This window comes from Cyclobacterium xiamenense, assembly GCF_900109255.1.
In the GTDB taxonomy this organism is placed as follows: domain Bacteria; phylum Bacteroidota; class Bacteroidia; order Cytophagales; family Cyclobacteriaceae; genus Cyclobacterium; species Cyclobacterium xiamenense.
This window is the reverse complement of the sequence record NZ_FNZH01000002.1, coordinates 897,373-955,043: the sequence shown is the minus strand read 5'-3', so window position 1 is coordinate 955,043 and position 57,671 is coordinate 897,373. Positions and strand designations below refer to the sequence as shown.

The window sequence follows — 57,671 nt, the reverse complement described above, 5'->3', positions numbered from 1 at the left end:
GATATTTATTTGTTTTAGTTTTTTCCTTAAATTGATCAGCGCATACCGCATGCGCCCAAGGGCGGTATTGATACTAACACCCGTCTGCTCGGCAATTTCCTGAAAACTCAAATCCATGTAATGCCGCATGATCAATACCTGCTTTTGACTCTCGGGAAGCTCTTCGATCAACTGCCTAACCAATGCATAGGTTTCATCCTTTACCTTGATCTCCTCCACATTTTCTTCCGCAAAATGCAGGGTATTAAACACATTTGATCCGTCTTCCATCACCACCATGGGGTGCCGCTTCACTTTCCGGAAATGGTCGATCGCCAGGTTGTGGGCTATACGCATGATCCAGGGATGGAATTTTCCCTCTTCGTTATACCGATCAGAGTTGAGTGTCTGTACTACTTTTACGAATACATCCTGCAATAAATCTTCTGCCACTCCCTGCTCCTTCACTATCATCAAAATGGTCGTGTACACCTTGTTTTTGTACTTGTCAACCAGCCTTTCAAAAGCAAGCTCACTTCCATTTCTGTATTGTGAGATTAACTCACTGTCTTTAGGTCCTACCCTTTTACTCATAAAACTGATGTTTAAATAACGTAGAGTTTTATCCCATATTGTGGTATTTAAGGTCAATAAAAACGTATCGCATTTTCAAATGTATCGAATCGAATAAAATAACGCAATCATTTTTGTATTTTTTTGCAACAAATGGTACCGTACACCAAACAGTTCAGAATAATATCCTTTTTGTTAAATTTCCTGCCAAATACACTACGGTGAGGATGCCCTGTGGACCGTACCTTAACAAGAACAATACCAAAATAAGAAGCAATCTACGGTTGATCCATTTCCGGAGCCTTGGAAAACCCTTTGGCAAGTAAACTGTACACGGTCCCCATCAATCCCAGTAATCCACTGATGTAGGCCGATGTTTCGTTCAGAATGGTGGGGTCGTAAAAACTGATCAAGGCGATGGAAATCAATACAAAGCTAAACACGGCCGCTTGTATCATTTTGGCGTTGCCTGATTTCCGTTCGTCTTGTTTGAATCGTTCCACGTCAGCGTCACTCACAAAAAGGCAGACGAAATTCCGAAAGCTATTGCTAAACAATACCAGTCGGTCCCGTTCCGCATTCATTTTGATAATGCCCTTTTGGATCAGCGCTGTCATGGTTTCCTTATTAAAAAAATTGATGAACCCTTCTTTGGCATAATTGTACACCATCTTGCGTTCCTTCAGGCTCAATTCGGCCCATATATTCATAAAATAGGCTTTGTTGTACCGTTGGATGGACAAAATGCACTTTTCATAACGCTCCTGAGAGAGCGGTTCATCCAGCGGATCTCTGGAAAGCTCCTCCGTAATGAGGGTAGCGATCACGGCTGCATGAGGACTGCAGGAAATTTCAGCGGCTAACTCCTGCGTTTTCTCGTCGTTGAATAGCCTGCTGCCGACCTGCATCTTTAACACCTCCCGCTCCGTTTTGTCCATTGATTCCCACGCCTGACCGGGAAACGGGAGCGAGATGGAACTGCTTTCAAAATCCAATGGGACGTATTGGAAGAGAAAGTCAGAGAAAATCTCCGTGATCAGCAGGCGCTTTGATCGGGCGGTATTGGGCTGGATGATCTCCTGTAGTGGCTTTCCAGAGGTAACGAAAAGCCACCGGTTTTTGTCATTGTAAACGTGTTGAAACGTCCTTACGGCCTCCAGCAGGCCGTCGGCTCCTTCCAGGCAATGAATATTTTCAAAAACTACCGCCTGATGCAGGGGTTCCGGATCGGGCATTTCTGTCGGGACCGAAACCGCATTTACCCGCAACACCTGATGCTCGGACAGGCCAAACTGCCTGAGGATCCAGTTCCTGCTCTGGGCAGCATCCACCCCGATAATAAAGCTTTTCTGCTGCTTGCGGGAACGTTCGGGGAGCAAGGCTATACCATGAGTAAAATGGTAGTCGATAAGGTAGATTTTATTTCCGAGGCGCATGATCATCTGAAAAAACCAGATCAGTACCACGGCCAACCCAACCAAAACCAGGAGATTCCCTTTCAACATTTGCAGAAAACCTCTCGTGGATAGGAATTCTTTGAAGCTAAAGTTTGGCGGCATATGAAAAGCTTGCACCATGACCTCGTGTGGGGGTGCCACAAAATTGCGAATCAATTCATCTTCGTGGTTGGAAAACCTGCCAAAGTTGGTTCGCCTAAATTCTTCATGCACCTTGATCAAACCAAAATAAACCTTGTTATTGGATTCCTTGGGCACATCCAATTGGTACGGCTCGTCTTGTTCCACCACGTTCCAGATGAAACGCTCCTGGCTGAAAATCTGTCTGTGGATAAAATATCCCGGCAAAAACCCGATTATCAGTAGCCATAACAGAAAATTCAGGGCATAGACCCGTTTATCAACGGGCACTCCGGTGAGACGGTTCCAAAAGTCACTAAGCCGTTGGTGTATCCGTTGTAATCCGGCATGTCCTTTCCAGCTACCCGGAGCAAGCGAAGGCAGTTCACGTACACGTGCAAGGCGAAAACACAGGACTTGTAATAGCCCAAGTAAGAGCAAGAAAAACAAGGTCAAAAACAGGTGAAAATCTATCGATTGCAACCAGGACAGCTGAAGCAACAGGTAAGCGGCAAGCAGCCAAAGCAGCACCGAAGCGATGGAAAAGGCAGTGCTATTTTTCAAGTGCCGGACCTTCGGGGAACTGGAAAGCAGTAGAAAATTGCAGGTACCCGATTGGATGGCAAACAGGGCCGACCAAAGGAAAATTTTGAAAATACTCAGTGGCAAAAACAAGTAGACAGCGACAAAGAGCAAAAGATCCAGAAACAATACCAAATTAAGCCAAAGAAATTTGTTTCGCTTGGTTGGAGAAGGACTGTACCACTCAAAGGAAAAGGGAGTATATGCGAGGTAAATACTTGATTTGCTGGTGACCAGGGTTAAAAGTGCCAGTAGTACCAACACCAATACGTAAGGGATAAAAACGGTCAACGCCTCCAGGGAGGAAAGGGAGTGAAGGGAGTGCTGCAGGTTTTTATTTTCCAGGTAGAGTAGCCAGTTTTCAGCGACGAATTGCCCGGAAGGTATTCGGCTAAGCAGCGCCTCGTATTCGTAACCGTTGACATAGATAGGCGTTTTCCATACCTGACTTTCTCCGGCATGGCGGTTGTTTTCGATGAGCGTCTTGATCTCATCCCACTTTTCAGCACCTATTCCTTCCTGCAGGTAATTGATGGGAATATTTACCTTCTGGCTTTTCAAAAGCACTTTTCCATCCGGCTTGAAAACGAAAAAGCGCTGATTCCTACTGATTTTTGGCGCCAACGAATCCAAACGAAAAGTCAACGCATAGCCAATTTCTCCCTGGCTTTTACTGATTACCCCCTCCAGGTTGCCAGTGGATTTGGAGAAATGTGCGCTAATAAAGTGTTTTTCCGGCTCCTTGGGTCGTTCCTGTACGTAATCCCTGTTTGCAATGGATACAAAGGGAAAATCGCCAAAATCAATGGTTCCATCTACCGCATCGGCATCAGGAATGAGCATGTTAAGGATTTTTCCTGAACCATCAAATTCCAGAAATTCATTGGCATTTTTATCGGGATTCAAAGAATCTGCCCAATTTGCAGCTCCATTGTGGGTGCGGAGTTCCCTGCTAAACCGCCCCAGGTTTTCTATAAGACCATCTATTTCGTCAGAAAAAGCCTGCTTTAAATCCCGCACGTAGTCATCCGCCGGTGAGATGCTGCGGTAATTTTGCACCAGGGAAAAGGAAAAAAAACCAAGGATCAACATCACCAGGATCAACGAAAGTCCCAATCCCATCACTCGTTTTTTCGTTAGCACATCGCCGTCACCCAGGTTGAAAACGCTGATAATCGGAATGGAAACGAAAACCAGCAGCAATAAGGTGAGAAAGGTACTCAAGAGTCTGAAATCGATGCGGAGTGCTACCCGCTCAAATTGGGCTTTTTCTTTGATTCCCAAAAGATAAAATACGTTATTACCAATGATTGCCGGCGACAAAAAACCCTGGTATTCATTGCCAGAGAGTTGTAGGCTGAGTTTTTGCTCGCCCACCGACCGACGCCCACCGAGGGAATCCAGCGGAACCACAGTCAATCCGGCGACATCCCGTGGGTAAATGGCCGTACCGGAACTATCCAACACAAACATCCGGTCAAAAAAGAAACTCTGCAGGTTATTTTCCATCAAGGCATGCACCGGAAGCTCGTGGTCCACTTCGAAGGCCCTGCCGAACAGGGAATCTTGCTCCAGCCTGACTCCCAGCTTTTCTTTGAGGCTACGCGCCAGAAGTTCAGCGCTCAATTCCGGAAGCGTCCCCTGCCGCGTTCGCTCGTCCAGGAAAAAGCGAAAGCCCTTGACACCGATTACATACAAAGAATCTTTCTTTGCCAGTGAAATCCCCCGATGATGGAGAACCGACCGGTCGTGAGTGGGATCCATTTCAAACGACTTGATCCCCTTGATTCCAAATCTTGATTTGCTATCAATTAGTTGAACCATGCGGGAAGCCGCACGGTGCTTCTCAGGTCCAGCCCAGTTGTAGAAATTTCGCTTGAAAAACCCTTCTAATTGAACGTGGTAATTATAAAAAGCTTCGACAAAATTTTGCCTGGCAAGGTGGACTGCCTTGATTCCCTGAGTTTCCAGTTGCTTCTGGTTCGTTTTGGAATGCTGGTACAGGTAGGCACCGATCAGCAGCATGCCGCCAAAAATAAAAATCCAAATGCGTAAGTCCTTGAATTTCATGGTTGGGAGACCCTATTTCTCGGTGGAGGATCAATTTAATGAAATCGACTTACAATAAAAATTTTACAATCGGAATCTCTCCAAATAAACAAACCCAAATTAAATTCCGAACCGTTAAAAATTTCGAAGGGCCTGGGTACGACACGTTCATTTACCCTTCTTCAGAGGCAGCGTCCTTTTCATTCATCCACAGGGGCGCCGTCACAAACCAAAGTACGGTACCCAAAAACATCAATTGTTTGCAGGTATCCGTGTCCATTTCTGCGGAAAAGACCAATATGGCTGGAATGATCGTTAATCCCAGGCCGATAAAAGAAAGGAGTTTTAGGATGATTTTTTTCATTTTTTCTGATTGATTTTACTGGCTACGACATACACCAAAACGGCTACAAACCACCCAGGCAAGCCGAGAAAGAATATTTCCACCCCTGCAACCAAATTGAGCAGCAAACAAAAAACCAAGGTAACCAACCAAGTGACGGCTACGGAACCATTGAGGCTGCTACCACTCACAGCGGCATAATTGGATTGGAGCCCCATCTTCTCCAAGAGGTACACATCCATAAAGATGACGGCGCCCACGGGCATCAGGATCAGCCCGTATAGCGCAACGAATTCCAGGAGCATCATAACCAGGGCGGGGAAACACGCCGCAATTGTCGTAAACAAGCCTACAAATAAGGTTACCTTCCAGGTTTTCCATTGGGGATTGATGGATTGGATGGCCAGGCCTGCCCGATACAGCGTAGGGTTTGCGGTGGTCCATCCGGCAACGACCACACAAATGGCTCCCGCCACCCCTACCGCGCTGTAAGCGATGGGGCCCGGGGCAAACGTGAGGCTTCCTTCGGACTCAATTAAAAACAGGGAATACAAAATACCCGAGGCTATCCAGGCAATAAAATGCCCTAGAAACACCCCTGTGGCAGAAGAAAACCCATACTCCCATTTTTTGGCGTAGCGCAACAAGGAGAGGTCCGCCATGCCTATGTGCATGGCCATGTTGCAAAACCAGGCAAAAAACAAAATGTGCCAGAATCCAAATTTACTCTGCCCTTCCAGAGGCACTCCGGTCCAAATGGTGCTTTCGGCAACAGACCAAAACGACCCCAAATCCGTCACTCCGAGCCGTGGCAAGACGGCCAACGCTGCAGCAATGAATACCATGATCATCCAGGGAGCCGCGACCATGGCAAATTTCGACACCTGTTCGAAACCAAACATGGCGATGATGGTCGTGATGGTACCGACGGCAAACACGGTAACTACCCATCCCAGGTTGTTGGGGTAGATATCCGTGAGTTGCGGCATCGCCATATCAAACGGAATGCCCACCGCCGTGGCGGCTACAGCGATCATGGACCCAGCCAAAAAGCAGAACAACCCGGCATTTACCAGGTTGTAAATCAGCGTAAACCGCTTACCCGCAATTTGCTCCAGTAAATAATACAGCGTAACCCGGGTCTTTACCGCTATTTTTGCCGTCAAAAAAGCCCAACTCAACACCGCCAGTATGTTTCCAAAAATCAAGCCGGTAACCAAATCGATGGCACTCGCACCATGGGCTACAAATAGCGGTCCAATGACGAATTCCGTTCCGGCGGTGTGTTCGCCGGCATAGGTTCCCAAAAAACTCCTCCAGCCCTTTAGCTTATTGGTAGGAATGGGCTGTTGCTCGTATTCATTGACCGAGTTTAAGCGGGCTACCAGACTAGTATTTTTTTTCATAGTGAGTCGATTCCTCAGGTAGTTGGGAGCTAAAAGCTCGTTGATATTTTTGATTACAGTTTGAATTTCTTGAAAAAAGCAACAAACCCATGCTTTGGCCCCCGCAGTGCGCAGCGGCGACTAGACGAGCCGGTCACTTGAGGCAGGGAATCCCTCCAGAGTCATCCTAGACCGAGCCCCGATTGATAAACTTAAACACGTTTTTTACGGATTCCTTTTTGTTCTTTTTTATCATGTAGGCAGCGGTTTCACCCATAAGCCTGAAATCCGTGGAAACGACGGTAATACCCAAAAGTTCTTTTAAGGGAGTGTCATTATAGGAAATGATCCCGATCTCTTTACCCAATTCGTAGTTTTGTTCCCGGACCTGTTTTACCAAATTCACCAGGTCGTTTTCTTCGATTACGATGTACGCATCCTTGGCCCGCAATTCCATGTCTGAATAGACGGTTTCCAGAATTTCAAAATCAAAATCAAAATCCTGACAGAACTTTTTAAATCCTTTGAGTATTTCCTTTGGATAGGGATACACCGTATCGCGGGGATAGACAAGCATGAGCTTTTCGTAATGCTGCAACTGAAAAATGCCCTCGCACAGTGCGTTGTAAATGTCATTTTTAAAATCCTGGTAAATCGCTGCCACCTTTTCTCCCAATTGGGGTACCTGATTGTCCATGATTACTACCTTATCCGCAGGTAGTTTTTTCAGACAGTTCATCACCTCAGCATCCAGGTTGTAATGCGCGTGCTTCTCGTCTTTAAAATGGGGCATGAGCACGTAATAATCATAGGCCCCGAGGTTTTCATTCAGGATATTGATCAACAGTTTGGGATCGCAATGGTAAATGGTTAGATCTACTTGCGCATCTGCACCCATGCTATCAATGAAGGAATTGTACGTCTTAAGCTTATAATTACTGAGTTTGTTCAATAAAAACAGCACACGTACCTTCGACGTAGAAATATTCTTGGCGACGTAGTATCCCTTCCCCTTGACCGAGAGAATGATCTTTTTTTCCTTTAGCTGATTGTAGGCCTTCTCTACGGTGTCCCGTGAGAGGTAATGCTCTTCGCTGATTTCATTGATGGAAGGGATTTTATCTCCTACCAGCAACTGGCAACTTTCGATGTCCTCAATTATCGAATTGACAATTTGCTGGTATTTGGGAATTCGCGAATTTTCATCCAGGCGGATGAGGGTCTTTACTTCAATCATGGGATTCAGGTTATTTTAAGCAGCTACAATCCATCGCACTTTTCCATCCAAGTACTCTCTAAATTTAATTAAATATTCCACAAAACGTGCAATTCGTTTCAATTAATTGAATTTGGGATTGCCTTCAACCAATAATTTTATTAATGGTGGATCTCGAGGGTAACCGGCCCTACAAGCCCGGAAGGCATTACTTCCCAGGAAGAAGCGTCAAAGGGCTGGTAATCGATGTTTACAAAATTGATTTCGTGGTAATTTCGCCAGGTCACCCCTTGCTGATCCAGGTAGCGAATGCGGTTGGCCATCAAATTCGCCACCTCTACGGTAATTTCATTGATCCCGTCTTTCAGGTAATCTCCTACATCCAGTCGAAAGGGTATACCGAAAGCAAAGCCAACTTCCTGCCCGTTGATCCAAACACGGGCACTTTCCCGTACCTTGCCAAGAGAGAGCTCGTAACGGGCCCCTTGCTCCAGTTTTAGGTCCAGGCTGGTTTCGTACCGGGCCTGCCCGGAAAAATGCAGGCTAAGCGTATCCGCCGACTCGGTCCAGGGCCCAATTTTTTGCAATTGCCGGGATTTGGGTAACCCAGGTCCTCCTTGGTGAAAACTTAGCTTCCAGGGGCTTTCCAGCGTACGTATTTCCGGATCTGAAACCCGGTAATGCCAGTTCGGAATGCCTTGACTCTCGTTGCGCAACACATGCACGATCAGCGATTCGCCCGGTTCCAGGTGTACCCGAACAGACAGTTTTCCGTTTTCCCGCCTGGTTTCCGCCAACCCCACTTTCCCTTGCTCCGGAGCCATCAACACAGCGGCTTCTCCCTCCTGGTTTAGCGGAATAGGGGTAGCGATGGTCTCTGCGGTATGGTTGACCAAATAGTAATACCGTTCACCGGCCAAATTCCTCCGGATAAACCGAAGACCCTGATCCACCAGGGTTTCCCGTTCCAATCCGGCCAGCTTCATGCCCTGAAGCAAGTCTTCCGACAGAATAACCTTGCCTTTCCCAAAAGTCGCCACCTGGGTAGATGCACTCGTTTCGAAGGAAAGGGTCTTCCAGATGCGCTCTAACGCTTCCCTTCTTTCTGCGTAGTCCTTAAAGCCCGGTACATCCGCAGGCTGCTCCTGAAAAACGACCGTGGCCCCTGCCTCAGCCAGCGATAGGAGTCGCTCCAGGGTGGCTAGGGGCAGGTAGCGAAGCCCAGGCACCACCAGTACCTGCGCGGTATACGCGCCATCCGCTGCGGACAGCTGTCCCTCCGTAACCTGCAACTCCTCAATCAGGGCATCCGAGACGAAATCCAAACTGTATCCCTTTTCCATTAGCAGCTTGGAACCTTTATAAAATGGCGTCGGATGCAGCCACTCATCGATGCCGTGCACGGTCAGCATTTTGGATACCCCCTCCAGGTCGGCCCAAACGTCGTACACCGGCCAGTACATAAGCAGTTCGTTATCCGGGGTTCCGGATTGCAGCACCGACTGAACACGCTGTATGTACGCATTAAAGCCTCTAAAATGGGGCCATAGGCTGTTATGTGTATTCAGATTTAAAGAAGCATAAAATAACCATCCCGGAAAATCCACCTCTTCGGGAGAGTAGGTTACTCCATGGTAAAACATATGGTTGATTCCCGCCAGAAAGGCCTGTTCCAGTTCGGGTTTTGCCTGGGAGAAAGCGGATTTAAAATGCTCTCCCAGCCAGGTAAAGGTTTCGGTGGACACCAGGTTTTTACCCCTCAGGTGGGCTGCCGAAGAGGCAAATTTCAGCATGATGGGATCGGGATCCACGTTTCGGATATCGGCACTATCCCTTCGGATACCAGGAATGGGGAAATAGCTGGAACCAAAGGTTTCGCCTTCGGGAATGTCTACCCGCGCATAAAGATCCAGCAGGTTTCCCGGCGAGCCATGTGCTTGATTCTTGGTCATTTTTCCCCGCTGATTGGCCCAGTCGGTCCATTGCCCGGTAAAGTTTTCTAACAGCATGTCATGGATGGTCTCCCGGTAATCGGACTTGACTCGGCTGCTGCGCTCGGCCGGTTCTTCTGCCAGCAACTCGGGCAGGTAATCCCGTAAGTCATACCCGCGCTTTTCCAGAAAATACCGAAAAAAATCCTGTGTAAAATCCGCCCCGTACACTTCAAAGCTATCGTTATAGAATGCCCGGATTCCGGGAAAATTTTCTCCAAAGGCCGAATCAAAATGGGAAAGGTAATTGCCGACAGATTCGTAGGAATAATGATCCAGCGTAAAACCCTGACCGCCCGGTGCCGCACGTTTCACCCGTTGCCCCGTCTGTACCCGAAATACAGCGATCAATTTCCAGGTTCCAGTAGCACTCCAGGACAGTTGCCCGGAATCGTCAATTTGATCGGTAAGGTTTACCGGAGATTCGTTTTCTTTATAGGCCATTACCGTATGCAGCACATAGTCAAAGCGAGCGGCGCGGGTATCTTCCAGCAAAATGGGTCGATCCAATCCTTCCGCTTCGGAATAGGTATGCTGTTGCATCACCATGCGCTGGGCGGCCATTTCCGGCTCCACCATGGGACCGCCAAAAGGCCATCCCGTGCCTTGTGTAAGATCGATACCCAGTTCCAGACTGTCTGCGGTAGCCACCGTATGGTGCAACATTTCCATCCATTCCGGGGAAAGGTAGGGCAAAAAACGGTCTTCAAATCCTTTGGCCCCGTAAATGGGTGCAATCTCCAATCCGCCTAGCCCTGCTTCCTCATAGGCTTTCAGCAAGCGACTCAAATTATCCTTGTCCACGGCACTCCCCATCCACCACCAGCGTGTCCAGGGCTTGGAGGTTTGGGTTTTTTCGGGCCAGGCGCCAGCACTTACCGCAGTGCGAACCGCACGGTCCTCCTGTTTGCAAGCAAGCGTGCCCAGCAAAAGTGCAGATAGGAGAAGTAAGGATTGCAATAAATCGTATCGGCTTGTCATAGGCGGGCAGGCGTTACAAGGAAAAAACATGGCGTAGCGGCAGTATTTTGGGAGATTGGTCTGCATGGGTCTCCATGAGGTCTGCCATGTAGGCCCACCATTTTTTCATGATTGGTTTCTCCGGAAGGTGGTCCGTTCCGGCACTGTCCTCGTTCAGGTTTTGAAAGGCGAAAAGCGTCCCGCTGGATTCATCCAAAAAGATGTGGTATTCGGCAATGCCGGCCTCCCGAAGAAGTGCGGCCAATTCCGGCCAGATTTCCCGGTGCCGCTTTTCGTATTCCGCTTCGTTTCCGGGTATCAACTTCATCGTGAACGCTACCTGTTTCATACAGAAATTTTTTAGGGCTACATGGACTAAAATAGATGCATGGGTGAAAATAAGGAAAACTTTTGGAAAAACTTACCTGTGCTTTCCGGTTGATCCTGAATGCCAATTTTAATTCTGCAGGTTATCCACTACCTTTGTGAGTCTAAACAAAACCTATGAAAATCAACGAAAACACCGTCGTAGGGCTTACCTACGAACTAAAAGTGACCAATGAAACTTCTGAGGAACTGCCCTTTAGCGTGGAAGTACGGGACGAGGCGGATCCCTTTTACTTTCTCTATGGCAACAGCGGACTGCCGGAGGCCTTTGAAAAAAAACTAAAGGAAAAAACCAAAGGCGATCGCTTTCAATTTGTGCTGGAAGTAGCCGAAGCGTACGGAGAAGCCGATGACGAACTCATTGTCTCCGTACCCAAGGCGCAGTTTAACACGGAGCGGGGATTTCAGGAAGAAATGCTGCAGGAAGGCAACTTCCTTCCCCTGGTAGACGAAGACGGCTATCCCATGCAGGCAAAAATCGTTAAGGATCTTGGCGAGGAATTGCTTTTGGACTTCAACCACCCACTCACGGGCATGACCCTGCATTTTGAAGGCGAGGTTTTTGAAGTCCGGGAAGCGACGGAAAAGGAAAAAGAAGAGGGGTTTATGGCCTGAGGCGTGCTCAGGCGGGCAAATGCAGGACACGCGACTCATCCCAGGTCAACTGAATGGTTTGCCCCTGGGAAAAACCACGCTGGGGATCGGCTACCTGCCAGGGTTGCGCAGCTCCCGCTACTGCCACGGTGAGCAGATCGTGTTCCGGAAAATACCGATTGATTAGCACCGTGCCGGTTGCCTTACCCTTCCCTTCCGGTACCGTAACATCCGCGGGCCGGAGATAATATCCTTCCCTACCGGGTACGGCATTTAGTGGACCAAAAAAGCCCGCTACGTAGGGCGACTGGGGATGCTGATGAATTTCCCGAATCGTTCCCTGCCTCACCAGCTTGCCTCCCGGGGATACCACGCAAAGGCGATCTGTAAGCAGCAAGGCGTCCTGAATATCGTGGGTTACCATCAGTAACGTGAGCTCCAACTCACGGAAAATCAGGTTGAGCTCGTCCAGCAAATCCCGTTTCTGCAAACTATCCAGCGAATTAAACGGCTCATCGAGCAACAGCACTTCCGGTTCCAGACTTAGCGCCCGGGCGATGGCCACCTTTTGTTGCTCTCCGCCCGATAATTGCCGGGGGTAGGCGTCCCGTTTGCGCAGAAGCCCAAAAAGCGCAAGCAAACTTTCCAACCGTTCAGCCCCATACGTTTTGTCGTACTGCAGGAGTGGACGACGGATATTTTCAGCCACGGTGGAATGGGGATAGAGCCCATTGTCCTGCCGGACCAGCTGAATGGCATCGTATCCGGCCACGAGTTTTTCGTTGGAATTTTTGATTTTTTCTCCGTCCAGCAGCACCTCTCCGGCATCCTGGGCTTCCAGTCCTGCGATGAGCCGAAGCAAGGTGCTTTTGCCGCTACCACTGGATCCAATGACCGCCCAACGTTCTCCCTTTTGGATTTCCAGGGATAAATCGTGCAGGGCAACAATATCTCCGGGGTAGGTTTTATCCAATCCCCTGATGCTCAAAAATACCATTAACTAAATTGTTCTTTAATTTTCTTGGGAAGACCCGCAAAAACCAGGTCATAGGAGTGGTCCACCAATTCCAGAATCAACGGGTCGCTAACAGATCCGTCGAAAGACACGGTGTTCCAATGCTTTTTATTCATGTGGTAGCCCGCCTGAATCCCCGGGTATTGCTCACGCAGTAGCAGGGCTCTTTCCGGATCACATTTTAGGTTCACGCTTTCAAAGCGCTCGATATCGATGATTGCAAAAATTTTACCTCCTACTTGAAAGCAAAGCGTGTCTTCGCCAAAAGGCGTGGACTCCGTTGCTCCGTTTTTTTTCAAGCAGTAGTCTCTGAAAAAATCGATCTTCATTGCTACACGATGCGTTTGATGATCCAGAAGATAAGTGCAGCGAGGAACACAAGTATGGATATCTTATTGATGCCGTGCATCATGCGCAGGTTGAAATTACTCTTTTTTGTGGGGTCCGGCTTTTGGAAAACCCGGATAAAATAATTCCCAACTTCTCCTACCTGAAAGAACTCCTTTAATTTATTGGACATGGTTCGTGTTGATTTAGTCGTTAATGATGGTGTTCACTGGCCTCGGGCTCGATCCACTGCCCGTCCTGCCGGATGATTTCGATCAATTCATCCACGGCCCTTTCGGAGGGTACGGCGCGTTTGACCACTTCTTTTCCCTTGTACAAGGTGATCTTACCTTTACCCGAACCCACGTAGCCGTAATCGGCGTCCGCCATCTCACCGGGACCATTGACAATGCAGCCCATGATTCCGATTTTTACCCCCTTCAGGTGATCGGTCCGCTTTCGGATCATCGCGGTGGTTTCCTGTAGGTCAAACAAGGTGCGACCACAAGACGGACAGGAAATGTATTCGGTTTTTGACATGCGCGTCCGGGCTGCCTGAAGCACACCGAAACTGACCGAATTGTGCAATTTAACCTGGTCCAACAACTCCTGCCGCTGATCCAGTTTCAGCCGATCCAGGCCGATCAGGATGCCGTCTCCGAGGCCATCAATCAATAAGCCCCCCACATCGGTGGCAGCATAGAGCGTGGTCTTTTCGGTATCCTTCTGTGCATACGTGACCTTGGGTACAACCGGAAGCTCAATTCCCGCTTGAATCAACGTCACAAATGCCCGTCTCAATGCCTGCATCTGGTGATCCTTTTCCGTAGCCAGCACAATCACCAGTGGATGGCTATTGGTGAGCAGCGGTACCGCATCCTCCATTTGCTCGCAAGCAAGAAAAAGGAAATTCACCTCCGGATGCAGCTCCCTTTTTTCGCTCAAGACTTCCGGCGAAATCGCCGGGTAGCTATTTTTCTTATCTGAATGGCCGATCCACACCTCGTAATCCACAATCTCCTTCACCCCATTGGGAAGCATAAAGGGGACGGGCTTACTTCCCGAATACAGGTAGTCGCATCCTTGATCGTTCATTTTCCATTTGTCCAGTTCGGGCAAATAAAAGTGGCCCGTGCCTTTCAGCTCTTTTGGCTCCAATTGTTCAAGTCGGGAAATGTCGGTTAGCACACGGGGCACGTTTCCGCCGCCAAAATTACCTACTTCCACCGTTTTTCTTTTGGTGTAGCCAAAGGGATCCAGTGGGTAGGAATCCAGCGGAGGGATGCCCGATTTTTCCGGACGGTGCAGGTAGCGATCGATGAGTGTTTTGACCACAGGGGATTCAAACTCCGGATCTTCGGTCAGGGACACACGCACCGTATCTCCCAGTCCGTCTTCCAACAGGGCCCCGATGCCTACGGCAGACTTCACCCTACCGTCTTCTCCGTCACCGGCCTCGGTAACACCCAAATGCAAGGGATACGGCTTAAACCCACCTTCGTCCAATTTTTGAACCAGGAGACGGTAGGCCTGAACCATTACCTGGGTATTGGACGATTTCATGGAAATCACAATATCGTGGAAGCGTTCGTCTTCGCATATACGTAAAAATTCAAGGGCGGACTCCACCATTCCAAGCGGTGTGTCCCCATACCGGCTCATGATCCGGTCCGAAAGGGAACCGTGATTGGTTCCAATCCGCATGGCGGTACCGTTTGCTTTACAGATTTTTACCAGGGGCAAAAACCGTTCGCGGATGCGTTCCAACTCCGCCTGATAGGACGCATCGGTATATTCCAGAACTTCAAATTTCTTTTTATCGGCGTAGTTCCCGGGATTTACCCGCACTTTTTCCACGATCTGGGCTGCCACTTCGGCTGCATTCGGCGTGAAGTGAATGTCTGCAACCAGCGGCGTGCGGTATCCCCGTTCGCGCAATCCTTCCTTGATCTTGCGTAGATTCTCCGCTTCTTTGATACTGGGTGCTGTGATTCGGACGAGTTCGCAGCCACTCTCAATCATTCGGATCGCTTGATCAATGGACCCTTGGGTATCCATGGTATCCACCGTGGTCATTGATTGTACCACGATGGGATTATCCCCTCCGATGATCAAATCACCTACCTTTACGGGAATAGTCTCCCTTCGGGAATAATCGGTAAGGCTATTGCAATAGCGGATCTTTTCTTCGATGGTTTTCAGTTCCATAGTTATATATCACCTAATTGTGGCCGGATTACTATCTCTTCAACAACAGAACGGGGTGAAAGGTTATACGCAGCCCATACTGATTCTGCTACATCGGTGGCTTTCATAAAGCGGTCTTCGGGTAAATCCACCCCTTCCCAACTCGCCGTGTAAGTCGCGCCGGGCAATACGGAGGTTACCCGTATGCCATGCGGCATTAATTCCTGACGAAGGCATTTGGTAAATCCCAGCATGGCCCACTTGGAAACGGCATAGCTACCGCCATTGGCATACGCAGTGAGCCCGGCAATGCTTCCAATGGAAAAAATATGTCCGCTTTTCCGATCGATGAATGCGTCGGTAAATGCGCGGGTGAGGTAGTAGGCACTGAAAAGGTTGGTATGCATCGTTTTTTCAAAATTACCTTCTGGCTCCTCATGCAGGCTCCCGGGAATAAAAATACCGGTATTATTTATCAAAACATCGGGGATGGTGTTTTTTTTTACAAAGGCCGCAAACGCCTTGACCTCCAGTTTTTGTGACAAGTCGGCCTGCATCACCTGTACCTGGACCTCCGGGTACAGGTCCGCCATTTCCTGCTGCAGCGAATTCAATTCGCTACCGTTTCTACTGCAGCTGAAAACATCAAACCCCTCTCGGGCAAATCGGTGAATGATCGCCTTCCCAATCCCTTTGGTACCACCTGTGACCAGAATACTCTTTGCCATTCGTTTGTATTTTAACTATTCGTACAACAACCAAATAATCCGCACAAAGTTACATTTTTTCCCGGGCTATGCCTAATCAGAACAAGGCAGAAACCTGCATGCGACCTGTATGTACCAACCGATCCAGGCCTTGGGAATTTCTGCCCTCATAAATCAGGTTTAACTGGAGGCCCTCGCCAATTTTTTGGAGCCAGTTTACCGTCCAGGAGGTATTGTTTCCGGGAGTAAGTGCTTGCAGCATTTCGTACCCTACCGGACTGTTTACCTTTCCGTTATACTCAATATAGGTGTAGGCAACCTGTGCATTTAGCGTCGTTTGGGTGGCTTTCGCCAGGCGTAGATTAAGCGCCGCTTCCTGAAGCTGTGCCCGCTCCTCAAATTCCAGATTGGCTAGATTCTGTTTTCCTGTCATCCGGTATTTTAATGAGGCACGGAAAGCTGGCGATGGCTGCAAATTGAATTCCGGTCCAAAGGTGTGCTCCCGGATGGTAAAATCGCGGTTTTCCAGAAAATCGGAGGCCGAATTTCTCCATCCCCTGTTCCAGTAAAACAGCATGTTCCACTGAGTGTTTAACGAGTACCGGGCATTTACACGCCAATCATCCCGGGAAAAATCTTCAAACCCGCCGGTGAGCAGCTGTTTTTGGTGGGTATTAAAAAAGGAGACATCCAGCCCGTAGACCGACGAGGCACGGTTAAAAAACAAGGACGAGCGAAAAGATTGCCGAATGGAAAGCAGGGAAGTATCGTTGGCGTTGGCTAGCAAGGGACTGATGCGCTGAAAGAAATCAGAAGAGGTGATTTTTTTTTCCACATTCCAATTGGTCTGATTGGAAAACCGGGAAAGCCATTTCTTTAACCCCGATGCTTCTTTCCAATCCGTAGGAAATTTTGCCTGCAACCGATAGTTGAAAAGCGTGGTGTAAGCTTGCACGTATTCATCGGTAGGTACGAATACTTTGATGTAATTCTTTTCCTCCGGGTTGATTGCCAGGTAAAACTCGTTTAATTGCTGCACGCCGTCTTCGTTATCGTCCCGCCAGGTGTGGGTGCCCTCTCCGGTGGGCACCGGCAGAAAGACGAACTCCCGCCGCAATTCCCGTCCGTTGCCCAGGGCATAGGTCAACTCATTGGTCAGGTTGTTTTCAAAAACAGAGCTGCGGTAGTCCATTTTACCCATGACCGTGATTTCCTCCAACTCCTCCTGGCGCAGAAACAGCAGCTCCCGGTAGGTAAACGAGGCCTTGACCGAATGGGGGCCAAAGGTTCCTCGCAACCCGTAGCTGCTTACAAAGGCCCGGGTATCCGGCACCAATGTGCCATTTGCTACAGCCTGGTCCTCGCGAATACTGGCAGTGGCAAAGGCCTGATAGGCCAGGCTATCGTTGGTTTGCAGGGATACCTGATGTTCCTTAAAGTTCATCGCCGTTCGGATCACTTGTTCATTTTGCGGGTTTGCAACCACATTTCGGTCTACACTGAACCGGTACGCCGGCACCAGGTACCGGGAACGGTATTTTAGTTCTCCTTGATACCGCAACCAGTCGGAGCGAAACGACTGAACCTGACTGGCCAGGTGAAAAAGCTCGTTGGATAGCAACCAACGTTTTCCAAAACGCTGATTAACCAGTGCGTTTTGTTGTACCCCCGAAAGCTGCCCGGCGCGTTCCCTCAGGTCCAGGGTATAACTCACCTGATTTTGTGGGTCCTTGGTCAGGGCAACTTTCGCCTGAAAGAGCTTTTCGGAGGCATTGGGAAGTGTTTCACCGGCGGGGAGTCCCCAATCCCTGTCGAATTCAATGTACCGGAGCCGGTCAATAAACGAAAAATTAGTGGAGTTGTATTCCACGGTCGTGTGCGCATCAAATCGGTAGCCCTCCAAGGAAGATACGGTGCGGCCCTCCGACACGATCCCGGCTTTTAGGGCAACCCCCGTATTATCTTCGTTGTCCAGGGGCGAATAGCGATTTTCATCCCTGTTTGAAAGAGCAAGTTCCGAAAACACCTTTTCGTGCGCGCCAATACGGATCGAGGTACCCCCGGTAATCATTTGCCGCTTAGTGGGAGCGGGCAGCGGGGTACGAATGGAATAATTGCCTTGGGGCACACCATCGATAGGAGGAACGAATGCATACACCACACCACTGGCCAGTTGTTGTTGCCTTCGGTAATGCCCCCTTCCCTGTCCGGTTTCGGTAAAACTGACCGCATAAAAAGCCTCCTCCGGATCGGTACTGTAGGCATAATACGTCAACGTTTCTCCCACTTCCGTGATCTCGGTAACCTTTCTGTACAAAATCCGGTTTGAGTCAAACGCGATGCTATCAATGCGGGGAACAGCAGCTGCGTTGATATCGTCTCCCACAGCCGCCAATAAGTTCTTATCGGCATCCGAGAGTTCCATAAAAAGCGGGCGGTTGGGATCGTCTTGTTCGCGGTAAAAATTAAAATAAACCGAGACGTTTTCGTTTTCCTGCTGGTGACTGGCGGTTAGAATGGATCTGGAGAAATTTCGCTCGGCGTATTCAAAATCCACGCGCACCCGGGAATACTGGGTGATCAGGACACTGGGAGTAAAGGTAATCTCCCCTTGGTTGTAGTCAATGGTATAGTCATTGTTAAACCCCCGCCGGAGTTGTTTGCCATCCAGAAACACTTTTTCGGAGTTGGCCATGATGATCACAAAGCGTTCTTCTCCGGGTCCCCGAATACGGTAGGGGCCGCTGACTCCCTCCAAGACTTCCAGTACCTGCGATGCAAATTTGCCTTTGGCAATGGCGGCACCGGCACGGGTAGATGCTTTCCAGTCGGCACCCATTTCGTATTCCCTGGTAAATTGCAGCCCCTGCACGTTTTTGTAATAGCGCAAAAATTCAGATTTTCGCTGCTGTAGCACCACATCGCCCCCGGAGAGGTTGAATTGATCGTTGTAGAGGGCTATCAAAACATTGTCAAAATCCTGAATCTGTTGGGTATTTCCTTCTGGCTGAAACGGTACGTTCTGGTCGGTGATACTGGCCCGTATTTGTAGATTGTCCGCCAGTTCCCCATCCAGCTGCAGGTTCAACGCGGAGTTAACGAAGACGTTTTGAGAATTCCCAAACGAGATCCCCCGGGTCAGGTTACCGGATTGATTGAGTTTGTTGGAGGTAAATACCTCCTCCCGAAAATCCATGACGGGTTTCTTTTTCGGGGGCGTATCCCTGAAGAAGGCCAGGGAATCGTAATCCCCCGACAGGGAGCGTTTTTGATAGGTATGGTGAAAGGAAAAAGGCAAGCGCTCGTAGCAAAGCCGTACTGAGTCGGGTAAATCAGCCTCTGCTACGCCAAAAGAAATCTTGCCGGTACTCAAGGTGTAGGAATGGGGAATTTGATCACCGGAAGGTCCAAAAACCCGGAGGGAAGACGGTTGTATGCTTAGGGAATCCAGCAGCAATTCATTGCCATTACTGCCAATTTTTTTCCAACGGCAGACCGCCGGCATCGACTGAGCCAAAGCCTCCAGCCCCGAAAACGCTGTCAAAACGGTTAAAAAATACTTCGCCAACCACATAACGCAGACTATTACCGGGCACTAAAGTAACAAATTCCCCGGTATAAATTGTGTAGCTACCCAATTAGGGGAAAATGCAGGTAAAAGACAGTACCTGAGTCCTTTGTCGTACGAAACCAAATTTTCCCGCCTGCTGTCTCCACGCCACGCTTCGCAATTGCCAGCCCCAGACCGGAGCCATCTGTTTTCGTGCTGAAGTTGGGCAAAAACACTTTGGCTTTTAATTCCTCGTCGATCCCTCGACCATTATCCCGGATAGCCAATTGTATCGTTCCTTCCTTTTCGTAGCTGAGCCGAATCACAATCAGCGGTCTTTTCCCCTCGGGAACTGCCTGTATACCGTTGATAATCAGGTTTGAAATTACTCTTCCGTATAGTTTTTCATCCCCCATTATTCTGGCGGAACTGCCTTCTGGTGTGCAATCTTCGAATTCCAGCTGTACGTCCTCCCGGGTGCAGAAAAGCGAAACGCATTCGTTCACCACCGCACGGAAATCAAGTTCCTGGTTTTTGGGAAGCGGCATTTTGGCAAAGGTAGAAAAGGAGCTGGCAATGTCACTCAGGGTATCCACCTGGTGAATGATGGACAAAATGGGCCTTTCCAGCGCGTCGCCCTGTTCCAATTTATTCTCTGCATTCAACCGCAGCAGGTGCTGAAGGGTCAGCTTCATTGGCGTGAGTGGGTTCTTGATTTCATGGGCCACCTGCTTGGCCATTTCCCTCCAGGCAGACTCTTTCTCGTTGGAGGCCAACACCTTCTTACTGGCTTCCAGTTTAAATAGCATGTTGTTGTACTCATTGACCAACAAGCCTATTTCATCCCGGGACGGCCAGACCATGTATTCGTTGTTTTCCAGGTTGGTATCTTTTAGTTTTTGGGTAAGTAACTTAAAGGGGTGGGTGAGATGCCTCGAAACAAAGTAGGAAATGACCAAAAAGATCAGGAACATGACCACAAAAATCACCAGGATATTACTAAAAACCTCCGTTATCATCGCATTCAATTCCTCCTCTGCTTCAAAAAAAGGAATGGCGATGATGGCCTGCAACTGTTGGTTTTCACCATTTTTTAAGGCCAGGTATACGGTTTTAAATTGCATATTGCCTACACGCTCGGTCTGCAAAAGACGATTCTCAAGCGATTCAATAAACATAGCATAGGCCCGGGGATGCAGGTAATTTGTCAGGATTTTTTTATCGAAAATAGCGGGCTGGTTGGTTGCCAGGAGCAGCCCATCGGGTAGATACAAGTTGATATCCGCATCTGTGGCATTGGACAGTGCATACAATTCGCTATTGATGTCGTCCTTATTCATCCCGCTAAACTGATCCCCTCCCAGGTTACGGTTGAGATTGTCCCGAATGATACCGGCTTTCTGGAAGTACTGCCGGTGCAGGTCCTCCGTACACGAATGACTCAAAAATCCTACGGCGATGATGCTGATGATCAGCATGGGAAAGAAAAAAGCGAAATTCAGGTACAGCTGCAGTTTGGTGGCATAATTGAACCGTAATCTGTTCACCCCGGCCAGAACCAAATAGACACATATTGATAGCAGCGTGACGATCAGGTAACTGACAAAGAAAAAGGCGATGTCTCCCAATATGTAATTATCCGGGTATTGGGGGGAGGTTACGACAATTATTTTTTCACCGTATGGCACGCCAAAATGATGGTAGCCACCCTGGATAACTCCCCGTGTCATCAATGCCGGATCGCTTAAAATCTCTTCTATTTCTGGATTGCGGTAGCTGTATACACCCGAGCTGTATTCCAGATTTCCCGACTCAAAAATCGCAAAATCAAAATCTACCTGTATGTAATTCGATGCGTACTGATTGTCCATTAGCAGTTTTGGAAAGGCCTTGCCGGATTCCAACCGCTGCTGGTTCAATTCAATCACGATGGTTGCTAAAAAATTCCCCTCTTTTTGGAGTTTGATGAATGCAACCAACCGGTTTCCTGTGTTGGTTTCTGTAGTTTTCACGTGATACAGATTGTACACCTGCGTTGCGTAATCGCTATTCATGTACTTCCGCTTGTATTCGTCCAGGCTTTGCTCCTCTCTGCCCCCAACAAGCAGCTGACCCGATGAATTGTAAATAGAAATGTGTTGGCTGTACTGATCAAAATAGCCCGAGAGGTAGATTTTTCGTAATTTCCGCTCAATGGGATCCTTTGAAAGAAGCGGGTCTGCCAAGCGGTTTATGATGAACAAGTCTTCCTGAATGCGGTCAATGATTTCCTCCAACAAAAATTCACCCATAACATCCCTGTCCAACATGATTGTATTGGCAAATTTTTCCTTGGAGCGGATTTCGTCGTTTCGGTTGTGCTGGTAAGAAGCCGCACCCGTGATAATCGCCCCGACCAGACACGCAAAAAAGAAGGTCAGAAACGTATTGAATTCAAGTTTAAAAAGCTTGTTGTACAACTTAAAACTAACGATACCGATTACCAATATCAAATGGGCCAGAAAAGCCAACAACAGGATAAAATCCGCAAAAAACAGCAACAGGATCACTGGAAACGAGATGGCCAGCACTACCTTTAGCGGATAGAAAACCTGGTCCGTACGCTTGTAGAGCACCATGTTCAAGCCAATTATGGAAAACAGCAAGTAGGCCGCACCTCCAAGGAAAACCACCAGCAGACTAATTCCTTTCAGGTAATTGAAGGTGGGAATAGACGCAATACTAAGATTCCACTGGGCATTTTCGACAATGTTTAGGTAAAGAAAGAAAAACAAAAACATCAAAATCGTGGACAACAGGAAAGCGGCTGCCAACTGTACCCCATACCCGTACTTTTTTCGGAATTGAATAAAATTTATCAACACCCGCTTGTTCCCGAGTATCGCAATGACCATGCTTAATACCACCAGGTAACATACGACATTAAGCAGCAAATCACCCAGGCTGGGGTTGATCCGGGAAGAGGCATACAAACCGGGATCAAAAATGCCGGTCTGAAAAAAATCTTTGGGAAAACTAAAGGCAAGCATCAATAGTCGGATGCAGGCCAATATCAGAAAGGTATACAAGGTGGCCATAGATCGCCTGCCTTTGTTCCACAGGGTGTAAACGAAATCACCTCCTAAAATCAGGACCAAGCCCAGCAGGGAAAAAAAGAAGACCAATAGGGTGTGATTAAATGACTGCCCAACCGAATCGTACCCGACCCTATAAAAAATGGAGTACAGGTACTCGCCTTCCACGGCAACATCCTGGTAGCCCGCTTTGGGTTGATTGGATAAAATGAAGCGATCATTCCCAAAAACCTCCTCATTGAAGCCACTTATCAGGTATTCATTATCAATGTCCACCTTACTCACGAGGGGATACACCTGAAGTAACCAGAAAGCGGAATCGTTTCGGTCCATCCTCCTGAGCTTTGCAAAATAAAGCCCACGCTCGTTTTCCAATAATTGATACTTTCTCGAAAGTGAAAGGCTTTCAAACCGAGGTACCATTTCTACATCGGACCAATAATACAACTCGCCTCCTTCGGAAAAAAGGTAAAACGCATAGTGGCTGGAAAAAGTGAGGGAGTGAAAGGTTGGATTTTGGTTGGGACGGTTACGCATTAGAATTTCGATATAATCCTCATCGAAACCCGCAATTACTTCGGCCATTTTGCCTTCCAGTAATGAACGATGTACTTCCGGTGCCTGTCCCCGATCGTTCCCCATAAAAAAATTCACCGACAACACGATCCCAAGCATGAGAATGGATGCGATAAGTATGAGTCTTCTTTTCTTTAGCATTGTCGTTCGGCCAGTCTATAAAGCTAGAAGCAACCAAGCAAAATCCGTTCTACTTTTGATAAAAAAAGTAAGCCTTGGATAAGAAAACAAAACACAGCGGTAACCGCCAAAAAAATAATGCCTATGAACGTAACGAAAAGCGCTTCTTCTGTTTCGCTTTTTTGTACCAAAAATAGCCGATAATAGACAATAGAAGGTAAGGAGCCAGAAACAGATACAGGATACCTACATTCAATCCAGCGCCCACGGTGGTGTCGCCATTACTTACATTGTTTTCAATGGTCGCCCGGCACATGGCGCACTGCGCAGCCACTTGCTGTAAACTTAGCATTGCCGTCACCAGTCCGGCAATAAGGTATTTCGCACGATTTTTCATCTGTATCCTAAACGGTTTCCATGTCAACAAAGTTCTCGCATGCGGAACAAAAAACCTCAATGCGTGTAGTAGGGGCTGATCATTAAGTAAACGATTACACCAGTGACCGTCACATAAAGCCAAATCGGAAACGCGTATTTTACCACCTTCCGATGCCGGGCATACTGCCCGGTATAGCCATAATAGTAAGCCCAAAGGATGGGAAACAAGGCCACAGCGGCCAAAATGATGTGCGTAATCAAAAGAAAATAATACAGGCCTCTAATCCAGCCCTCACCGCCAAAACTGGTACTTTCTGCCGAAGCGTGGTACAACACGTAACTGACCAAAAACAATGCGCCTAATGCAAAGGCAATGGTCATGGAAGCCTTGTGCCAGGCGACCTTACCCTGCTTGATAAAGACGACTCCGAGCACCAGCGCCAAAGTAGCCGCGGAATTGATAACCGCATTCAAATGGGGCAAAAAATAAACCCATTCCTGTCCCGTATCAATTTTTGAAGGCATAAAAAGCAATACGGCCACCACAATGGGCACCAATACGGATATTAGGGTAATCCAACGCAACATGGATTTATCCTGGTTCTCTAATTCGATTTTATTTTCCATCGTATAATAAAATTTTTGTTTCTACTATCAATTCATCCACACTTTCTCTTTCGGTACCGCTGTAATACCCCCTAATTCTACCCAACTCATCCACCAATACGAATTTATCACTATGGATAAAATCTTCCGGTACCGAGTCCCCATCGATGGTAGGTAGCACAAATCCGCACCTGGCCAGCTCGTAAATGGAACCCTTGTCTCCCGTAAGGAAAAACCATTTGTCCCGTTCTGCCCGATGCCTGTCGGCATATTCGGATAGTACTTCAGGCGTGTCGTAGGTAGGATCAATACTGATGGAAAACAACTGCACCCGATCGTCGTTTCGGAAAGCATCCTGCACCCGCTCCATCTCCGAGGACATCACCGGACAAATGCTGGGGCAGCTGGTAAAGAAAAAATCGACTACCGTAATCTTTCCCCCCATATCTTCCCTTCCGATACTCCTGTCGAATTGATCTACCAGGGAAAAATCCGGTATGAAATGCTGTCCGGTATTTCCCCCGTAATCGCACTGCTGGTAAGGATCTTCCACCCCTTGCTCGTATAAGATGGGAATGGAATATTCGTTAGACGTAAACCCCCGTAAAAACAGAATAATCAATACAGGGATCATCAACACACAGATCAACACCAGGATTTGAAGAAAGCGTAACATTTTCATACTATCTCATAACAAAAAAAATGGTTGAAGATTCCACTCCAACCATTCATTGATATACATTTTTACCGCCTACTTACCAACGCATCAAAAAGATATCCGAACCTTCCTTGAAAAGGGCGATGATCAACCAGATCAAAAAGATAAGCGGAACAATAATCGAATAAAACAGCGGTTTTGCTTCTTCCCCAAGGTGCATGAACTCCATCATGATGTATTTGGCTTTCACAATCGTCAACACGATGAAAATGATGTACAGCAACATTCCCCGCTCCATGGTAAAAGCAAGCAGAAATTCCACGGCAGTCACCACAAGAAGGATCAATGCCGTCATCCATATTTTCTTAATCTTTGCCGAGTCTCTTGGAATGACTTCCAACCCGTTTTTACTTTCTTGTGCCATAATTCAACTATGCGGTTAATGTTCTAAATCAAATAGAAAAAGGTAAATACAAACACCCAGACCAAGTCCACAAAGTGCCAGTACAAGCCAATTTTTTCAATCATTTCGTAATGTCCTCGTTCTTCGTAGACGCCAACTGCTGCCTGGTAAAATGCGAGAAACAGTAGAAATACACCAATCGTTACGTGGAACCCATGAAATCCGGTAATAAAGAAAAACAACTGTGCGAAAGGTGCCGGTCCGTATTCGTTAACCAACAGGTTAGCTCCATAAACCGTCTCGCTAACCACGTTGTTGAATGAATTGACATAGGTAAGCATTGCTCCCTCATCCGTGCCATGAATAAAGTGCGTCCACTCCCAGGCCTGACAGCTAAGGAAAGTTATCCCTCCAAGCAAGGTCCACAGCATCCACTTAACCACGTCTTTCTTATCGTTCCGGTGCCCGGCCTCTACCGCCAAAACCATCGTAACCGAGCTCAAAATCAAAATGAACGTCATTAAGCCCACAAACACCAATGGAAAATGCCCCCCATGTACGAATGGGATCGCATCGAAAATCATCTCGGGTATGGGCCAGTATTCGTTGGAACTTACAAAATCGGCCACTTCTCCCCCATAGGCGGGATAACTAACCCGGATTGCCCCATAGGTAATCAGAAAGGCAGTGAAAGTAAAAATATCAGATAGCAGAAAAAACCACATCATGAGCTTGCCGTAGCTTGCTTTCAGCGGCTCGTTACCACCACCCCATACGCCTCTTTTGGATTGGATTTCAATAGCAGTCGAAGACATAATTATTAAGTTAACTTAAATTTTAATGATTTAGAAGCAAAAACATAAACAGATACAACCACAAGCCTCCCAGAAAGTGCCAGTACGTCACACACATCTCCAACTGGGGCATGTTTTGGGAATGGATTTTGTTTCCTAGTGACGAAATTAATACAATAATTAGAAAAATCACACCACTAACCAGATGTAATCCATGCAAACCCGTAAAAACATACATAAACGAACCTGCTGGATTACCTACAAAATACACATCCTGCTCCACCAGCGCGATCCAGCTATACCATTGACCGACCAGAAATGCAAGCCCTAGGAAAGTCGTGGCAATCAATCCAAGTTTGAGTGAATTAAAATCATCCTTTTTCGCCGATAGATACGACCAGTGAATGCTTAAGCTACTCAGCACAATGATCCCCGAATTGTACCAAAACACATCCGGCAGATCAAACTCCAGCCAATTACCCTCCGACTGCCGAACAATGTACGCACTAGTCATTCCCGCAAAAACCATCACCACACTTACGATAAACAACCACAAAGCAAACTTCTTCGGGTGCATGGATAGGGGCTGCTCTGCACCTTCTACAAACGCTAATTTCTCTTCCATTCCTACTAAATTTTATCCAATAAATAAGCGATTTGTACAATCGGTAAGTACAAAAAGGAACCGAACATGATCTTTAATGCAGATTTTCTGGAACAATCCCGCATTAGTGAGAAGGTTTGCGCCAAAAATAACACCCCGCAAATAGTAGCCACAATTCCGGAATTCAACCCGGTAAACCCAAAATAGGTCGGCAATAAACCTAAAGGCAGCAGAAACAAGGTGTAAATCATGATCTGTATTGCGGTGTTCAAATCCTTTTGGCCACCGGATGGCAACAATTTAAATCCTGCTTTCTTATAATCCTCGTCACTCACCCAGGCGATAGCCCAGAAGTGTGGAAATTGCCAAATAAACTGAATACCAAAAATAATCAATGCTTCGTAAGAGATTCCCCCTGTAGCCGCTGTCCACCCCAACAAAGGCGGCATCGCCCCGGGCACCGCGCCTACCAACACCGCTATGGGCCCTACGCGTTTTAAGGGTGTGTAAACAAATACGTACAACACCATGCTTAATACGCCCAACCCAGTCGTCAGCCAATTGGTAAAATACGCCAGCAAAAGAACACCGGCTACCGCAGCGATACTAGTAAACCAATACGCTTCCCTGACGGAAATTAACTGCAACGGAAGGGGCCTATTTTGCGTCCGCTTCATAAGTTTGTCGTATTCCCGCTCCATGATTTCATTGGCCGCACCCGAAGCTCCACTAACCAAAAAGCCACCTGCAATCAACCCAAAAAACGTTGTCCAGGAAAACACCTGACCGGAATGGCCGAGAATAAACCCAAACACCGCAGAGAACGTCACCAGCGCTGAAAGCCGTACCTTGAGCAAGTCCATGTATGCCCGGTACCGCACTTTCCAGGCATCAAAAACCAATTTATCCGATATATCTAGCGTACTCATACCAAAACATTCTTTTTAGGTTGGTGGGCCACAACACCCATTTCCAGCCATAGGTAATATTGAAATCCAATTATCAACGACCCCAGCAGTAAATGCAGGGGTTGAACAAACGCCGGGATACCTAAATAAGCCATCACAACGCCTGAAAGCACCACGGTAAGCATCAATCCTACCAGCCACTTAAATCGGTTTATTAACCCGCTCTCCCAGCCTCCGGATCGAATGATGCGAAACAACAAATAGGCGTGCATGCCAATCAATACCAACGAAAACGAGCGATGAATGTAAAAACTGCTGCCCAATCGAGAAATCCACAATGAGCGATCTTGGTAACCCAACTCCACTGCTATCAGGTCAATTTGCTCGCGCACCTGCGTTCCCAAAACTACCTGCACAAACATCAAAAGAATCCCTACGCCAAGCCAAAACCGGACCCGACTCCGCTCGTCCGGACCCACATCTTGCCTATCCAACACCTCACCAAAATGAACCAATCTTCCAGAACGGAAGTAAATGTACAACAATAGGCAAACTAAAACCAATGCCACAATCATGTGTACGCTTATCATCCACTGCAGCAAGTTGGTCGACACGACAATGGAACCTAGCCAACCCTGAAAGAAAACCAGAACCAACGCCAGGAAAGACAAAAGCGTTGCAGTTAAATCAATTTTTCTAAGCCGTATGGATTGCAGGAAAGTCAAGACGATCAGGAAGCCGATAACGACACCGATTAGTCGGTTAATGTATTCGATCCAGGTTTTCGTTGCATTGAATGGCTCGGACTGCAAGATCGAATCGTCTTCTTCAATCTGCTGCGCAAGGGAAGAAAAGCCCAATCCGCCAAGCAACGCAACAAACCGCTCATTTTTAGCCACCCGCTGGGCCACATAGACCGACGCATAATCGTCCGGAAGCTGTTCCTCTGAAGTCGGAGGTATCCAGCTACCAAAGCAGGTTGGCCAATCGGGACAGCCCATACCGGCTCCGGTACTACGAACAATCCCGCCTACCAAAATAAGAAAGAAAACAGCAACCGTCGTAACCAAACTGATCCGACGGAAGCTGCTTATTCGTTTACGATCCTTTTGATTCATCGGCTACCAACACGTCACCTTCCTCCGCCATAATCTCTTTTTCTAATTGCACCAGCTTATTTTCATGTGGCAGGTTTGATTCAGGAGTAGCGGAAAGAGGCACCGTTTGAGGGATAAAATCTTCCTTAGCTCCCGGCTTGCTGTAGTCATACGGCCATCGGTACACAGCAGGAATCTCACCCGGCCAGTTTCCATGCCCTGGGCTGATCGGCGTCGTCCATTCCAGTGTGTTTGACTGCCAGGGGTTAGCGCTCGCCTTTCTTCCTTTATACATGCTATAGAAGAAATTAAAGACAAAAATCATTTGTGCACCAAATGTCACAATCGCCGCTACCGATACGAACATATTCAGATCGGTATACATATCTGAGAACGAATAATTCGTCCAGCTATAGTACCTTCTAGGAAAACCCGCGATACCAATATAGTGCATGGGGAAAAACACCATGTACACACCAACGAAGGTCAGCCAAAAATGAACATGCCCTAATTTTTCATCCATCATGCGACCAAACATCTTGGGGAACCAATGGTAAATACCAGCCATCATCCCAAAGAAAGAGGCAGAACCCATCACCAGATGGAAGTGCGCTACCACAAAGTAGGTATCGTGTAACTGAATGTCAATCGCAGAGTTTCCCAGGAATATTCCCGTAAGACCACCCGAAATGAAAAACGACACCAAACCAATGGAAAACAACATCCCGGGTGTGAAGCGCAGGTTTCCTCGCCAAAGAGTGGTCAGGTAATTAAACACTTTCACCGCTGACGGAACCGCAATAATCAGGGTCAGAAACATAAAGATGGAGCCCAGGAATGGATTTAAGCCTGACACAAACATGTGGTGTGCCCAAACCACGAAAGACAAAATCGTAATGCCCAACATGGAAATGATCATCGCCTTGTAACCAAATATTGGCTTCCTGGAATTTGTAGCAATGATCTCGGAGGTGATTCCAAGAGCGGGCAAAAGGACAATATATACTTCCGGGTGGCCCAGGAACCAGAACAGGTGCTGATACAATACAGCACTACCTCCCGTATTTGGCAAGGCCTCTCCTCCGATATAAATATCGGACAGGTAGAAACTTGTCCCGAAACTCCTATCAAACACTAACAGTAATGCTGCCGAAAAAAGAACTGGGAAGGACAATAATCCAATCACAGCCGTAAGGAAAAACGCCCAAATCGTAAGCGGCAACCGAGAAAACGACATGCCCTTGGTTCGGAGGTTAATTACTGTTGTAATGTAATTGATACCACCCAACAACGAAGAGGCAATAAAGAAAGTCATTGCAATCAACCACAATGTCATCCCCAATCCGGAGCCCGGGATGGCTTGCTCAAGCGCCGACAAGGGAGGATACACTACCCACCCGCCAGCGGCGGGCCCTTTTTCCAGAAAAAGTGACGCAAACATGATGACTCCGGAGATAAAAAAGAACCAATAAGAGAGCATGTTCATGAATCCGGAAGCCATGTCCCGGGCGCCAATTTGAAGCGGGATGAGAAAATTTGAGAACGTTCCGCTCAATCCGGCGGTCAACACAAAGAAGACCATGATCGTGCCGTGCATCGTTACCAATGCAAGGTAGAAGTTCGGATCCAACTTCCCGCTAGAATCAATCCATCCGCCCAGGAGTGGCCGCAAAAAGGAAAGATCCATCTCGGGGAAACCTAGCTGTAACCTAAATAGCACCGACAAAAACCCGCCAATAAATGCCCAAAACATTCCTGAAATCAGGTACTGCTTGGCGATCATTTTATGGTCTGTGGAAAATATATACTTCGTAATGAAGTTTTCTTTGTGCTCATGGTCGTGATGGTCGTGATGCGACACATCATGCGCTGAAACGTTTGCTACTGCCATGTTATACGTAGTTTATCAATGAGTATTATTCTTCGTTAATATAAATATCCGCCAATTCCCTCAAGTCAGCTGGCAAATCGGCTACCAAATCCGGGTTGCTTTTGATAAAAGGCGTTTGTTCTGCCATCCATTTGCGGTATTCATCCGGCTCAACAACGGTAATCGTCTTTCGCATGGAGAAGTGGCCACTTCCGCAAACTTCTGTACACGCGATCTCGTATTCAAACTCCTCGTCGCCCAATTCCGCCCGCATTTCGGCGGTCGTTTTATTTGGAACGAACCAGAACCGGGTCGGCATGCCTGGTACTGCATCCATTTTCAGTCGCATGTGAGGAGCAAACACCGAATGCAACACGTCACGTGCACGTATCTTGAACAATACCGGCTCGCCTTTGGGAATTACCACATTTTGGGCCGGAAAATCGTCAAAGGAGTTCTTGTCCGTAAAATCAATACCTCTGGAATTCATGGCCGTTGTCAAGCGGTAATCGTAATCGCCCAACTGATTGTCTGTGCCAGGATAACGAATGTCCCATGCAAACTGATATCCCATGATTTCCACCACGTGGGCGTCTTCAGGAGCAGGCCCTGTGATATCCGACCAGGCTTTCCATCCGGAGATAACCAAAACAGCCAGAACAACTGCCGGAACGAGCGTCCAAATGATTTCCAATTTGTTGTTATCCGGATAGTACGCGGCACGCTTATTTTCCTTGTATTGGTAGTGATAGCTAAACCAAAACAGCAAAATGTGGGTAAGGATAAAGATAAAACCGGTAACGGCCATGGTAATCCAAAACAGACGATCCGTGACAATGCCGTGTTCAGAGCCAATCGGTAGTTGGTAATTATCAAATTCTTTGATAGAATACCAAACCATCAACCCACCTGCTCCAATGAGAAACAACATGAACAAGGCCGCATTTACTTTATTACTGGTGGTCGCTATTTTCTTATCGGAACCCTTGGCAACCGAAATCAGGGTCTGAATTCTGTACACCATCCAGATTACCAGAATCAGAAGTAATACACCTATTGAAATAAGAAGTCCGTACATAATTTATAACTGTTTCGGAATGTAATTAAATGTGATGATGATAACTTTCTTCCAACATGGGATGGTTTTTGGCGATCAGGTTGTGCTTGGAGAGATTACTGAGCGCCACAAAAGCGAAAGCAGAACCATAAACCAGTAACATTCCCAACTCCATCAATCCAACGCCACCGTTATGCCCGAGTGTTCCCGGCTGAACCATCAGAAAGAAATCAATCCAATGCCCAAGAATTATCAGCGTACATACCAGTTTCAAGAAGATATTATGCCTTTTTGCATCTCTTGTCATAAGAACAAGAAAGGGTAAAACAAAGTTTAACACAATGTTTACAAATATATACGGTCCATACACGTCACTGGAGAGCCTTTCTATAAAATACACTGACTCTTCTGGAATGTTCGCATAATAAATCAACAGGAACTGAGAAAACCAGATATAGGTCCAAAAAATAGAAAAAGCAAAAACGAATTTTCCAAGATCGTGGATGTGATTTTGATTGACCATTTCCAGGTATCCCTGGTCCTTCAAGAATATAGTGACCAAGGTTATGGCAGACAAGCCGGCAACAAACCAGGATGCAAAAACATACCATCCAAACAACGTCGAAAACCAGTGGGTATCAATGGACATCACCCAGTCCCAGGCGCTTATGGAGGAAGAAACAGCAAAGAAAACCAGAAAAATGGCTGACCATTTTCGGATGGTATACCAATACGAGGTACCACCCTGTAGGTCTTCTTCGTAAGATAAGGACTTCAATTTATTAAAGAAAAACACCCAAAAGCCAAAAAACACCACCATCCGAACGATGTAAAAGATCGGGAAGGTCCCTTTTTCCATCGGCCAATAGAAAAAATTTCCTTTTCCATCGATGATGCGGTCGTAGGCCGGGTCGGCTTTGTCAAATACATAACTATGCGTCCAATGAAACAGGTCGTGGTTGGCTACGAAAAAGGTGGCAAGCATCAAGACAGCTGCGATCGGTAGCCAATACCCGAAAGAAATCATTATTCGTAGCAATGCCGTGGACCAGCCCGCCTGCGCCGCATACTGGATCGCAAAGAAAAAGACGCCAATTATCGCTATTCCGGTGAAATACACATTATTAATCCAGATATTGGCAAAAAGACGCTTGGTCCAATGAAAGGCATGTCCGCCCTCTTCTCCCGCTCCATGACCACCACTTAAAGCAGCGGAAAGAATCCCGATCACCAACAGCAAGGCACCAATGCCACCCAGAATGAAAATAACCTTCTTTACCGAAGCGGTAAAATCAAATCTCTGATCCAAATTGTAGTTGTTTGCCTGTGCCATTATTGCGTCTGAATTTCTTGTTTAACATAGTGTACGATTTTCCACCTTCTGTCAGCAGTAATCTGCGAACCATGTGCACCCATTCTACCTTTGCCGTGTGTGATCACGTGAAAAATATGACCTTCCGGTAGGTTGATATAGGCGCCTCCTTTCAAATTGGCTACACCTCCGATCACTTCTCCGACCTTTCCGTCACCTTCTCCTCCGGTACCATGGCAGGAAGAACAATACTGTACGTACAATTCCCTTCCTTCAGCAAGTACCTGATCGTCCACCTCAATGGGGTTCTCTACCAATGCAGCGCCTTCCAAGTCTGCTACCCGCAGCCGGTAGGGCAATACACCTCGTGGATCTCTCGGTACCGTATTGGGAACAGGCATACGCATGTTCATCTTGTGTTGATTGTTGGGGTTACTATTGTAAAACTCTCCCTTACCATCTTCCCGGTTAGAAAGCCACATGCCTTCTTCTTCGTTCGGAATCTGGCTCAACGGCTCGTAAGGGACGGAATGATACATTTGAGGCGCGTATTCTGTTCCCGGATAGTCTCCTTCGGCACTGCAGGAAACCATTCCAAGTGCGATACCGACCACTGCCAGGCTATATATGGATGTTACTCGTTTCATTTGATAGCGATTACTTAGTCAAAACTTTTACTATTCACCTCCGTGGCGCCGGAGCTCTTCAAGGCATCCTTGATTTTTTCCATATCCAAGGAAGCATTGGTGGCGACATCGATGGCCATAATGTGCTTATCATCGGTACTTCTCAGGTCAAAAATCCGGGGTTGTCCCCAGGGCTTTAGGTTACTGCTAATCATAAACACCCCGACCATCCCAAAAGCTGCCAACAATACGGTCAGCTCAAAGGTAACGGGAATAAAATCCGGAAAAGCTGCGTGGTCCTTGCCACCGATGATCATCGGCCAGTCGAATTTCATCATATAAAACTGCATGGTCAAGGCCAAGGTGGTTCCCAAAAGTCCAAACAGAAAAGCGGCAATGGGAAGACGGCTTCTTCTGTAACCCAGTTCCTCGTCCAGTCCATGAACCGGATACGGGGAAAATACTTCGTGAATTCGGATTCCAGTGGCGCGTACCTCTCTAACGGCATTCAGCAGAATGTCCTCATCATCAAAGACCCCCAGAATAAAATGCTTGTCTCTTTCCATGATTAGTTAAGTTTTTTTTCAGATGAAGATTTCAAAACTGACTTTACCTCTGCCATATTGATCACTGGGAAAAATTTGGCAAACAATAAAAACGCGGTAAAAAAGAAGCCAAAGGTAAAGAGGTAAACGCCCACATCGGTGATTGTCGGATAAAACATCACCCAGGAAGAAGGGAGGTAGTCGCGGTGTAGCGAAGTGACGATGATCACAAAACGCTCAAACCACATCCCTATATTTACAACCAGGGAAAGAATAAATGTCGCTACGATCGAAGTCCGGATCTTTTTGAACCAGAAAAGCTGTGGAGAAATCACGTTACAGGTCATCATGGACCAATAGGCCCACCAATAGGGACCAAACATCCGGTTTACAAACGCATACTGCTCAGCCGCTACCCCGGAATACCAGGCGATAAAGAATTCCGTGATGTAGGCGATCCCCACAATTGACCCGGTAATGATGATTACAATATTCATCAACTCTATATGGCCGATGGTGATGTAATCTTCCAACTTGAATACTTTTCGGGTCACAATCATCAGCGTGAGTACCATGGCAAACCCGGAAAAGATCGCCCCTGCCACAAAGTAAGGAGGGAAAATGGTGGTGTGCCATCCAGGAATCACCGAAGTAGCAAAGTCAAAGGACACAATCGTGTGTACCGAAAGTACCAAAGGCGTGGCCAAACCAGCCAGAATCAGCGAAACACTTTCGTACCGCATCCAGGTACTGGCAGCCCCGTCCCATCCAAAACTCAACGCCCCGTAAATGGTCTTGCGCAAACCCGTCGCCCGATCCCGAATCGTGGCGAAGTCCGGAATCAACCCGATGTACCAAAAGACAAGTGAAACGGAAAAATAGGTGGAGATAGCAAATACGTCCCAAAGCAGGGGAGAATTGAAATTCACCCACAGCGACCCGTACGTGTTTGGCAGAGGCAATGCCCAAATGGCACCGATCCAAGGTCTACCCATGTGAATCAAGGGAAACAGCGCCGCACAAATAACCGCGAAAATCGTCATGGCTTCTGCGGCCCGATTGATCGATGTCCGCCATTTCTGTCTGAACAAAAGCAAAACCGCCGAAATAAGGGTACCTGCGTGGCCGATTCCGACCCACCAAACGAAATTGGTGATATCCCAGGCCCAGCCTACGGTCTTGTTAAGCCCCCACATGCCAATGCCCTCCCAAAGGGTAGCCACCAGGGCCAAGCTGCCTATCAAAAGTGCACCTAAAGACACCGCCAATCCAAGCAACCAACCGACGGTAGGCTTTCCTTCGACCTGCCTGGCAATATCATTGGTGACGTCCTTGTATGTCTTACCGCCGGTGACCAGCGGATCGCGTACGGGTGAAGTAACCTGCATAGTTTATCGTTTTATTTTTTAAGCTTCGTTTTTGTCCTTATTTCTGATCTTGGTAAAGTACCACACGTTCGGGCTCACATTGATTTCCTCAAGCACGTGATAAGCCCGTTCCTCATTGACCTCCTTGATCGCCTCGGTTGAATTCTCTTCAATCTTCAGCATGCGGGAAACTTTTGACTCCGGATCGTTCATGTCACCAAAAACCAGCGCTTCGGAAGGACAAGCCACGGCACAAGCCACGTTAATATCTCCATCCTTGATCTTTCGGTTTTCACGCTTGGCAGTCAATTTACCCGCCTGAATACGCTGTACACACATGGAGCATTTTTCCATCACCCCTCTGGCTCTCACCGTTACATCCGGATTCAGAACCATTTTGCCCAAATCATCATTTTGAGCCGTATTCACACCCGCAAACTGCTTGTTGTCGTGGTACTTGAACCAGTTGAATCGCCTTACTTTATACGGACAGTTGTTGGCACAGTAACGGGTACCGATGCAACGATTGTACGTCATTTGATTCAAGCCTTCGGAACTGTGCGTGGTCGCCACAACCGGGCAAACTGTTTCGCAAGGTGCATTATTGCAATGCTGGCACATCATGGGCTGGAAGGTCACTTCCGGGTTGTCAGCAGCCTGCTCCAATTCCTTGTTGGAACTGGCAGCTTCCGGCGAACTGTAGTACCGATCTATCCGGATCCAGGCCATTTCCCGGCGATTAAGCACTTCCTGCTTCCCAACAACGGCCACGTTGTTTTCCACCTGACAAGCGACGGTACACGCCGAACATCCGGTACAGGAATTCATGTCAATAGCCAATCCCCAGTGATGTTGGCTGTATTTATGTCCAGACCACAGCGAAATTTTGCTTGGCTTTACAAACTCTCCATCCTTGTATATTTCCGGATGATACCTTCCGGCACTTGCGTCTTCTTTGTATTCGCCCAGGGTAGCTTCTTGTATGACAAAACTCCTTCCCATGTACGTCTGATGCGTCTGGGTCTGCGCAATGCTGTACGCTTCTCCACTAAGACTCACACTCACCCCTTCGGTCAGGTCGTAGTTGACAAAGCCCTTGCTGCTGTTCAACAAAGCGTAGGCATTCACACCCAATCCGTCGGCGACCCTACCGGCAGCCGTACGCCCGTAGCCAAGCGCCAGCCCGAAGGTACCATCCGCTTGTCCAGGCTGCACCAATACGGGAACCGTAAAGGAAACCCCATTGGCGGAAACATTCGCCAACTGCGTGGCTCCCTCCTTCATCTGCAAGCCGTTCTCATTGGCCCATTTTTGGGATACCGTGAGGTAATTGTCCCAGGTAGCCTTTGAAATCGGATCCGGCATTTCCTGCAACCAGGGGTTGTTGGCAAATGCTCCGGAACCAATACCGGTTTTGACGTATACGGCCAACTCGGATCCAGATCCTTGCGCCTGATAGGTTTTGCCTATGGCCGCAGCCGCTGCTGCAATGTCTCCACTAGGGACAACCGTCGTTTCTTCGGCACCTTCTACTTCCGGAGCCTGATAGACCCCGTCGTGCAGACATTTGTCCCAGAAAGTTTGAAAATCGGAACCGTCGTCCAATCCTTCGTGTACTGCTTGCCAGGCTTCACGGATAAAATCGTAATAAGAAGTCGTATTTCCGGCCCATTTCAAAAAGCTTTCGGGCGCCTGTCTGGTATTAAACAAAGGAGAAATGGTTGGCTGAGCCAGGCTGTACATGCCTTTCTTCGGCAGGTAATCATTCCAGGATTCCAGGTAATGGTGATCCGGCGCCAGGTACTGCACCAGCGAGGCGGTCTCGTTTTTCACTTCAGCGGTGGATACCGACACTTTCGCCTTGGCAATCCCTTCGGCCAGGGCCTGTCCACCACCAAAATCGTAGACTGGGTTGCAATTGTAAAAAATAACTGCTCCCACACGTCCACCGTTCAGGTCCGTGATCAGCTGATTCATGCGCCGATCGTCACCCTTGCGGAAATGGACCGGATGTTGAAAATCTACGGTAGTACCGGCATTTCCCAACAGTTCGTTGATCGCGTGGATGACCACCTGCACGTTCGGATCGTTGGACCCGGACACAACCAGAGAATTTCCGCGGCTGGCCCATAGTTCATCGGCTGCTTTTGCCAGGTAGGGCAAATCCACTGATGCGCCCCCAGCAGTGCCGGACCCGGCCTTTTTGGCGAGCAGGTTATAAAGTGACAATACCGCCAGTCCGCTTTGGGAAGGGCTAATTGGGCTGCGGTAATCTGCATTAGCTCCGGTAAGGGATAAGTTGGATTCAAACTGGAAATGCCGGGACATTTCTGGTTTGTCTTTTGAAATTTTTCTACCCTTGCTGTATTGCCGGGCAAATTCGATGGGAGAAATCCAGCTGCCCAAAAAGTCTGCACCAAAACTTACAATGACCTTCGCCCGGTCAAAGTAGTACGAAGGCAATATTTTCGAACCATAAAAAGATTCGCTGGCCCGGGTAATGCCGTAGTTGGAAATTGGATCATAGGTAACCAAATCCACGTCCCCAAACCGTTCAGCAAACTGCTCGATCGCACGTTCGGTGCTTGGGGAGAGGATCGTATTCGCAACGATTTTGATGGAGCCAGCCGATGCCAGTTTGCTACCCAATTCCACGTCCAATGCAGTCCATTCGGCGGGTTGTCCGTTTATTTGAGGACCGGTCAGTCTGGCCTTATCGTACAAGGAAAGCACCGAAGCCTCCACAATGGCGTTGGTGCCGCCTCCCGTAATGGGAGAAAGGGTGTTTCCATCGATCTTTATGGGACGCCCTTCCCTTGTTTTTACCACAATGGAAGCATAATCACCGCCATTGGCAAAGGTAGATGCGTAATAATTGGGAACAGATGGATTGATATCAACGGGCTTGTTAACGTAGGGGATGGCTTTTCTCACGGGAGCTTCGCAAGCGGCCAAAGAAGCTGCTGCCACACTAAATCCCATCATCTTCAAAAAATCCCTTCGGGAAGATCCGTTATCCTCGGCCTGGCCTTTTTTGGAAGTAAAACCCGGAAATTCCTGATCGGCATGTTTTACAAACTCGGGATCGTTTGTCAACTGTTCTAAGCCTTTCCAATATGTCTTTTTATTTTCTTTCATTGTATATTAAAGAAAAGAAGGTTCGTAAAGATTTAATAGTGACACTTCGCACATTCCAGTCCACCAATATCCTTGACCTTCAAGGCATCTTTGGATTCGGAATGCAACTGCACGAGTTTATCGTAATATTCATTGCCTTGCGTGGTTATCTCCGTATTGCGGTGGCAATCGATGCACCAGCCCATGGTGAGGGAGCTGTGTTGGTACACCACTTCCATTTCCTCAATGGGACCATGGCAGGTCTGGCACTCCACACCGCCCACGGCCACGTGCTGGGAGTGATTAAAGTAGGCCAGATCGGGTAGGTTGTGGACCCGCACCCACTCGATGGGCTGATCGTTGTCCACGGCTGCATAGATTTTGGCAATTTCCGGAGAAATGCCCTCTTTTCCTCCGACATTCTGAATATGCATGTGGCAATTCATACAGATATTGGCAGAAGGAATATTCGCTGACTTGCCGATCTCTACACCTGTGTGACAGTATTGGCAGGGGATTTCGTACTGTCCTGCATGCAGCTCGTGGGAGTACGCAATGGGCTGAGAGGGAGCGTATCCCTGCTGCACGCCAATGGTGTACAAGCCATCAACCGCTGTTTTGACCACAAAGGCCAAAACAATGGTGGTGACGATCACGATAAACCCATCACTTTTCAATATGGATAGGTAATCGGTTTTCTGATTAATAAATTCTTTGTCGTCGGCATCCAGCTTGTCGCTGTTGTTCATGTATTTGGTAAGTACCGACACGATCAACCCAAGCACCACCAGCACCAAAATCAGGACGATCACCAGGACCACCAAAATAATGGTCAGGTATTCACTGGGAATTCCTCCTCCGGAACCGCCCCCCGCTGCTGCCCCGCCTGCTGCCGCACTGGCCGCAGCCTCGGGGTCTGCCTTGTCGCCGTACTCGATGTAGGCCAATAGGTTCATCAAGTCCCCATCACTCAAAAAGTCGTGTGCCGGCATGACGGCATTGTTGTATTCTTTGTAGAGCGCAACCGCTGTCGCATCTCCACTCTGAATCACTGCCTGTGAGTTGAGGATAAACCGCTTGGTCCAGTCTAGCTCCCTCCGTTCGGTAACGCCTCGCAATGCGGGACCGATTAATTTCTGATCCAGCCTGTGACAGGTTTTACAGTTGGCATTGAAAATAGACTGACCCGCGGAGATAGCGTCCTCGCTATCCGGTACTTCAGGGTCCACCGCGTAGGCCTGCAACCCCATAAAGAGGAAGATAAGGACCATCAGGTGGAATACGCGAAAGGAAACCCCTAATAATGAGCGTTTGATCGACATAGTTATGTATACTTTTTCAGATTATCTCAGTGCAATTCAAATTCCCCACAAATGTACTACCCAACTTCTATTTTTCAAACTTGCTGCGAAGGGGGGTAGCTGATTGGTTAAAAATTGTAAAATGATTGTAATTCTTTGTATTTCAATGTATTACAAAACAGGTTGCGGCCAACCAATTAATTTAGAATTAATATAAATAAAGCTATTTGCACATAATTTGCAAAATATAATTACCAGGGGATACAAAGGCCGGCTCCGGATCAAAATATTCGCAAAAAACAGGGGCTTTCATTGAAAATAATATTTTTTAACCGGTTGATTTGAATGGGGAGTATTTAATCCCTAAATTTGCGCTTCGATTACAAATCAGGTCGAGTGGCCGAGTGGCTAGGCAGAGGTCTGCAAAACCTTGTACAGCGGTTCGAATCCGCTCTCGACCTCCGAAAAGCACCCCAAAAAGGGTGCTTTTTTTTGTTTCTCCTCCCGGGTACGCGTCAACTCTTGGCGGCTAACGGGAAGGAATTTTTGCCAAAAAAAGTACCCATTGGTAGAAAAAAGAGAACAAAAAAAGCGCTAACCGTTTCCGGAAAGCGCTTTTGTATACCAATCGATTGCTCGATTACTTTTTGGACTGATCCATCTTTTCCTTCAATGCAGACAAGGCATCCAAATCCCCCAAGGTGGACTTTTCCGCTCCGGCACTGCTATCGGATCCGGTAGTCTTTTTCTTGGCGCCGGTAGCCGCTTTCTTTGGAGCTGCTTTTGGCATGGCTTCCTCTTTGAAAGTCGCCGTATGGGAAAGTACGATGCGTTTGTCGTCTTTAGAAAATTCCGTTACCCGGAAATCCAGGCTTTCGCCCGCTTCTGCTTGCGTTCCATCTTCCTTTTCGAGGTTTTTGGCAGTAGCGAAGCCTTCGAGCCCGTAAGGCAACTCCAATACGGCACCTTTGTCGTTCTTGGAGATAATGGAGCATTTGTGGCTAGAACCGATCGGGAACACACTCTCGAAAGTATCCCATGGATTTTCCTCCAGCTGCTTATGGCCAAGGGCCAGCCTTCGGCTATCTAGATCCAATTCCAAAACAATGACATCCAACTCGTCTCCCACCTTCACAAATTCGGAAGGATGCTTGATCTTCTTGGTCCAGGAAAGGTCGGACACGTGAACCAGACCATCGATTCCCTCTTCCAGTTCCAGGAACAGGCCGAAGTTGGTAAGGTTACGCACGATTCCTTTGTGCTTGGTACCGATGGCGTATTTTTCGCCCATTTCTGCCTTGGTCCAGGGATCTTCGGTCAGCTGCTTGATGCCCAACGACATCTTGCGCTCGTCCTTGTCCATGGTCAGTACCACGGCATCGATTTCGTCTCCTACTTTCACAAAGTCGGCTGGGTTTCTCAGGTGCTGAGACCAGGACATTTCAGACACGTGAATCAGGCCTTCCACACCGGGCGCCAGCTCAAGGAATGCTCCGTAGTCGGCCACGTTGACAATTTTACCCTTCACCTTAGATCCGACTTCCAGACTGGCTGACAAGGAATCCCATGGATGCGGCGTCAATTGCTTCATGCCCAGGGAAATTCGCTTCTTATCATCGTCGAAGTCCAGTACCACAATCTGCACTTTGTCGTCCAGGTTAAGCACTTCTTCGGGATGATTGATTCTGCCCCAGGAGATATCGGTAATGTGCAGCAGTCCGTCTACACCACCCAAATCGATGAATACACCGAAGTTGGTCATGTTTTTGATCACGCCTTCGAGTACCTGACCTTTTTCCAGGTTGTTTAGGATCTCGGCTTTCTGCTTTTCAAGGTCTTTTTCTATCAATACTTTGTGGGAAACCACCACGTTGTCATTGGCATGGTTGATTTTCACCACTTTCACTTCCATCTTTTTGCCCACGTAGATATCAAAATCACGGATAGGCTTCACATCAATTTGCGATCCGGGAAGGAAGGCCTCCACACCGTAGATGTCCACGATCAATCCGCCTTTGGTTCGTCGCTTCACCAAACCTTCGATCACGTTGTCTTCTTCCAATGCCTCTTCGATGGTCTGCCAGGCTTTGACCATCTTTGCTTTCTTGCGGGATAGGACCAACTGCCCCAGGGAATTTTCCTGCTCCTCAATGAACAATTCCACCTCGTCGCCAATTTTCAGGTCTTCAAGGTCACGAAATTCGTTCAACGGAACCAGCCCGTCTGATTTGAAACCAATGTTGATGATCACGTCCTTGTCGTTGATTCCCACTACCGTACCGGTAATGACTTCCTTCTCGGTGATCTCCGTCAGGGTCTTGTCGTACAGCTTTTCCATCTCGGCCCGCTCAGCCTTGGTATAGCCTTCTCCAAAACCTTTGGTTTCGAATTTTTCCCAGTTAAACTCTTCTTGATTTGACATATTACTTAGTACAACCCTGATTTTCAACAGCCTTAGGGTCATCTGGCTGAGGTTTTATTTCGGATTTCCCCGCGATGGAGGAACCGTTCACCCGAACGGACTGCAAATTTACGAATTATTTTACCAATAGAAACGGGTAATCCACAAAAAATCAAGTTCTTTCTATGCCTGTTCCAAAACTAGCCCACTGGCTTGACCTCCAGAAAGGGCAACCACTCGGCCGCATGCCGTTCGGCATATTCTGCTAAAAAATAAGACAGCGTAGGCCGGAACGGTAGGGTGCGCAGCGTCATGCCTGCCTGTTCCGGTGTCTTGTCCCCCTTTAAGGTATTGCAGCGGTGGCAGGCCGTGACCAGGTTTTTCCAACTGCTCTTTCCTCCCTTTGACCGGGGAATCACGTGGTCCAGCGTCAAACGCTTATCGCCACCACAATACTGACAGGTATGCTGATCCCGCTTAAACAGGTTGTTTCGATTCAGCATCACCCCCTTGTAGGGAATGTTTTTGTACTCGTACAGTCGGATGACAGCCGGATACGGAAAAATACGGTCGACGGTACGGATTTCCAGGTAGTCAAAATGAACCAGTGAAGTTGCCTTTTCCAGAAAAGTCAGTACCAGTGCCTTTTGCACGTTGACAATGCCTACTGGCGTATGATCCAGATTCAGCACCAGTACCCGTTTTTCCATTCGCTCCTTCATTTTTTCATGAGATTTTTAACATGGAGAACCTGAGCGTTAGGAAATTTGTTTTTCGAAGGAAGCCAATTTTCGGGATCAAAATCCAAAAAACGAACTTTCCCGTCTATTCGCAGCAATTGCCCCTCCCCTGCATACAGACCGGCCTGGGAAGGGATCCCTTTTTCGTTACCAAAAATCACCACGTCCCCTGCCTGCATACCGGACAGGCCCACCTCCTCCCCGGCGGTCAGAAGTTCGGACAGGTAGTTCGGCACCCGATAGCCACCGATTTTAAAGACCAACTGCAGCCAACTTCCGTCAAATAGCCCGAAAAGACTTCTCCCACCGGAAAGGTAGGGTGCGTTGAGAAACGACCCGGCAATGGTAAGTAGTTGCCTTCGTGTCAGCTTTTCCGCGAAAGGCCGGCTTTCCCCCCTGAATGAAAATGAGGCCGCCCAGTCAAAAAGCTCGTTTCGGTCGGCGTGCAGCTGGCTTCCGGGCAGTAGGTGCAGCGGTGTTTTGTCCCAGATTAGTTGGCTGATAGGACTCGTGGTGACGTGTAAAGCCAACTGCCCCAACTGTTCAAACTCCGCTTCCTCCAGCGCATGGTGCTGGGAGGCCAGCATCCAGCCGGAGCCTGCCTGATTTTCTCCGGCTGAAAATAGCCATTTTCCATCTTCGCTCCGGCGGGAAATACGGTACCGTTCCCCAAAAAGCAGCTGGGAACTCATCCCGGAACCCGGCACCGGCTCCCGGTACAAGGAAAGCACCGCTATCCGACAGATTCCAAAAGCCGCTTCAGAAAGCCATTCGTTGGAGGTCGCGTTTTGCATCTTTTTCTTTTATGGATTGCCTTTTATCGTGTATTTTCTTTCCTTTCGCCAGCGCAATTTCCATTTTGGCGAGGCCCCGATCGTTGATGTATATCCGTACCGGTACAATGGAAAGGCCTTTTTCAGAAAACTTATTTTGAAGTTTCCGGAGTTCCTGTTTTTGTAACAGAAGTTTGCGCTCACGTACCGGGTCGTGGTTGTAATGCGTGGCAAGGGTGTAGGGCGCGATGTGCATCTGCTTGATAAATAACTCTTCGCCTTTAAAATAACAATAGGCCTCAGTCAGGGAAACCTTGCCCTCCCGGATCGATTTTATTTCCGAGCCCCGCAGTACCAGGCCCGCTTTGAATGTATCAATAAATTCAAACTCGTAGCTCGCCTTTTTATTTTTAATGTTGATGATCTTATCGAACGTGTTTTTCTTAGCCATGGTATCCAATTTTCATTTTTGCCAGCGGACTGATGTCCAGTTCGCAAAATTTCCCTTCCAGGAACTTATAATGTGCCGCCATGGCCACCATGGCGGCATTGTCGGTGCAATATTCCAGTTTAGGGAGATAAACTCGCCAGTTGTTTTCTTGCGCTGCTTCATTTAACGCACGGCGCAAGCCGGAGTTTGCCGAAACCCCTCCTGCAATGGCCACCTCCCGAATCCCCCGTTCCCGGCTGGCTTTCACCAGCTTCTTCATGAGCATTTTGATGAGCGTATGCTGTACCGAAGCGCAAATGTCTTCCAGATTTTTGGCAATAAAACCCGGCTCTTTTCGACTATTTTCCCTCAGAAAATACAAAACGGCCGTCTTGATTCCGCTAAACGAAAAGGCAAGGTCCTTCATGTCGGATAGGGGAAAGGCAAAGGTTCCTGGGTCACCTTTTGCCGCCAACCGATCCAGATGAGGCCCACCGGGATAGGGCAATCCCAGTATTTTGGCAATCTTATCAAAGGCCTCTCCTACTGCATCGTCCAAGGTCTCACCAAGCACTTCCATATCCAGGTGGCTCCTGACAAGCACCAGCTGCGTATGCCCTCCACTTACCGTCAAACAGATAAAGGGAAATGCTGGTGAAGGGGCTTCGATAAAGTGCGCCAATACATGCGCCTCCATGTGGTTTACGTCAATCAAGGGGATATTCAACGCATACGCAAATGCCTTTGAGAAGGAGCCGCCAACCAGCAGTGCCCCCATCAGGCCTGGCCCCCTGGTAAAGGCCACAGCGCTCAGGTCTTTTTTGGAGACGCCGGCTGAGCTAAGGGCTTCCGAGACCACCGGTATCAGGTGTTGCTGATGGGCACGGGAGGCCAACTCGGGCACCACCCCCCCATATTTCTCGTGCACGGATTGCGTGGCCACAATATTATTAAGTATTTTGCCATCAGAAATCACCGCTGCCGACGTTTCATCACAAGAGGATTCGATAGCCAATATAGTACAACTCATTTAGCGTCTGTTGGAAAATAAACCGAAAGTTAAGGAAATTTTGCTGAAAGCCCTCAGGAGAGTCTCTCTTGTCCTGCGCTACCTGCTGTTCACGCTGCTCTTCCTGACACTGCTCCTTCAAATTCCGGGAATTCAAACCTATCTAGTCGGGATTGTCACCAACCGGGTTTCTGCAAATACAGGCTACCAGACCGATATTGGCCGGGTGAACATCCGCTGGTGGGATGCAGTCAGCCTCCGGAATGTACGAATTTACGACCTTCAGGACAGCCTAATGGCCGATCTGGATGAAGTATACATTGACTTTTCCGTACGGGGATTACTTGACAGCGAAGAGCCCGGCCTGGACGAAGTGAATCTACGAAATGGAAACGTCCGCCTATTGACCCATCCGGACGGAGAAGGACTGAACATTTCGGTGTTTCTTGAACGCCTTCGAGCTGCCTTTTTCTCAAAGCCCAGGGAGAAAACAAACCAAACGTCGACCTTTCACATTTCCTCCATTTCCTTTGATCAGACCTCGCTGGACATCATTGACTATACCCAGCCCGAAATAGACATCCCGTTTGATTATGCCAACCTGCTGTTTCGGGACCTGGTGGCCAAGGCCGAAGATTTCTACGTGCGCCGGGACACCCTGGGATTTGACCTACGCTACATGAAGGGGGTGGAAGCCAATTCCGGCATGGTATTTCAACAGCTGCGAACCGATTTCACCTATTCCAGCACCGGGATGGAGTTTAAATACCTCTTCCTGAAATCCAACGAGACGGTGATCAAAAATTACCTGCGCCTGGATTACGAAACGGTCGCCGATTTAAGGGACTTTAACCGAAAAGTGGATTTAATCGCCCAACTGGACGAAACGGTGCTGGACATTCGCGACTTGGGCTATTTTTCGGACAATATTCCGGCCATTGACGACCGGATTTACCTCAGTGGGGAGATTATCGGTAAAGTAAACTCCATCTTTTCGGAAGAACTCCTGCTGCGGTTTGGCGAACGAAGCGCACTTTTCGGCAAATTCAACATCGAAGGGCTGCCCCAGGTCGCAGAAACCTTCTTTAACCTCTCCCTGGCAAATTCCGTGTTGCTCCCGGAAGACCTGTATCCCTATATCAGCTCGGAAGCCCGGAGGGAACTGGATAAATTCGGAACAATCCGGTTTGATTCCGATTTTGACGGGTACCTGACCGACTTTGTGGCCAAAGGAGATTTTCGCACAGAAATCGGTCTGCTCAAAGGGCAACTCAACTACCGGGACGAAGCCGGTGTCCCTACCTATGAGGGGCAGTTGGAAGCCCGTGAAGTGGATTTGGGAGTATTGACCGAAGAACCCGAAAATTTTCAAAAAGTTAGTTTTAACGGAGACTTGAAAGGAACCGGACTTACCGTAAACACCGCACTTATCGAGTTGGATGCGCGCATCAGTAAAATCGGCATCAATAGCTACGAATACACCCAAATAGAAACCAAGGCTACCTACGGAAAAGACTTGTTTCAAGGGACCCTTCGTGTAAACGACCCCAACCTGGTGATGGAGGTGGACGGAACCCTGGATTTGCGTAACAACAAAGATTCCGCAAACCTGACCCTGCGATTGGATACGGCATTTCTCAGCCCGATCCAACTCACCGAAAAAGACATCTTTCTGAGCGGAAATTTCGAATTGGATACCAAAGGGATTCACTGGGACACCATCGAAGGCGTGACCCGATTCCGGGACGTACTGATCAGCTACGATGGCCGGGATCTCTTCCTGGATTACTTTTTATTCCAGTCCCTATTTACGGAGGACTCCCGGGTCATTTCCCTGAATTCGGATTTATTGGTGGCGGGAATCAGCGGGGATTTTAAGGTGCAGCAATTGGGCCAGGACCTGCAGCGTCTATGGGAAGACTATTATGCCATCCTGACGAACGACTACACTCCACCCCCTACGTCCCAGATGCAAACCGGAGAACCGTACCACATTGACCTGACGTTGGACCTGCGGGATCCAAACCCAATTCTCAACCTGATCGATCCGCGAATGTTTATTTCCAGCAATACGCAGGTGGAGGGCGCTTTTTATAAAACCGAGCGCAATACGGTATTTAATTTCTACACCGGGATCGATACCATCTATTACAACAGCAATTACTTTTTCAATACCGATATTGATCTCAATACCTCCAAATACAAAGACAGCGAGGAGGTCTTGGCCTCCTTTTACGTAATTTCCCAAGAGATCCAGTTAAACTCCGGATTTAATTTTCACAACCTTTCCATGGAAACCATCTGGGACCAGTCCCAGCTAAACCTTTCCTTTTACATGGACCAGTTGAACACGGAAAGCTATGCGGATATTTCTGCGGCGATCAATCTGTCAAGAAACCAGACCCAGATAACGTTTGCCCCCTCTGAAATAAAGCTATTGGAGGATTACTGGCAATTCGAACCGGGAAATAGCATCACCATTGGCAGTGGCGAAACACAATTTGAAAATCTCAAAATCTTTCACGAAAACCAATACCTCTCCGGAGAGGGGAAAATTAATACGGATCCGGGTGATCAATTGGAAATCGCCATTCATGAACTGAATTTGGATTTTCTAAACTCTTTTGGGATGCGTGAATACGCAGGCACCGCCAACGGTGCGATCAGCCTGGCAGAAGGCTGGAATAAGGAAGGCATGCAGGGTAATCTCTCCATTGAAGGCATCCGGATAAACGATTTTCTGGTAGGGGAGATCGAAGCGACCGCCTATTTTGCTAACAATGCCATCAACCTTTCCCTCCAAAATTACCGGGAGGGAAAAAAGGTGATCGAACTAACCGGAAACCTGGCATCTAAAGCGAAAGACATGGGGCTGAACGCGCGTTTTGAAGAAGCCAATTTGTCGGTGGTCGAGCCCTTTATTTCCGACTTTCTCAGCCAGATCGATGGCAACCTGAGTGGCAACCTACGGATAGGGGGCAGCCTGACACGGCCCAGCGTCGAAGGTCTGGGAAAACTGGAAGGAGCAACTTTTCGGTTCAATTACCTCAACACCACCTACAAGGTCGATGGAAATGTGATCTTTGAGCCAAACGACATCAGCTTCCGGGGACTGGAGCTCCGGGATGTAAACAACAATACAGCCCGCCTTCGGGGGGGCATTACCCACGATAATTTCGACAATTTCATCCTGGACCTAAACGCCGCCTTTACCAATTTTCAGGTCATGAATACGAGCGCGGCTGACAACGACTTGTTTTTTGGAATGGCCTATGCCTCAGGTGACATCAATGTGTTTGGGGCCGCCAATAACCTGGACCTAACCGCCAACGCCACCTCCCAACCCAATACCCGGGTTTACATCCCCATCGGAGGCTCCAACGGGCAAACCCAGGAGGATTTTATCAACATCATCAATGTACGGGACACCACACGGGAGGTGAGCTTTGAAGAAAGCGTGGACAAACTAACGCTCAACAACCTGCGCATGAACCTGAATCTGGATCTCACTCCCGATGCCTATGTAGAGATTCAAATTGACCCAAAAACGGAGGAAAATATCCAGGGCAGGGGTAGGGGCGTCCTGAACCTGAACATCGATACGCAAGGGAACTTTACCATGGCCGGCAACTTTGAAATAGTGGATGCGGTGTATAATTTTTCTCTCTACAACGTGATCAACAAAAAATTCCTGATAGAACCCGGAGGCGTGATCAACTGGTACGGCGATCCCTACGAGGGGGTGATGGATATTTCGGCCCTTTACGAAGAAAATGTATCGCTGGCCTCCCTGCAGACCAATACCAGCCAAAACCAGTTTGAAAGCAATCAGTTGAAACGCCGCTTTCCGGTGCAGGTAATCATGGATCTGGATGGCCCCTTGCTTTCTCCGGATATCGGTTTTGATTTTGACTTTTCCGAATTTCCCGAAGATAGCGAATTGCAAACGACCATTTCGGCATTCCGAAACCGGATCGCAAACGACGAGCAAGAAAAAAACCGGCAGGTATTTTCCCTGATCATGTTGCGGCGCTTTTCTCCGGAAGGACAATTCAGCGGGGCGGGTATCGGCTTTTCCAACCTGAGTCAATTGATTTCTTCCCAGCTAAACAACCTGATCGCTCAGGTGGATGAAAACCTGGAGATCGATTTTGATCTGGTAGGCCTGGACGAAACCGCACTCGAAACGTTTCAGCTGCGGGTGGCCTATACATTCTTCGACGGGCGCCTCCGGGTGACGCGGGATGGTGGCTTTACCGACCTGCAGGGAAATGCCGATTTTAATACCATCGCAGGAGACTGGCAGGCAGAATACCTGCTCACCGAAGACGGACGGTATCGGGTACGGGTCTACAACCGCAACAACTTCAATACCTTCACTGCGCTCAACATCAACAACCGGGCCCCCAACACCTACGGGGTCTCGGTCTCCCAAAACCTGCTGTTTAGCTCATTAAAAGAGCTTTTCCAGAATTTCAGCAGAAGCAGAGATCTGCCGATCAGCGATTCAGACGAATACCTTCGGGGCGATTTTACCATTGATCTGGACGAGGTAGCTCCCGAATTGTTCCGCCCTGATCCAGCGTTGGATCCATCCGGTATCCGCATCCTGGATACGAATCTGCCCGAAAGCCCCTAAACATTTTTACACCGACCTGACTTATAGTTTCATGGACAAACTCACGCTGTTTTGGTTTCGAAGAGACCTTAGACTGGAAGATAATCTGGGATTGTATTATGCCCATCAACAAGAAAAACAGGTGCTTCCCCTGTTTATTTTTGACGCGGAAATACTGGACCGATTGGAAGACAAGACGGACGCCCGTGTCACATTCATTCACGAGCAGCTTTCCCGATTGCGGGAGGAACTGGCTGCCTACCACAGTTCCCTGCTTGTCCGTCACGGAAAGCCCCTGGAGGTATTCCAGTCGCTGACACAGGAATACCCCATCCAAAACGTATATACCAATAGGGACTACGAACCCTATGCCAAAAAGAGAGACGCGGAAGTAGCTGACTATTTGCAGCAGCAGGGCATTGATTTCTACGATTTCAAAGACCAGGTAATTTTTGAAACGGACGAAATCACCACGGACAAAGGTGATTTTTACAAGGTCTTTACTCCCTACAGCAAACGCTGGTTGCAAAAATTCGAGAAGACTCAAATTACCCCCGTAAAGCTGGATGGTAGGAAACAGGCGTTTTTCCAAACCAAACCACTGCCCCTGCCGAGTTTGCGTGCGATCGGTTTTGAAGCGTCGAAAATCAAGCTACCCTCGCCTGAAGTAGATGATACACGCATTCGGAACTACGACCAGACCCGGAATTTTCCGGCGAAAGCGGGTACCAGCCGCTTGGGCATTCACCTGCGGTTCGGCACCATCAGCATACGTAAACTGGCATTGGAAGCGGCTTCATTGAACGAGACCTTTCTGAACGAATTGATTTGGCGGGAATTTTACATGATGATCCTGTACCACAACCCCCAGGTGGTGGATAAAGCGTTTAAACCAGCCTACGACCGCATACCCTGGAGAAATGACGAGAAAGAGTTTTCCTACTGGTGCGAGGGAAAAACGGGTTATCCCCTGGTAGATGCGGGCATGCGGGAACTGAATACCACAGGCTACATGCACAACCGGGTACGCATGGTTACGGCCAGTTTTCTGACCAAGCACCTGCTGGTCGACTGGCGCTGGGGTGAAGCCTATTTTGCGAAGAAATTGCTGGACTACGAGTTGTCCTCCAACAATGGCGGTTGGCAATGGGCGGCGGGTACCGGCACGGATGCCCAACCGTATTTCCGGATATTCAACCCGGCTTCCCAATTGGAAAAATTCGATAAGGACCTGCGCTATGTCAAAACCTGGGTACCGGAATACGGAACCGATCAATATCCAGAACCCATCGTGGACCACAAAATGGCCCGGGAACGGGCACTGGCTGTGTTTAAAGAAGCATTGGATCAATAAGCCTCAGCGGATCAGGTGCTGATCAAATCCCAGGGCTACCAGGCGCTCAAAGGCCGCCCATACCGGACCCGGAATATCCTGGTGGATCTGGAATCCCATTTTCGGATATTCCCGAATGCGCTGCAAGTCGCCCACCATGGATTGGATGATTACCTCCAAAGAAATGGATTCGTTGGGGTACTGCTCGAAGGCAATTTGCGGACTGGTCACTCGTACGGATTTATCTGGCCAGTTTTTTTTAAAGGTCGCATAGGCCCGTCGTTCCATGTACGGTTTTTGCACGATAATAAAGGAGTGTGGATTCAACCCTCTGCTTTTGAGCAATTCCCGTGTAAACCGCATATTTTCGCCCGAATTGGTCGACCGGCTCTCGAGGAGCATGGCTTCTTCCGGAACCCCCATCTCTCGGGCAATCCGGCCGAATAGGACGGCTTCTGGTTCTTCCCAAAGCCCCGCAGTAAAGTTACCGAGCCCTCCTGAAAAAATCAGCAAAGGCGCCTTCCCGTCCAACCAAAGCGCTGCACCCCGTTCCGCGACGCGGGGATCGTGGCTCCCCAGCACCAAAATCGCATGGCTGTTTTCCAAGCTATGGCCAAGTAGGTGGTAATCCCAAACCAGCCTGGCCAATTCCCTGACTTCCTCCGTTACGGGAGGTTGCTTTCCTGTAATCATACGTAGTGAGAAAATATTCTTGCCCTGCTTCCCGGTTTTCGCAGCGCTAACCCTGCACGAAAGCGATACATGCTCAATATACCGGCGGGAATGGTTAAATTCAACCTTCCAGAAAGAAATTATCCAGAAAATGGCGAACGAAGCTCCGAAGAAGGGCGTATCCCTTGCAAACCAGCAGCCCTTGATTGATCTCTTTGACCGGTATGTACCGGTGCTAAGCATTGCCGAAAAGACCCGTCCCTTTCCAGCCACAAGCTACCTGGAAGAAATGGCCAGTCGGAATTTTCAATCTGTTCTGGTCCAAACACCCGAGGGGCTTCGGAAATTTGACAGTGGAGATCCCGCTCCGAGGCCCCTCGCAGCTGCAGACCTGCTTCAGGGCCCTACGCCCTTGATCCAGGCCTTCGAAAAACTGTTGCACCAGAGGCGTTTTTTCATCGAGACGGAGGGAGGTATATCCCATATCGTCACCCAAAGCGATTTAGACAAAATCCCCATGCGGCTGGTAGTAATCGGCTACATCAGCGTCTGGGAAACCTTTCTCAGAGATCGGGTAAAATCCCAGGTGCCGGCATGGCAAAACAGCCTGTCCTCGGAGCGGCTGGCTTCCGCGGAAGCATTGTATCAACTCAAAAAAAACCGCAACGAAGAGATTGACCTGATTCAGTGCCTGCAACTGGCGGATTTGGGCAGTATTTTTTCAAAAAACAAACGCTACAAACAACTGATGCTCGGGGCCAGCCGGGAGCAATACGATGCCATGGTTCGAAATATTGGCAAGCTCCGGGATGCCCTGGCCCACTCACAATCCAGGCTGCCCTTTTCCTGGCAGGAAATCCACGAGCAGCTTTCCTTTATGCGAAAAGCCATGCTGTAAGTCGGCGTTTCCTTGCCCGATTATTTGACGGGTATCCCAAAATGCGCCATCATTAAAATGGCTCCGGCGGTTCCATCCATGGTGGGTTCATTGGTGCTGTAGTCGCCTACATCGTCCTGATAGACCACATGGCGGTTTTGCAGATGGGCAAATTCATCCGGATCGTTTAATGTAAGGCCCAAAAGGCTATCGTGAATACTCCGGTAAATCGGACCGTCCACCAGCCCTCCCGGAACTTCCAGGCCAAGCATCACGTACACGCTGGTATGTACATCCTCCGGATATTCCCCTGCCGCGGGCATCCCGGTAAACATGGAGGTGCCCCATGGATTTCTTCCAAACAGCCAATCCCGCTGCGCTGCGAGGAAGGGGCGGAATTGGTCGTCTCCACTCATTTTTTCGTAAAGAATTACCTGGGCCACCAAGCTGTTCAGTAGGTTATTTGAACACCAAATGAACGGCACACCGATGTGAAACGGATTTTGAGCAGCACGCTTCAGGGTATAGGCAATGCCCTCCTGGTAATAGCCTTCCAACGTTTCTTTAAAATCTTCGTCTACGTGGCGGTGGAGTGCGTAGTGTCCCATGTTGATAAACGGGTACAACTGATAATGTGCCGCCGTATCGCGAACCGTCCAGGCATCCTGATTACTGCTTTGCAGTGCATAGGCTTTGGCCTGATCCAGATAGGCTGGTTCTTTGGTTAGCGCATAAACTTCGGCTGCCGCCCATTCCATATCGTCCGCCCAGGTTTCTTCGTTGTACCGGTACGGTGCTCCATAGGAATTGCCCTGCTGGTATCCTTCCTGGTTTCTTCCGAGTGCATACAGGGAAAGGGCTGCTTTCCTGCATTTGGCGGCATAGCTACTGTCCTGTAAGTGCTCTTCCCAGATTCGCGCTGCCAGGGCCATAGCGGCTGCGCTTCGCCCGGCCAGATTAGCCAACCCGGTGGCTTCACTTTTGTACGTACCCAGTCCCTGGGGTGTTCCGGTAGCCGCATAAGCCGCGCGATAGCTATTGGCTCCCCAGCCGTAGTCCGAATTATCCTGATTGGGGATTTTAAACCCCCGGTGGTCGCGGTCGTCTGCTACCTGATGAAACAAGACCTCGGGTGCAGGGTGCATTTTGTGGATCCAATCCAGACCCCATTTGGCTTCGTCCAGTACGTCCGGGATGCCGTTGCTACCGGGTTGGCCCAACGCATTGTAGGCGTCTGCAAACCGATCCGGGTACAGTTCGAAGGCCATCAGCAGATGAGCCGTGGCATAACTTCCAGTAATCAGGTATTTGAGCTGATCCCCGGCATCGTGCCAGCCACCGCTCAGATCGAGGTAGGTACTGTCCGGCATGGACCCATAAAAACTCCGGCCGTCCTTTTCGTGACACACCATGTCCAGGGTGGGGTTGTAGCCGCAACGTTGTTGCCGCATAAACTCCAGCAAGGTTTCGTGCTTCCCGGCATACGCCTGCGGTCCGACGGGAAACGCGATGGTTTTGATTCCGGAGGTTTTGGTTTGCAGGTAGTAGCTTCCGGGCTTGGCCACTGAAGAAAAATCAAAGCTGTAATAGTAATCAAAACTGCCCCATGTGGCCGTTTTCACGCGAAGGGGCTTGCCTTCCAGTACCAGGCTGGAATCTTCGGCATGCCGTAGCTGCAGCTTTTCGCGGAACGGCTGTTTGCTAAAAACCAGGGCCTCCTTCACATCTGACGCCAGGTATCCAAGTTGGTTTATCCGTAGGTGCACGGAGTTTTGCGCATTGCCAGGCCTTCCCCATGCGAGGAACAAACCGAGTAGCAACCAAATTTGTATTCCAGGTAACATTTTCACTGATTGATCTATCATGACTCGAATGTAGAAATTTTGCCCTGAATTTCAGCTTAACGGCTGATTTACGGGCTCAAAAAAAAAAGTAGCCGCTGCAGGGCTGATTTTAAATCTTACTCCCCCGATACTTTTTTGAAGGGATCAATGAATTTTGATATTCTATTTTTATTATTGTAGGATTTTCTATGGTAAAACTACCCAACATACAACGGGGAAAAATTTATATCATGCTGGCCATCCTGTCATGGCTGGCCTTGCTATTTGTAGATCTGGTCCGGCTTTTTGGTGAAATCAACCAAATGGAAGGGGATATTTCCCAGGAAATAACCTGGATCCTGGAAATTATTTTCTTTATCATCCTCTACATCTATTTCAATGACTCCATCAATAAAAAGGAGCATAGCAATTTTCTGAACCTGATCTGGCGGGCGGCCTCTACCGGATTGATTGCCACTGCTGTTTCGTTTCTGATCATTTACTTCTACTACCTGCTTGCCGGAAGCCGTCTTTCCGAAGATCCTTTGCTGCGAAATTTCTTTTACCACGTTAATTTTGCGCTGACCACGGTTTTTCTCATTTCCACTTCCCTGCTTTGGAAACACCTGATCCTGTACCAGAAAAGCAAAGCCGTGGTGCAACAATGGCAGGCGTACGAAGTAATTTTGCTGATTAGCATGTTTTTCGTGCTAATCAATCAGGAGAGTTTCAACTACGGATTCATGTTTGGTTTGATTTTCCTGATCATTTATGGGGTTATTCTTTCCGTTAACCTAAAATGGATTCCTTACCTTACCTTCCGCGAAAAATGGAAGTCCATTCTCTTCCTGGTCATCATCATCGCCTGTACCACCTACCTGCTGGTACAGATGGTATCCTATAACCAGAAAAACATCCATTTTATCAACCTCAGCGAAAACCTTTTCTTATTGGGAATATTTGCTTTTGTCCTGATCTATGCCGTTTTCAGCTTTCTGGTTACGCTATTTAACCTTCCGACCTCCTCCGTATTTGAGCAAAAGCTTACGGAGGCCATTAGTTTTCAGCGATTGAGCCAATCCATACAGCCTGGTGAAAACGAGGAACAGGTATTGGATATTCTGATGGACAGCAGCATGAGTGCGGCCTACGTGGATGCCGCCTGGCTGGAAATGCACGGACAGGATGCGGAAGGGCTGCCAGCGCGGGTACTGCATCAGAAGTTTATCAGCAACGGCGAGCGGCAGGAACTCCTGGACTTGCTGAAAAATACGGAGCCTTTTTCCGGCTACCTGAAGGGGCAGACGGATGCTAAAATCGAGTACATCAATGGGAAGATTCCGCATGAAACGTATCAATCGGTGTTGTTAATCCCCATACGGGCCAATAAAAAAGTCCTTGGAGACCTGTTTTTGCTAAAGGAAGTGAAGGACGGTTTCAATAAAGAAATGATCAATATCATTTCCACGTTTGTGGGGCAAACCTCCATCTCCATCGAAAATTACCGCCTGCTCAACGAGGCAATCAAAAACGAACGCTACCGGGAAGAACTGGAAATTGCTCAGCGGGTGCAGCGAAGCTTGCTCCCTTCGGAACTGCACCACAATGCCTGCTTTGAAATAGACGGGTTTTCGGCAGCAGCGGACGAGGTAGGTGGCGACTATTACGAAACCTATCGCTTTGATCCGGATAATTTCGCCTTGATTATTGGGGATGTATCTGGAAAAGGAACTTCGGCAGCCTTCAACATGTCTCAAATGAAAGGGGTGTTTCACAGCCTGGTGCAACTCAACTTACGTCCGAAGGATTTTCTCACCAAAGCGAATAACGCATTGAGCCGCTGCCTGGAAAAAAACAATTTCATCACCACTACGTATTACACGGTCAACACCAGGGAAAAAGAAATTCATTTTGCCCGTGCGGGACATTGTCCTACCCTGTTTTATTCAAAAAAAGCGGGAAAATCCCACTTTCTCGATATCAAAGGGATGGGGTTAGGAATTGTCCGAAATGCGAGTTTTGATCAATACCTGGAAGAGGGAAAACTATCCTACCATCCCGGAGACGTAATGGTGCTATACACCGACGGGATTGTAGAAGCCAAAAATGAAAAAGGGCAGGAATTCGGCTACGACAATTTGCGCTGTCTACTGGACCGCTTTCACGCCCTTTCGGCACGGGAAATTCGTATGGAGATTATTACAGCAGTCTATTCCTTTGTGGGAAAAGACATCCTTCCAGACGACGATTATTCATTGTTGGCAATCAAATTTAAGGCATAAACTTAATCCATTGTAAAGCGTATAACGAGGTATGTTATCAATCAACAAGGCGGCGGATCGTGATCATCTGATCATAGAATTAAACGGGGAGGTAGATGCCAGCAATTCGGTGGAGCTGGACGAAGTAATCCAGCAGGCCCTTTCCGAAGACAGCAATAAAATTCTGGTAGATGGCAGAAAATTGGAATACATCTCCTCCGCAGGTCTGGGCGTGTTCATGTCCTATTTGGAAGATTTTCAGGAAAAAAACGTATCCTTCGTTATTTTCGGATTGAACGAAAAAGTACTGAATGTATTCCATATTTTGGGTTTGGACCAACTCATTCGCATCCGGCAAACACAGGAGGAAGCCGAACAAGCACTGTATGAGGCATGAACTAAAGCTATATTGCGAAAAAAGTCGGCTGGCCGAACTTCGTTCCTTTATTTCAGAGGTACTGGTACCGGCCCAACTTAACGCCATTAGCCAGAATCAGTTGATTTTAGCAGTGGAAGAGGTCTGCGCAAACCTTATTATCCATTCGCATCAGTGCAATCCACAGCGTTACATCCTACTGACGATCCATCTACTGACGGACCGGGTTATTTTTGAAATTAAGGATTCAGGAAAGGCCTTCAACATCATCGAATACAAATCGCCGGAAATTAACGCAGTGGTGAAGGAAAAGCGAAAAGGAGGGCTGGGCCTGTTGCTTGTTCGGAAAATCATGGATAAAATCGAATTTGAAACGGACGCTTCGTTCAATACCTGCCGACTAATCAAAAAGCTGAAATCCAAATAAATGTTAAATCCCAGCACATATCCCTGGGAACCTCCCGAATTGTGGGGTAAAATTCGTAACATTGCAGCTTAGAAAGTACCGGTTATTCTATGAATG

The 57,671-nt window shown here is 48.2% G+C and carries 45 protein-coding genes and 1 tRNA gene (2 of these 46 only partly in view); 9 read left to right on the top strand and 37 right to left on the bottom strand.

Annotated elements, in window-relative coordinates; translation table 11 throughout:
• The 7 genes from BMW71_RS08775 to BMW71_RS08745 all read right to left on the bottom strand — a co-directional run.
• Nucleotides 1-573: the 5' portion of an RNA polymerase sigma factor gene (locus tag BMW71_RS08775; RefSeq protein ID WP_092172254.1), read on the bottom strand. 30 nt of this gene lie to the left of the window's left edge; only the first 573 of its 603 coding nucleotides appear in the window; the start codon lies at nt 571-573; the stop codon falls past the left edge of the window.
• A gap of 257 nt (nt 574-830) precedes the next feature.
• The gene (locus BMW71_RS08770) at nt 831-4,781 is read right to left on the bottom strand and encodes a hypothetical protein (RefSeq protein ID WP_092172251.1); all 3,951 of its coding nucleotides are present in this window, start codon (nt 4,779-4,781) and stop codon (nt 831-833) included.
• Between the two features lie 151 nt (nt 4,782-4,932).
• Nucleotides 4,933-5,124: a hypothetical protein gene (locus BMW71_RS08765; RefSeq protein WP_092172248.1), complete on the bottom strand. Its 192-nt coding sequence runs from the start codon at nt 5,122-5,124 to the stop codon at nt 4,933-4,935.
• Entirely contained in the window at nt 5,121-6,509 is a 1,389-nt protein-coding gene (locus tag BMW71_RS08760) for a purine-cytosine permease family protein (protein WP_092172245.1), read from the bottom strand. Before BMW71_RS08760 ends, BMW71_RS08765 begins: the two co-directional genes overlap by 4 nt.
• Before the next feature lie 166 nt (nt 6,510-6,675).
• Nucleotides 6,676-7,725 (bottom strand): GntR family transcriptional regulator, encoded by a 1,050-nt coding sequence (locus BMW71_RS08755; RefSeq protein ID WP_092172242.1) that lies wholly within the window; start codon nt 7,723-7,725, stop codon nt 6,676-6,678.
• Between the two features lie 140 nt (nt 7,726-7,865).
• A complete protein-coding gene (locus tag BMW71_RS08750) occupies nt 7,866-10,676 on the bottom strand; it encodes a glycosyl hydrolase (RefSeq protein ID WP_092172239.1) in 2,811 nt (936 codons plus the stop codon).
• 13 nt (nt 10,677-10,689) lie between these two features.
• Entirely contained in the window at nt 10,690-11,004 is a 315-nt protein-coding gene (locus tag BMW71_RS08745; protein WP_092172236.1) for an L-rhamnose mutarotase, read from the bottom strand.
• Nucleotides 11,005-11,159: 155 nt separating this feature from the next.
• On the opposite strand from BMW71_RS08745, the gene BMW71_RS08740 reads away from it, so the two are divergent.
• Nucleotides 11,160-11,657 carry an FKBP-type peptidyl-prolyl cis-trans isomerase gene (locus tag BMW71_RS08740; protein ID WP_092172233.1) on the top strand — a complete coding sequence of 166 codons (498 nt, stop codon included), beginning with the start codon at nt 11,160-11,162 and terminating at the stop codon, nt 11,655-11,657.
• Between the two features lie 7 nt (nt 11,658-11,664).
• Here BMW71_RS08740 and BMW71_RS08735 read toward each other — a convergent pair whose 3' ends face one another.
• From BMW71_RS08735 to BMW71_RS08625, 23 genes are all read right to left on the bottom strand, one after another.
• Nucleotides 11,665-12,633, bottom strand: a complete 969-nt coding sequence (locus tag BMW71_RS08735; protein WP_092172230.1) for an ABC transporter ATP-binding protein — start codon at nt 12,631-12,633, stop codon at nt 11,665-11,667.
• Nucleotides 12,633-12,980, bottom strand: coding sequence for an MmcQ/YjbR family DNA-binding protein (locus BMW71_RS08730; RefSeq protein WP_092172227.1), 348 nt, complete (start codon nt 12,978-12,980; stop codon nt 12,633-12,635). The genes BMW71_RS08735 and BMW71_RS08730 overlap by 1 nt, the downstream gene beginning before the upstream one ends.
• 2 nt (nt 12,981-12,982) lie before the next feature.
• A complete protein-coding gene (locus tag BMW71_RS08725; RefSeq protein WP_092172224.1) occupies nt 12,983-13,171 on the bottom strand; it encodes a DUF6728 family protein in 189 nt (62 codons plus the stop codon).
• Nucleotides 13,172-13,191: 20 nt separating this feature from the next.
• On the bottom strand, nt 13,192-15,186 hold the full coding sequence (ispG, locus tag BMW71_RS08720) for a (E)-4-hydroxy-3-methylbut-2-enyl-diphosphate synthase (protein WP_092172221.1): 1,995 nt from the start codon (nt 15,184-15,186) through the stop codon (nt 13,192-13,194).
• Between the two features lie 2 nt (nt 15,187-15,188).
• Complete coding sequence (locus tag BMW71_RS08715; protein ID WP_092172218.1) at nt 15,189-15,893, bottom strand: SDR family oxidoreductase; 705 nt, start codon at nt 15,891-15,893, stop codon at nt 15,189-15,191.
• Between the two features lie 76 nt (nt 15,894-15,969).
• Nucleotides 15,970-19,416, bottom strand: coding sequence for a hypothetical protein (locus BMW71_RS08710; RefSeq protein ID WP_244891121.1), 3,447 nt, complete (start codon nt 19,414-19,416; stop codon nt 15,970-15,972).
• A gap of 86 nt (nt 19,417-19,502) precedes the next feature.
• Nucleotides 19,503-23,213 carry a sensor histidine kinase gene (locus tag BMW71_RS08705; protein ID WP_092172212.1) on the bottom strand — a complete coding sequence of 1,237 codons (3,711 nt, stop codon included), beginning with the start codon at nt 23,211-23,213 and terminating at the stop codon, nt 19,503-19,505.
• A 121-nt stretch (nt 23,214-23,334) separates the two neighbouring features.
• Nucleotides 23,335-23,589, bottom strand: coding sequence for a hypothetical protein (locus BMW71_RS08700; RefSeq protein WP_092172210.1), 255 nt, complete (start codon nt 23,587-23,589; stop codon nt 23,335-23,337).
• A gap of 56 nt (nt 23,590-23,645) precedes the next feature.
• Nucleotides 23,646-24,197, bottom strand: coding sequence for a DUF420 domain-containing protein (locus BMW71_RS08695; RefSeq protein ID WP_092172207.1), 552 nt, complete (start codon nt 24,195-24,197; stop codon nt 23,646-23,648).
• Nucleotides 24,187-24,858 (bottom strand): SCO family protein, encoded by a 672-nt coding sequence (locus BMW71_RS08690; protein ID WP_092172204.1) that lies wholly within the window; start codon nt 24,856-24,858, stop codon nt 24,187-24,189. Before BMW71_RS08690 ends, BMW71_RS08695 begins: the two co-directional genes overlap by 11 nt.
• A 73-nt stretch (nt 24,859-24,931) precedes the next feature.
• Nucleotides 24,932-25,258 carry a cytochrome C oxidase subunit IV family protein gene (locus tag BMW71_RS08685; RefSeq protein WP_092172201.1) on the bottom strand — a complete coding sequence of 109 codons (327 nt, stop codon included), beginning with the start codon at nt 25,256-25,258 and terminating at the stop codon, nt 24,932-24,934.
• A gap of 23 nt (nt 25,259-25,281) precedes the next feature.
• Nucleotides 25,282-26,052: a cytochrome c oxidase subunit 3 gene (locus tag BMW71_RS08680; protein WP_174238218.1), complete on the bottom strand. Its 771-nt coding sequence runs from the start codon at nt 26,050-26,052 to the stop codon at nt 25,282-25,284.
• A gap of 22 nt (nt 26,053-26,074) precedes the next feature.
• Nucleotides 26,075-26,656 (bottom strand): cytochrome c oxidase subunit 3, encoded by a 582-nt coding sequence (locus tag BMW71_RS08675; RefSeq protein WP_092172195.1) that lies wholly within the window; start codon nt 26,654-26,656, stop codon nt 26,075-26,077.
• A 5-nt stretch (nt 26,657-26,661) separates the two neighbouring features.
• The gene (gene cyoE, locus BMW71_RS08670; RefSeq protein ID WP_092172193.1) at nt 26,662-27,564 is read right to left on the bottom strand and encodes a heme o synthase; all 903 of its coding nucleotides are present in this window, start codon (nt 27,562-27,564) and stop codon (nt 26,662-26,664) included.
• The gene (locus BMW71_RS08665) at nt 27,561-28,661 is read right to left on the bottom strand and encodes a COX15/CtaA family protein (protein ID WP_092172190.1); all 1,101 of its coding nucleotides are present in this window, start codon (nt 28,659-28,661) and stop codon (nt 27,561-27,563) included. The genes cyoE and BMW71_RS08665 overlap by 4 nt, the downstream gene beginning before the upstream one ends.
• Nucleotides 28,642-30,531, bottom strand: a complete 1,890-nt coding sequence (locus BMW71_RS08660; protein ID WP_092172187.1) for a cytochrome c oxidase subunit I — start codon at nt 30,529-30,531, stop codon at nt 28,642-28,644. Before BMW71_RS08660 ends, BMW71_RS08665 begins: the two co-directional genes overlap by 20 nt.
• A gap of 25 nt (nt 30,532-30,556) precedes the next feature.
• Nucleotides 30,557-31,588 (bottom strand): cytochrome c oxidase subunit II, encoded by a 1,032-nt coding sequence (locus BMW71_RS08655; protein WP_092172184.1) that lies wholly within the window; start codon nt 31,586-31,588, stop codon nt 30,557-30,559.
• A gap of 25 nt (nt 31,589-31,613) precedes the next feature.
• Nucleotides 31,614-32,900 (bottom strand): quinol:cytochrome C oxidoreductase, encoded by a 1,287-nt coding sequence (locus BMW71_RS08650; RefSeq protein WP_092172181.1) that lies wholly within the window; start codon nt 32,898-32,900, stop codon nt 31,614-31,616.
• On the bottom strand, nt 32,900-33,526 hold the full coding sequence (locus BMW71_RS08645; protein WP_092172178.1) for a c-type cytochrome: 627 nt from the start codon (nt 33,524-33,526) through the stop codon (nt 32,900-32,902). The genes BMW71_RS08650 and BMW71_RS08645 overlap by 1 nt, the downstream gene beginning before the upstream one ends.
• Nucleotides 33,527-33,540: 14 nt before the next feature.
• Entirely contained in the window at nt 33,541-34,071 is a 531-nt protein-coding gene (locus BMW71_RS08640; RefSeq protein WP_092172176.1) for a DUF3341 domain-containing protein, read from the bottom strand.
• Nucleotides 34,072-34,073: 2 nt separating this feature from the next.
• Nucleotides 34,074-35,438 (bottom strand): NrfD/PsrC family molybdoenzyme membrane anchor subunit, encoded by a 1,365-nt coding sequence (nrfD, locus tag BMW71_RS08635; RefSeq protein ID WP_092172173.1) that lies wholly within the window; start codon nt 35,436-35,438, stop codon nt 34,074-34,076.
• Between the two features lie 18 nt (nt 35,439-35,456).
• Nucleotides 35,457-38,555, bottom strand: a complete 3,099-nt coding sequence (locus BMW71_RS08630) for a TAT-variant-translocated molybdopterin oxidoreductase (protein ID WP_092172170.1) — start codon at nt 38,553-38,555, stop codon at nt 35,457-35,459.
• A gap of 32 nt (nt 38,556-38,587) precedes the next feature.
• Nucleotides 38,588-39,856: a c-type cytochrome gene (locus BMW71_RS08625; RefSeq protein WP_092172167.1), complete on the bottom strand. Its 1,269-nt coding sequence runs from the start codon at nt 39,854-39,856 to the stop codon at nt 38,588-38,590.
• Between the two features lie 369 nt (nt 39,857-40,225).
• On the opposite strand from BMW71_RS08625, the gene BMW71_RS08620 reads away from it, so the two are divergent.
• Nucleotides 40,226-40,296 (top strand) — tRNA-Cys (locus BMW71_RS08620).
• Between the two features lie 179 nt (nt 40,297-40,475).
• Here the strand turns inward: BMW71_RS08620 and rpsA are convergent.
• From rpsA to tsaD, 5 genes are all read right to left on the bottom strand, one after another.
• Nucleotides 40,476-42,257: a 30S ribosomal protein S1 gene (rpsA, locus tag BMW71_RS08615; RefSeq protein WP_092172164.1), complete on the bottom strand. Its 1,782-nt coding sequence runs from the start codon at nt 42,255-42,257 to the stop codon at nt 40,476-40,478.
• Between the two features lie 179 nt (nt 42,258-42,436).
• Nucleotides 42,437-42,946, bottom strand: a complete 510-nt coding sequence (locus tag BMW71_RS08610) for an HNH endonuclease (RefSeq protein WP_092172818.1) — start codon at nt 42,944-42,946, stop codon at nt 42,437-42,439.
• An 8-nt stretch (nt 42,947-42,954) separates the two neighbouring features.
• Nucleotides 42,955-43,770, bottom strand: coding sequence for a C40 family peptidase (locus BMW71_RS08605; RefSeq protein ID WP_092172161.1), 816 nt, complete (start codon nt 43,768-43,770; stop codon nt 42,955-42,957).
• Entirely contained in the window at nt 43,736-44,200 is a 465-nt protein-coding gene (gene smpB, locus BMW71_RS08600; RefSeq protein WP_092172158.1) for an SsrA-binding protein SmpB, read from the bottom strand. The genes BMW71_RS08605 and smpB overlap by 35 nt, the downstream gene beginning before the upstream one ends.
• Nucleotides 44,193-45,209, bottom strand: a complete 1,017-nt coding sequence (gene tsaD / locus BMW71_RS08595; RefSeq protein WP_092172155.1) for a tRNA (adenosine(37)-N6)-threonylcarbamoyltransferase complex transferase subunit TsaD — start codon at nt 45,207-45,209, stop codon at nt 44,193-44,195. Before tsaD ends, smpB begins: the two co-directional genes overlap by 8 nt.
• A 10-nt stretch (nt 45,210-45,219) precedes the next feature.
• Between tsaD and BMW71_RS08590 the strand changes: the two genes are divergently transcribed.
• Together BMW71_RS08590 and BMW71_RS08585 are read left to right on the top strand one after the other, a co-directional pair.
• Nucleotides 45,220-49,827, top strand: coding sequence for a translocation/assembly module TamB domain-containing protein (locus BMW71_RS08590; RefSeq protein ID WP_092172152.1), 4,608 nt, complete (start codon nt 45,220-45,222; stop codon nt 49,825-49,827).
• A gap of 31 nt (nt 49,828-49,858) precedes the next feature.
• The gene (locus tag BMW71_RS08585) at nt 49,859-51,160 is read left to right on the top strand and encodes a cryptochrome/photolyase family protein (protein ID WP_092172149.1); all 1,302 of its coding nucleotides are present in this window, start codon (nt 49,859-49,861) and stop codon (nt 51,158-51,160) included.
• 3 nt (nt 51,161-51,163) lie between these two features.
• On the opposite strand, the gene BMW71_RS08580 is transcribed toward BMW71_RS08585, so the two are convergent.
• Nucleotides 51,164-51,832 carry a YdcF family protein gene (locus BMW71_RS08580; RefSeq protein ID WP_092172146.1) on the bottom strand — a complete coding sequence of 223 codons (669 nt, stop codon included), beginning with the start codon at nt 51,830-51,832 and terminating at the stop codon, nt 51,164-51,166.
• A gap of 130 nt (nt 51,833-51,962) precedes the next feature.
• On the opposite strand from BMW71_RS08580, the gene BMW71_RS08575 reads away from it, so the two are divergent.
• On the top strand, nt 51,963-52,709 hold the full coding sequence (locus BMW71_RS08575; protein ID WP_092172143.1) for a hypothetical protein: 747 nt from the start codon (nt 51,963-51,965) through the stop codon (nt 52,707-52,709).
• A 20-nt stretch (nt 52,710-52,729) separates the two neighbouring features.
• On the opposite strand, the gene BMW71_RS08570 is transcribed toward BMW71_RS08575, so the two are convergent.
• A complete protein-coding gene (locus BMW71_RS08570) occupies nt 52,730-54,532 on the bottom strand; it encodes a glycoside hydrolase family 9 protein (protein WP_092172140.1) in 1,803 nt (600 codons plus the stop codon).
• A 188-nt stretch (nt 54,533-54,720) separates the two neighbouring features.
• Here BMW71_RS08570 and BMW71_RS08565 point away from each other — a divergent pair, with 188 nt between their 5' ends.
• The 4 genes from BMW71_RS08565 to BMW71_RS08550 form a co-directional block, all read left to right on the top strand.
• Nucleotides 54,721-56,793: a GAF domain-containing SpoIIE family protein phosphatase gene (locus BMW71_RS08565; protein ID WP_092172137.1), complete on the top strand. Its 2,073-nt coding sequence runs from the start codon at nt 54,721-54,723 to the stop codon at nt 56,791-56,793.
• A 31-nt stretch (nt 56,794-56,824) separates the two neighbouring features.
• Nucleotides 56,825-57,169 carry an STAS domain-containing protein gene (locus tag BMW71_RS08560; protein ID WP_092172134.1) on the top strand — a complete coding sequence of 115 codons (345 nt, stop codon included), beginning with the start codon at nt 56,825-56,827 and terminating at the stop codon, nt 57,167-57,169.
• On the top strand, nt 57,159-57,575 hold the full coding sequence (locus BMW71_RS08555) for an ATP-binding protein (protein ID WP_092172131.1): 417 nt from the start codon (nt 57,159-57,161) through the stop codon (nt 57,573-57,575). Before BMW71_RS08560 ends, BMW71_RS08555 begins: the two co-directional genes overlap by 11 nt.
• A gap of 89 nt (nt 57,576-57,664) precedes the next feature.
• Nucleotides 57,665-57,671 carry the 5' end (the start) of a peptidylprolyl isomerase gene (locus BMW71_RS08550; protein WP_092172128.1) on the top strand. It continues 1,997 nt past the right edge of the window, so the window shows 7 of its 2,004 coding nt (coding positions 1-7); the start codon lies at nt 57,665-57,667; the stop codon falls past the right edge of the window.

What these genes read in the sequence shown, in the direction of transcription:
- BMW71_RS08675 (WP_092172195.1), bottom strand. Translation starts at nt 26,656, where the DNA reads ATGGAAGAGAAATTAGCGTTTGTAGAAGGTGCAGAGCAGCCCCTATCC.
- BMW71_RS08715 (WP_092172218.1), bottom strand. Translation starts at nt 15,893, where the DNA reads ATGGCAAAGAGTATTCTGGTCACAGGTGGTACCAAAGGGATTGGGAAG.
- BMW71_RS08725 (WP_092172224.1), bottom strand. Translation starts at nt 13,171, where the DNA reads ATGTCCAATAAATTAAAGGAGTTCTTTCAGGTAGGAGAAGTTGGGAAT.
- BMW71_RS08565 (WP_092172137.1), top strand. Translation starts at nt 54,721, where the DNA reads ATGGTAAAACTACCCAACATACAACGGGGAAAAATTTATATCATGCTG.
- BMW71_RS08570 (WP_092172140.1), bottom strand. Translation starts at nt 54,532, where the DNA reads ATGTTACCTGGAATACAAATTTGGTTGCTACTCGGTTTGTTCCTCGCA.
- BMW71_RS08630 (WP_092172170.1), bottom strand. Translation starts at nt 38,555, where the DNA reads ATGAAAGAAAATAAAAAGACATATTGGAAAGGCTTAGAACAGTTGACA.
- BMW71_RS08645 (WP_092172178.1), bottom strand. Translation starts at nt 33,526, where the DNA reads ATGAAACGAGTAACATCCATATATAGCCTGGCAGTGGTCGGTATCGCA.
- cyoE (WP_092172193.1), bottom strand. Translation starts at nt 27,564, where the DNA reads ATGAGTACGCTAGATATATCGGATAAATTGGTTTTTGATGCCTGGAAA.
- BMW71_RS08625 (WP_092172167.1), bottom strand. Translation starts at nt 39,856, where the DNA reads ATGTCGATCAAACGCTCATTATTAGGGGTTTCCTTTCGCGTATTCCAC.
- nrfD (WP_092172173.1), bottom strand. Translation starts at nt 35,438, where the DNA reads ATGCAGGTTACTTCACCCGTACGCGATCCGCTGGTCACCGGCGGTAAG.
- BMW71_RS08585 (WP_092172149.1), top strand. Translation starts at nt 49,859, where the DNA reads ATGGACAAACTCACGCTGTTTTGGTTTCGAAGAGACCTTAGACTGGAA.
- BMW71_RS08680 (WP_174238218.1), bottom strand. Translation starts at nt 26,052, where the DNA reads ATGTCTTCGACTGCTATTGAAATCCAATCCAAAAGAGGCGTATGGGGT.
- BMW71_RS08575 (WP_092172143.1), top strand. Translation starts at nt 51,963, where the DNA reads ATGGCGAACGAAGCTCCGAAGAAGGGCGTATCCCTTGCAAACCAGCAG.
- BMW71_RS08610 (WP_092172818.1), bottom strand. Translation starts at nt 42,946, where the DNA reads ATGGAAAAACGGGTACTGGTGCTGAATCTGGATCATACGCCAGTAGGC.
- BMW71_RS08655 (WP_092172184.1), bottom strand. Translation starts at nt 31,588, where the DNA reads ATGTACGGACTTCTTATTTCAATAGGTGTATTACTTCTGATTCTGGTA.
- BMW71_RS08685 (WP_092172201.1), bottom strand. Translation starts at nt 25,258, where the DNA reads ATGGCACAAGAAAGTAAAAACGGGTTGGAAGTCATTCCAAGAGACTCG.
- BMW71_RS08765 (WP_092172248.1), bottom strand. Translation starts at nt 5,124, where the DNA reads ATGAAAAAAATCATCCTAAAACTCCTTTCTTTTATCGGCCTGGGATTA.
- BMW71_RS08705 (WP_092172212.1), bottom strand. Translation starts at nt 23,213, where the DNA reads ATGCTAAAGAAAAGAAGACTCATACTTATCGCATCCATTCTCATGCTT.
- smpB (WP_092172158.1), bottom strand. Translation starts at nt 44,200, where the DNA reads ATGGCTAAGAAAAACACGTTCGATAAGATCATCAACATTAAAAATAAA.
- BMW71_RS08560 (WP_092172134.1), top strand. Translation starts at nt 56,825, where the DNA reads ATGTTATCAATCAACAAGGCGGCGGATCGTGATCATCTGATCATAGAA.
- BMW71_RS08605 (WP_092172161.1), bottom strand. Translation starts at nt 43,770, where the DNA reads ATGCAAAACGCGACCTCCAACGAATGGCTTTCTGAAGCGGCTTTTGGA.
- BMW71_RS08760 (WP_092172245.1), bottom strand. Translation starts at nt 6,509, where the DNA reads ATGAAAAAAAATACTAGTCTGGTAGCCCGCTTAAACTCGGTCAATGAA.
- BMW71_RS08735 (WP_092172230.1), bottom strand. Translation starts at nt 12,633, where the DNA reads ATGGTATTTTTGAGCATCAGGGGATTGGATAAAACCTACCCCGGAGAT.
- BMW71_RS08660 (WP_092172187.1), bottom strand. Translation starts at nt 30,531, where the DNA reads ATGGCAGTAGCAAACGTTTCAGCGCATGATGTGTCGCATCACGACCAT.
- BMW71_RS08740 (WP_092172233.1), top strand. Translation starts at nt 11,160, where the DNA reads ATGAAAATCAACGAAAACACCGTCGTAGGGCTTACCTACGAACTAAAA.
- BMW71_RS08730 (WP_092172227.1), bottom strand. Translation starts at nt 12,980, where the DNA reads ATGAAGATCGATTTTTTCAGAGACTACTGCTTGAAAAAAAACGGAGCA.
- BMW71_RS08580 (WP_092172146.1), bottom strand. Translation starts at nt 51,832, where the DNA reads ATGATTACAGGAAAGCAACCTCCCGTAACGGAGGAAGTCAGGGAATTG.
- BMW71_RS08695 (WP_092172207.1), bottom strand. Translation starts at nt 24,197, where the DNA reads ATGGAAAATAAAATCGAATTAGAGAACCAGGATAAATCCATGTTGCGT.
- BMW71_RS08665 (WP_092172190.1), bottom strand. Translation starts at nt 28,661, where the DNA reads ATGAATCAAAAGGATCGTAAACGAATAAGCAGCTTCCGTCGGATCAGT.
- ispG (WP_092172221.1), bottom strand. Translation starts at nt 15,186, where the DNA reads ATGGAACTGAAAACCATCGAAGAAAAGATCCGCTATTGCAATAGCCTT.
- BMW71_RS08745 (WP_092172236.1), bottom strand. Translation starts at nt 11,004, where the DNA reads ATGAAACAGGTAGCGTTCACGATGAAGTTGATACCCGGAAACGAAGCG.
- tsaD (WP_092172155.1), bottom strand. Translation starts at nt 45,209, where the DNA reads ATGAGTTGTACTATATTGGCTATCGAATCCTCTTGTGATGAAACGTCG.
- BMW71_RS08750 (WP_092172239.1), bottom strand. Translation starts at nt 10,676, where the DNA reads ATGACAAGCCGATACGATTTATTGCAATCCTTACTTCTCCTATCTGCA.
- BMW71_RS08555 (WP_092172131.1), top strand. Translation starts at nt 57,159, where the DNA reads ATGAGGCATGAACTAAAGCTATATTGCGAAAAAAGTCGGCTGGCCGAA.
- BMW71_RS08650 (WP_092172181.1), bottom strand. Translation starts at nt 32,900, where the DNA reads ATGGCACAGGCAAACAACTACAATTTGGATCAGAGATTTGATTTTACC.
- BMW71_RS08640 (WP_092172176.1), bottom strand. Translation starts at nt 34,071, where the DNA reads ATGGAAAGAGACAAGCATTTTATTCTGGGGGTCTTTGATGATGAGGAC.
- BMW71_RS08700 (WP_092172210.1), bottom strand. Translation starts at nt 23,589, where the DNA reads ATGAAAAATCGTGCGAAATACCTTATTGCCGGACTGGTGACGGCAATG.
- rpsA (WP_092172164.1), bottom strand. Translation starts at nt 42,257, where the DNA reads ATGTCAAATCAAGAAGAGTTTAACTGGGAAAAATTCGAAACCAAAGGT.
- BMW71_RS08770 (WP_092172251.1), bottom strand. Translation starts at nt 4,781, where the DNA reads ATGAAATTCAAGGACTTACGCATTTGGATTTTTATTTTTGGCGGCATG.
- BMW71_RS08690 (WP_092172204.1), bottom strand. Translation starts at nt 24,858, where the DNA reads ATGAAAATGTTACGCTTTCTTCAAATCCTGGTGTTGATCTGTGTGTTG.
- BMW71_RS08755 (WP_092172242.1), bottom strand. Translation starts at nt 7,725, where the DNA reads ATGATTGAAGTAAAGACCCTCATCCGCCTGGATGAAAATTCGCGAATT.